The organism is Streptomyces monashensis (genome assembly GCF_001866665.1).
Taxonomy (GTDB): domain Bacteria; phylum Actinomycetota; class Actinomycetes; order Streptomycetales; family Streptomycetaceae; genus Streptomyces; species Streptomyces monashensis.
Genome location: NZ_MLYO01000005.1, coordinates 1 through 46,453, shown reverse-complemented (window position 1 = coordinate 46,453; position 46,453 = coordinate 1). Strand labels below are relative to the sequence as shown.

Genomic DNA, 46,453 nt, shown 5'->3' with positions numbered 1-46,453 from the left:
TGTGTTGCCGGCGACGTTGCATGTGGGTGAGGCGTCCTCGCATGTGGACTGGTCGGCGGGGGATGTGCGGTTGCTGACGGAGAGTCGGGTGTGGGTGGGGGATGCTGGGCGGGTGCGGCGTGCGGGTGTGTCGTCGTTCGGGTTGAGTGGTACGAACGCGCACGTCATCCTGGAGCAGGCGCCTGTCGAGACGGTGGAGGCGGCCGAGCGGCCGAGTGTGCCGGTGGTGCCGTGGGTGCTGTCCGGGCGCACACCCGACGCCCTGCGCTCCCAAGCCACCCGCCTGCTGGACGCCGTACGGACGACGCACGACATCGACCGCGTCGAGGTCGGCGCCGCCCTGGCCACGACGCGTACCGCATTCGAGAGCCGGGCCGTCGTCTGGGGCCAGGAGCACGCCGAACTCCTCACCGCCCTGGCCGCGTTGGCAGCGGGCGAACCCAACCCCCGTGTCATCACCGGAACCGTGGGAGAAGGCCGCACCGCGTTCCTCTTCTCGGGTCAGGGTGCGCAGCGGTTGGGGATGGGGCGTGAGCTGTACGAGGCCTTCCCGGTGTTCGCGGATGCCTTCGACGCGGTGTGCGCTCATGTGGGTGCGGAGTTGCGTGATGTCGTCTTCGGCGGGGACGTGGAGCGGCTGGGTCGTACGGAGTGGGCGCAGCCCGCGTTGTTCGCGGTCGAGGTGGCGTTGTTCCGTCTGGTGGAGTCGTTCGGGGTGCGTCCGGACGTCCTGATCGGGCACTCGATCGGTGAGATCGCGGCCGCGCATGTGGCAGGTGTGATGTCTCTGGAGGATGCCTGCGCTCTGGTGGTGGCGCGTGGGCGGTTGATGCAGGAACTGCCCGCCGGTGGTGTGATGGTGGCGGTGGAGGCCGCCGAGGACGAGGTGCTGCCTCTGCTCGAGGGTCGTGCGGACGAGGTGTCGATCGCCGCGGTCAACGGCCCCCGCGCGGTCGTGATCGCGGGTGTGGAGGCTGCCGTCGTCGAGGTCGCCGAAGAGCTGAAGGCCCAAGGCCGGCGGACGTCGCGTCTGCGGGTCTCGCACGCCTTCCACTCCCCACTGATGGAGCCGATGCTCGACGCCTTCCGCCGAGTCGCCGAAGGCATCAGCTACTCCGCGCCGTCGATCCCCCTCGTCTCGAACGTCACCGGACAACTCGCCGCGGACGGGGAGTTGGCGTCGGCGGACTACTGGGTGCGGCACGTCCGCGAGGCCGTCCGTTTCGCCGACGGCGTGGCCGCGCTCGTCGCCGAGGGCGTGACGCGTTTCCTGGAGATCGGCCCTGACGGCACCCTCACCGCCCTCGCCCGCACCGTGCTCGGTGAGGCCGACCGTGTGGTCTGTGTACCCGCGCAGCGCAAGGACCGGTCGGAGGCCGACGCGTTGTACGCCGCGGTCGGCACGTTGTACGCCGCCGGGCTTCCGGTCGGCTGGGCCGGGGCGTTCGCCGGGGTGCGGCCCGCGCCGCTGCCGACGTACGCCTTCCAGCGCACCCGGTACTGGCCCGAGGTACGGCGCGGCACCGGCGGCGCAGTGGCCGCGGTGTCCGCTGGGGAGGCCGCGTTCTGGGGAGCCGTCGAGCACGGTGGAGCGGATGAACTCGCCGGTGTCCTCGGCCTCGACGCCGGTGAACTGGACCGTGGTGAACTGAACCGTGTCGTGACGGCGCTGTCGGAGTGGCGGCGCGGCGAGGTCGAGCGGACCACCGCGGACGCGTGGCGCTACCGCGTCCGTTGGGAGCGTCTGGAGGCGGGCGCGGAGCGGGCGGTCACCGGGCGGTGGCTGCTGCTGCAGGCCGGTGATGACGAAGTACTGCCCGGTATCGAGGAGTTCGTGCCGGGAGTCGAGCGTGTCGTGTGCGACGTCGCCGACACCGGGCGCGCGGCCCTGGCGGACGTGCTGGGCGTGGCAGCGGCAGACGGCGCGCCGGTCGCGGGTGTGCTGTCGTGTCTGCCGGGTGTGGACAGTGCCCTCGCGCTGGTGCAGGGATACGGCGATGCCGGGTTCACCGCGCCGCTGTGGATCCTGACCAGCGGGGCCGTGGCCGTGGGAGCCGGTACCGAGGCCGCGGTCGAGCCCGGCCCGGCCTCCGTATGGGGGCTCGGTCGTGTCGCCGCGCTCGAACATCCCGATGTCTGGGGCGGTCTGCTCGACCTGCCCGCCCGGCCGGACCGGCGTGTGCTCGCCCGGGTCGCCGGGGTGCTGGTCGCCGGTGTCGAGGACCAGGTCGCCGTGCGCGGCACCGACGCCTACGCCCGTCGGCTCGTCCCCGCGCCCGCGCCCGCTCCCGCCGCCGCGCGGGAGTGGACCTCTCCAGGCCGTGTCCTGATCACCGGTGGTACCGGTGCCCTCGGTGCGCGTGTCGCGCGCTGGGTGGTCGAGCACGGGGCGCGCGAGCTGGTGTTGGCCGGCCGGCGCGGGCCCGAGGCACCCGGCGCCGGCGAACTGCGCGCGGAACTCGTCCGACTCGGGGCAGAGGTTTCCGTCGTGGCCTGCGACATGGGTGAGCGCAGCGCGGTCGAGCGGCTGCTCGCCGAGCACCCCGTGGACGCCGTGCTGCACTGTGCCGGCGTGCTGGACGACGACGTGATCGCCGACTACTCGCCCGACCGGCTCGCCGCCGTCCTGCGGGCCAAGGCCGGGGCCGCCGACCACCTCGACGAACTGACCCGCGACAGCGGGCTGTCGGCCTTCGTGACGTTCTCCTCGATCGCCGGTGTCTGGGGCGGCGGCGGACAGGCCGCGTACGCCGCCGCCAACGCCCATCTCGACGCTCTGGTGGAACGTCGTCGCGCCCGCGGTCTGGCCGGCACCTCCGTGGCCTGGGGCCCGTGGGGTGACACCGGTATGGCCGCCGGCGAGGAGGCCAGGGAGCTGCTGGTCCGTCGGGGGCTGAGGCCGCTGGACCCCGCTGCCGCGCTGACCGCCCTCGAACGCGCCCTGACGGCCCGGGACACGGCCGTGGTCGTGGCCGACGTGGACTGGGACCGGTTCGTGGCGGCCTTCACCACCGGCCGTCCCAGCCCCCTGCTCGCGGCGCTGACCGACGCCGCCGTGGCACCGGCCGCTGACGGCTCCGCCATGCAGGCGGGCGGCGCGCTGCGCGAGCGTCTCGCGCCGCTCGGCGCGCAGGAGCGCGACGCGGCCCTGCTCGACCTGGTGTGCCGCCGCGCCGCCGCGGTGCTCGGCCACGCCGATCCCGCCGCGGTGACCGTCGGACGCGCCTTCCGCGAGATGGGATTCGACTCCCTCACCGCGGTCGAGCTGCGCAACGACCTCACCGCCGAGACCGGCATCCCGCTGCCCTCCACGCTCGTGTTCGACCACCCCACCCCGTTGGCCGTCGCCGAGCACCTTCGGGACGCGCTGTTCGAGACGGCGGCGGAGCAGCACGAGGTGGTGGTGCGGGCCACCGACACCGATCCCGTGGTCATCGTCGGCATGGGCTGCCGGCTGCCCGGTGGCGTCGACGGCCCCGAGGAGCTCTGGGAGTTGCTGGCCGCCGGCGGTGACGCCGTCGGCGGGTTCCCCGAGGACCGCGGCTGGGACCTGGCCTCCCTGCTGGAGGCCAGCGACACCCGCTCCGGCGGTTTCCTGGCCCGGGCCGCCGACTTCGACGCCGCGTTCTTCGGCATCAGCCCCCGCGAGGCCCAGGCACTGGACCCGCAGCAGCGGCTGATGCTGGAAACGTCCTGGGAGGCACTGGAGTTCGCCGGGATCGACCCCACCGCCCTGAAGGGCTCGCGCACCGGCGTCTTCGTCGGGGCCGGCAGCTCCGGCTACGCCGCCGGGCTGACCGAGGTCCCCGAGGGGCTCGGCGGACATCTGCTGACCGGACAGGCGGGCAGCGTCGTCTCCGGTCGTGTTTCCTACTCCCTCGGCCTGGAAGGCCCGGCCGTCACCGTCGACACCGCCTGCTCCTCCTCCCTGGTCGCCCTGCACCTGGCCGCGCAGTCGCTGCGCTCCGGAGAGAGCGATCTGGCGCTGGCCGGCGGTGTGACCGTCATGGCCGACCCGGGTGCCTTCGTCGAGTTCAGCCTCCAGGGCGGACTGGCCCCGGACGGCCGGTGCAAGGCGTTCTCCGAGGACGCCGACGGGACCGGCTGGGCCGAGGGCGTCGGCGTGCTGGTCGTGGAGCGGCTGTCCGACGCCCGGCGCAACGGGCACCGCGTACTGGCCGTCGTGGCGGGCACCGCCGTCAACCAGGACGGCGCGTCCAACGGTCTGACCGCCCCCAACGGGCCGTCGCAGCAGCGTGTCATTCGGCAGGCGCTGGCCTCGGCCGGACTGTCCCCGCAGGACGTGGACGCCGTCGAGGCGCACGGCACCGGCACCACCCTGGGCGACCCCATCGAGGCGCAGGCGGTGCTGGCGACGTACGGTCAAGACCGTGCCGGGGACCGGCCGCTGTGGCTCGGCTCGGTGAAGTCCAACCTGGGGCACACCCAGGCCGCGGCCGGCGCCGTCGGCGTCATCAAGATGGTCCTCGCCCTGCGCAACGGCATGCTGCCGGCCACCCTGCACGCCGGCCGGCCCTCCTCCCGCGTCGACTGGACGGCCGGACAGGTCCGCCTGCTGGACGAGGCCGTCGCCTGGCCCGCCGGTGAGCGCACCCGCCGCGCCGGTGTCTCCGCGTTCGGCGTCTCCGGCACCAACGCACACGTCATCCTCGCCGAACCCGCCACCGCCGAGGGCGAGTCGAGCGCGCCCGCCGGTGACGGTCCGGACCGCGAGCGGGCCGCCCTGTCGTGGCTGCTGGCCGCGCGCAGCGCACCGGCCCTGCGCGACCAGGCGGCCCGGCTCCTCGCCCACCTCGAACAGCGTCCGGAGCTGGACGTCGCCGATGTCGCGCACTCCCTCGCCGTCACCCGCGCGCCGCTCGAACACCGCGCGGCCGTGACCGGCACCGGCCGTGCCGCGCTGCTGGCCGGACTCGGTGCGCTGGCCGCGGGCGAGACGAGCCCCGCCGTGCTCACCGGGGACACCCTGAGCGGCGGCGGTACCGCGTTCCTGTTCGCCGGACAGGGCACCCAGCGTCCCGGAATGGGCCGCGCGCTGTACGACGCGTTCCCCGCGTACGCCGATGCCTTCGACGCCGTCTGCGGCCACTTCGGCGGACTGCTGCCGCGGTCCCTCGCCGAGGTCGTGCACGAGGGCGACGCGGACACCCTGCACCGCACCGAGTACGCGCAGCCCGCGCTGTTCGCCGTCGAGGTGGCCCTCTTCCGGCTCCTGGAGACGCTCGGGGCCCGGCCCACGCACCTCATCGGTCACTCCGTGGGAGAGATCGCCGCCGCGCACGTCGCCGGGGTGCTCACCCTGCCCGACGCCTGCCGCCTGGTCGCCGCCCGCGGCAGGCTGATGCAGGAACTGCCCGAAGGCGGGGCGATGATCGCCCTGCAGGCGGCCGAGGACGAGGTGCTGCCGCTGCTCGCCGGACGGGAGAGCACCCTCGGGGTGGCGGCCGTCAACGGGCCCCGGTCCGTGGTCGTCTCCGGTGACGAGGAGGATGCTCTCGCCGTCGCCGCCCACTTCACCGAACTGGGCCGCAAGACCACCCGGCTGCGGGTCAGCCACGCCTTCCACTCGCCGCGCATGGAGCCGATGCTCGACGACTTCCGCGCCGTGGCGGCCTCCGTGGCGTACGCGGAGCCGCGCGTCCCGGTCGTCTCCGACCTCACCGGCCGGCTCGCCGAGCCCGGTGAACTGACGGACGCCGAGTACTGGGTGCGGCACGTACGGCACGCCGTCCGGTTCGCCGACGGCGTCGCGGCCCTGGAGGAGCAGGGCGTCGCCCGCCTCGTCGAACTCGGCCCCGACACCACCCTGACCGCCCTGGCGCAGGGCTCCTGGCAGGGCGCCGCGCCGCTCGCCATGCCCACGCTGCGCGACGACCGCGGTGAGACGGAGACGCTGCTGGCCGCGGTCGGCGCCCTGCACGCCCACGGCGCCCCCGTCGACCGGCGCGCCCTGCTCGCCGCCACCGCACCCGGCGCCCGCCCGGTCCCACTGCCCACCTACGCCTTCCAGCACCGGCCGTACTGGATCGAGACGGGCACCGTGGCGGGCGACCCGGCCGCCGCCGGACTCGTACCGGCCGACCACCCGCTGCTCGGCGCGGTCGTCCCGTCCGCCGTGGACGACTCCGTACTGCTCACCGGACGCCTGGGCACCCGCACCGCGAGCTGGCTCGCCGCGCACCGCATCGGCGGCTCGGCCGTCGTCCCGAGCACGGCCTTCGTCGAACTCGCGCTCGCCGCCGGCACCCACGTGGGCCGTCCGCAGGTCCGTGAACTCGTCCTGGAACGCCCGCTGGCGCTGCCCGAGCACGACGGCGTCGCCCTGCAGATCCGGGTGGAGGCGCCCGACGCCCGCGGGGACCGCGCCTTCGCCGTGCACGCACGGCTCGCCACCGACACCGCCGCCTGGACCCGGCACGCCGCCGGCGTCCTCACCGCCGAGACCGGACCGGCACCCGACCATGACCTCGCGGCCTGGCCGCCGCCCGGCGCCGAGGAACTCGACACCGAGGGCCTGTACGCGCGGCTGCGGGAGGCCGGCCTGGACTACGGGCCCGTCTTCCAGGGCCTCGCGGCCGCCTGGCGGGACGACACCGCCGTGTACGCCGAGGTCGCCCTGCCCGAGTCCGCCACGGCCGACGCCGGCCGCCACGACCTGCACCCGGCCCTGCTGGACGCCGCCCTGCACCCGCTGGGCCTGGGCGCGTTCGACGGCCTGGGCGAAGGGCGCGTGCTCTTCTCCGCGGGGCCGGTCCGGCTGTTCGCCACCGGCGCCACGACCCTGCGCGTCCGCCTGACGCGCAGCGGAGCCGACACGCTGTCCCTCACCGCCGCCGACGCGGTCGGCGACCCCGTACTGACCATCGGGTCCCTGCTGCTGCGGCCCGTGACCGGAGCAGCCACGCCCACTGCGGCCACGCCCGCCGCGGACGCGGCCCGCGCCGCCCGTCAGGAGACCGCGCCCGCCGCCGAACCGGTGCGCCGCCGGGCCGCCGCCCGTACCCAGCCGCCCGGCAGCCTCCTGGAACGGCTGGCCGGCCGGCCAGCCGCGGAACGCGAGCGCACGCTGCTGGCCACCGTCCGCGACCGGGTCGCCGCCGTGCTCGGCCACAGCGGCCCCGACGAGGTCGAACCGGCCCGGCCCTTCACCGATCTCGGCCTCACGTCCCTGACCGCGGTCGAACTGCGCAACGGGCTCAGCGCCGCCCTCGGCGTCACCCTCCCCGCCACCCTCGTCTTCGACCACCCGACCCCGGCCGTGCTCGCCCGCCACCTCGCCGACGACCTGTTCGGCACCGCCGCCACCGGCGCGCCCGCCGCCGTCCGCCGCACCCTCGACGACGACCCGATCGCGGTCGTCGGCATGGCCTGCCGCTACCCCGGCGGCATCGCCGGGCCCGAGGACCTGTGGGACCTGGTGCGGGCCGGAGCGGACGGCATCTCGCCGCTGCCCACCGACCGCAACTGGAACCCGGAGCGGCTCTACCACCCCGACCCGGACCACCCCGGCACGGTCTACACCCGCGAGGGCGGCTTCCTGCACGACGCCAGCCGCTTCGACCCGGCGTTCTTCGCGATCAGCCCGCGCGAGGCCCTCGCCATGGACCCCCAGCAGCGCCTGCTCCTCGAAGTGTCCTGGGAGGCCCTCGAGCGGGCCGGCGTCGACCCCGCCGCCGCCCGCGGCTCCGCCACCGGCGTCTTCGCCGGCGTCACCTACCAGGACTACGTCACCATCCTCGCGGCCTCCGACGACAACTTCGAGGGCTACGTCGGCACCGGCAACTCGCCCAGCGTGCTGTCCGGTCGTATCTCCTACGCCCTCGGCCTGGAGGGACCGGCCGTCTCCGTCGACACCGCCTGCTCCTCCTCCCTCGTCGCCCTGCACCTGGCCGCGCAGTCGCTGCGCCAGGGGGAGTGCGAACTCGCCCTGGCCGGCGGCGTCACGGTGATGTCGACACCCGGCTCGCTCATCGAGTTCAGCCGCCAGCGCGCACTGGCGGAGGACGGCCGCTGCAAGCCCTTCTCCGCGGACGCCGACGGCGCCAGCTGGGCCGAGGGCGTCGGCATGATCGTCCTGGAACGCCTCTCCGACGCGCGCCGCAACGGCCACCAGGTCCTCGCCGTCATCCGCGGCTCGGCCCTCAACCAGGACGGCGCCTCCAACGGCCTGACCGCCCCCAACGGGCCCTCGCAGCAGCGGGTCATCCGGCAGGCGCTGGCCTCGGCCGGACTGTCCCCGCAGGACGTGGACGCCGTCGAGGCGCACGGCACCGGCACCACCCTCGGCGACCCCATCGAGGCCCAGGCGCTCATCGCCGCCTATGGACAGGACCGCGACGAGGAACGGCCGCTGTGGCTCGGCTCGTTGAAGTCCAACATCGGGCACAGCCAGGCAGCCGCGGGCGTCGGCGGCATCATCAAGATGGTGATGGCGCTGCGCGAAGGACTGCTGCCCCGCACCCTGTACGCCGACAACCCGACCCCGCACGTCGACTGGAGCGCTGGACAGGTCCGCCTGCTGAGCGAGGAGCAGCCCTGGCCGGACACCGGCCGCGCCCGCCGCGCCGGCGTGTCCTCCTTCGGCATGAGCGGCACCAACGCCCACGTCATCGTCGAACAGGCCCCCGACGCACCGGCCGCCCCCGCCACGACACCGGCCGAACTGCCCGCCGTCCCCGTGCTGCTGTCCGCCCGCACGCCCGCCGCGCTGCGCGCCCAGGCGGCCCGGCTCCGCGCCCACCTGCGCGCCCGGCCCGGCACCGTGCTCGCCGACCTCGGCTACACCCTCGCCGTCGGACGCTCCGCCTTCACCCACCGCGCCGCCGTCCTCGCCGACGACACGGACCGGCTCGACGAGACGCTCGCCGTGCTGGCCGCCGACGGACCGCTCACCGCACCCGCACTGGTCGCCGCCGCCGTGCCCGCGGGCGCCGAACCCGTCCTGGTCTTCCCGGGACAGGGCGCCCAGTGGGCCGGCATGGCCCGCGAACTCCTCGGCGAATCACCGGTGTTCGCCGACTGGATCGACCGCTGCGAGCAGGCACTCGCCCCGCACGTCGACTGGTCGCTGACGGCGGTGCTGCGCGACGACGAGAACGCCGCCGACCTCGGCCGCGTCGACGTCGTCCAACCGGCCCTGTGGGCCGTCATGGTGGCCACCGCCGCCCTGTGGCGGGCCCACGGCGTCCGGCCGGCCGCCGTCGTCGGCCACTCCCAGGGCGAGATCGCGGCCGCCTGCGTCGCCGGAGCCCTCAGCCTCGAGGACGGCGCGCGCGTCGTCGCCCTGCGCAGCCGGGCCATCACCGGTATCGCCGGAACCGGCGGCATGATGTCGGTGCCGCTGTCCGCCGCCGACACCCGCGCCCGCATGGCACCGTGGGCGGACCGGCTCGCCGTCGCCGCCGTCAACGGCCCCGCGTCCGTCGTCGTCTCCGGCGAGGCCGGAGCACTGGACGAACTGCACACCGCCCTCACCGGCGACGGCATCCGGGCCCGCAAGGTCAACGTCGACTACGGCTCGCACTCCGCGCAGGTCGAGGCGATCCGCGACACCGTCCTCGCCGCCCTGGACGGCATCACCCCGCGCGAGGCGGACATCCCCTTCCGGTCCTCCCTGACCGGCGACTGGCTCGACACCACCGAACTCGGCGCCGACTACTGGTACACCAACCTGCGCGAGACCGTCCGCTTCGAGGACGCCGTACGCGGCCTGATCGCCGCCGGACACCGCACCTTCATCGAGGTCGGACCACACCCCGTACTCGCCGTCGGGCTGCGCGACACCCTCGACGCGGCCGGCGCGGACGGCGCCGTCCTCGGCTCCCTGCGCCGTGACCAGGGCGGCCTCAGGCAGTTCCTCGGCGCGCTCGCCGAGGCCCATGTGCACGGCGTCGACGTCGACTTCGAGACCGTCTTCGACGGCACCGGTGCCACCCGCACCGACCTGCCCACCTACCCGTTCGAGCACCAGCGGTACTGGCCGAGCATGCGCGAGGCGGCCGCCGCCGGCCTCGCCGCCGACGGCGGGCTCACGGCCGACTCCGTCGAGGCACGCTTCTGGCAGACCGTCGAGCAGGAGGACCTGGAGAGCCTGGCCGACGTCCTCGACCTGCCCGCCGACGCCCCGCTCAGCAGCGTGCTGCCCGCGCTGGCCGGCTGGCGGCACGCCCGCCGCGAGCGGGCCGCCACCGACGCATGGCGCTACGGCGTCGCCTTCACCCCGCTCAACCCCGGCCCGGCCGCCCTCACCGGGACCTGGCTGCTGCTCGCCCCCGCCGACGCCGCCGGACACACCGCCGCCGCGGACGCGGTCGCCGACGCGCTCACCGCGGGCGGTGCCCGCACGGTCCGCCGGATCACCCTGCCCGACGGCGCCGCCGACCGCACCGCACTCGCCGGCCTCCTCACCGCCGACGGGGACCCGGGACGCGTCGACGGCGTGCTCTCCCTGCTCGCCCTCGACACTCGCGACCACCCCGCCCATCCGGCCGTCCCGGCCGGACTCGCCGCGACCCTCGCCCTCGTCCAGGCACTCGGCGACCAGGGCATCGAGGCCCCCCTGTGGTGCGCGACGCGCGGCGCCGTCGCCGTCGGCGGAGCCGACCCCGCCCCGGACGCCGCCCAGGCCCTCGTCTGGGGCCTCGGCCGGGTCGCCGCCATGGAGCACGCCGAGCGCTGGGGCGGCCTGATCGACCTGCCCACCGACCTCGACGCCCGCTCCGCCACCCGCCTGGCCGCCGTCCTCGCCGACCCCGGCCAGGAGGACCAGATCGCGCTGCGCGCCACGGGCGCCCACGGCCGCAGGCTGGTCCACGCCCCGGGCGCGGACACCCCCGCCGAGACCTGGCAGCCCCGCGGCACCGTCCTGGTCACCGGCGGCACGGGCGCCCTCGGCGGGCACGTCGCCCGCTGGCTCGCCGACCGCGGCGCCACCCGCATGGTGCTGGCCGGCCGCCGGGGCGCCGACGCGCCGGGCGCGACCGACCTGCGGGACGAACTCACCGCCCGCGGAGTCGACGTCACGCTCGCCGCCTGCGACGTGTCCGACCGCCCCGCGCTCGCCGCGCTGCTCGCCCAGATCCCCGCGGACCAGCCCCTGGACGCCGTGTTCCACGCGGCCGGCGCCCTCGACGACGGGGTGATCGACTCGCTCGACGCCGACCGCATGGACCCCGTCCTGCGCGGCAAGGCCACCGCCGCCCGGGCCCTGCACGACCTCACCCGCGACCTCGACCTCTCCGCCTTCGTCCTGTTCTCCTCCACCGCGGGCGTCCTGGGCGGCGCCGGGCTCGGCAACTACGCCCCCGGCAACGCCTATCTCGACGCCCTCGCCGCCGAGCGGCGCGCGGCCGGGCTCCCCGCCACCGCGATCTCCTGGGGCCTGTGGGCCGACGGCGGCATGGTGGGCGACGCGGCGGGCGACCGCATGCGCCGCTACGGCGTCCACCCCATGGACACCGCCGCCGCCTGCGCCGCCCTCGGCCGCGCCCTCGACCTCGGCGACACCCACGTCGTCGTCACCGATCTGCGCTGGGACACCTACGCGCTGTCCTTCACGGCCCCCCGCCCCAGCCACCTCCTGGACGAACTGCCCGCCGCCCGCCGCGCGTTGGACACCGTCCGGCAGGACGCGACGACGGCGACCGCCGACATGTCCTCGCTCCACACCCACCTGGCCGCGCTGCCCGACTACGAACGGGCCGACGCCGTCCTGGAGATCGTGCGCGGACACGTCGCGAGCGTCCTCGGACACCCCTCGGGCGACGCCGTCGAACCGGAACGGCCCTTCACCGACCTGGGCATCGACTCGCTCAGCGCCGTCGAACTGCGCAACGGCATGAACCGCGTCACCGGCCTGCGCCTGCCCAGCACCCTCGTCTTCGACCACCCCAACTGCCGCGCCCTCGCCGGCTTCCTGCTCGCCCAGGTCGCCGACGACACCGCGGCCGCGGCGTCCGCCGCCTCCGCCGTACCGGGCGAGGCGCCGGCCCGCGCCGCCGCCGACGACCCGATCGCCGTGGTCGCCATGGGCTGCCGGTTCCCCGGCGACATCAACACCCCCGAACAGCTGTGGCGGATGCTCCTGGACGGCGAGGAGGGCCTGGTGCCCTTCCCCGAGGACCGCGGCTGGGACCTCGACGCCCTCCACCACGCCGAGCCCGGCAAGACCGGCACCGTGTCCACGCGGACCGGCGGATTCCTCAGCGACGCGGGCGGGTTCGACCCGGCGTTCTTCAACATCTCGCCCCGCGAAGCCGTCGCGATGGACCCGCAGCAGCGGCTCCTGCTGGAGATGGCCTGGGAGACGTTCGAGCGGGCGGGGATCGACCCGCGCTCGCTGCGCGGCAGCCGCACCGGCGTGTTCGCCGGCACGAACGGCCAGGACTACACCGGTATGCTCGCCGCCTCCGGCGAGGACTTCGAGGGCTACATGCTGACCGGCAACGCCGCCAGCGTCGTCTCCGGCCGCCTGTCCTACACCTTCGGCCTGGAGGGCCCGGCCGTCACCGTCGACACCGCCTGCTCCGCCTCCCTCGTCGCCCTGCACCTCGCCGTGCAGTCCCTGCGCAACGGCGAATGCGACATGGCCCTCACCGGCGGCGTCACCGTCATGGCCTCACCCGGTCTGTTCGTGGACTTCAGTCGGCAGCAGGGGTTGGCGGCTGATGGCCGGTGCAAGGCGTTCGCGGATGCGGCGGATGGTACGGGGTTCTCGGAGGGTGGTGGTCTGCTGCTGGTGGAGCGGTTGTCGGACGCGCGTCGTCTGGGGCATCCGGTGCTGGCGGTGGTGGCTGGTTCCGCGGTGAACCAGGATGGTGCGTCGAACGGGTTGAGTGCGCCGAACGGTCCGGCGCAGCAGCGGGTGATCCGGGCCGCGTTGGCGGATGCCGGTGTGGCTGCTTCGGGTGTGGATGTGGTGGAGGCGCATGGTACGGGCACCAGGTTGGGTGATCCGATCGAGGCGCAGGCGCTGCTGGCGACGTACGGGCGGGAGCGTGAGGGGGATCGGCCGTTGTGGTTGGGGTCGGTGAAGTCGAACGTGGGTCACACGCAGGCGGGTGCGGGTGTGGCGGGTGTGATGAAGATGGTGCTGGCGATGCGTCATGGTGTGTTGCCGGCGACGTTGCATGTGGATGAGCCGTCGTCGCATGTGGACTGGTCGGCGGGTGCGGTGGAGTTGCTGACGCAGGCGCGTGCGTGGCCAAGGACGGGGGAGCGTCCGCGGCGTGCGGGTGTGTCCTCGTTCGGTATCAGCGGGACCAACGCGCATGTGATCCTGCAGTCCGTCACCGACGAACCCGCCGTCGACGACATCCCCGTCGTCCCGGACGCGGACGGGGACACGTCGTACGTCCCCTGGGTCGTCACCGCGCGCAGCCGGGACGCCCTGCGCGCCCAGGCCGCCCAACTCCTGGACCACCTGCGGGAGATCCCCGACGTCACCCCTGCGGACCTCGGTCTGTCGCTCACCGCGACCCGCGCCGCCTTCGAGCACCGCGCCGTCGTCCTCGGCGCCGACCGCGCCGCACTCACCGACGGGCTGCGCCTGCTCGCCGCGGGCGAGAGCGGGCCGCACACCGTCACCGGAGTGCACCGCGGTGACGGCAAGACCGCCTTCCTCTTCTCCGGGCAGGGCGCCCAGCGCCCGGGCATGGGCCGCGGACTCTACGACGCCCACCCCGCCTACGCGGACGCCTTCGACGCCGTCTGCGCCCACTTCGGCGCCGAACTGCGCGACCTCGTCCTCGGCGACGACGCCGAGCGGCTGAACCGCACCGAGTGGACACAGCCCGCGCTCTTCGCCGTCGAAGTCGCCCTCTACCGGCTGCTGGAGTCGTGGGGCGTACGACCGGACTTCGTCGCCGGCCACTCCGTCGGCGAGATCGCCGCCGCCCACGTCGCCGGCGTGATGTCGCTCAAGGACGCCTGCGCCCTGGTCGCCGCGCGCGGCAGGCTGATGCAGGAACTCCCCTCCGGTGGCGCCATGTTCGCGGTGGAGGCCACCGAGGACGAGGTACGTCCGCTCCTGGAGGGACACCCGGACGCGGGCATCGCCGCCGTGAACGGGCCGAGCTCCGTGGTCGTGTCCGGCGCCGAGGACGTGGTCGCCGACATCGCCGCGCGGCTCGCCGCCGACGGCCGCCGCACCACCCGGCTGCGGGTCGGCCACGCCTTCCACTCCCCGCTCATGGAGCCGATGCTCGACGCGTTCCGCGAGGTCGCCGCGAACATCACCTACGAGGCGCCGCGCATGGCGGTGATCTCCAACGTCACCGGCCGCGCCGCCGCCGGCAGCGAACTGCAGGACCCGGAGTACTGGGTGCGCCATGTCCGGGAGGCCGTCCGCTTCGCCGACGGCGTCCGCTGGCTCGCCGAGCACGGCGCCGACCGGTTCCTGGAGGTCGGCCCCGACGGCACGCTCACCGCGATGGCGCAGAGCTGCCTGCCGGACGCCGAGGGCACGCTGTTCGTGCCCGTGCTGCGCAAGGACCGGGCCGAGGACGAGACGCTCCTCGACGCCGTCGCCCGGGCCTTCGCGCACGGCCTGCCCGTGGACTGGCCGCGCCTGTTCGACGGCACCGGCGCCCGCACCGTACCCCTGCCCACGTACCCCTTCCAGCGCCGTCGCTTCTGGCCCGGTCCGCCCGCGCTGCTCGGCGACGTCACCTCCGCGGGCCTGGCCGCGAGCGGCCATCCGCTGCTGGGCGCGGCCGTGGAACTGGCCGACGGCGACACCCATGTCCTCACCGGCAGGCTCGCCCTCGGCAGCAGCCCCTGGCTCAAGGACCACGCGCTCACCAGCACCGCGCTGTTCCCGGCCACGGGATTCCTCGACCTGGCCCTGCACGCGGGCGCCCGCACCGGTTGCGAGCAGGTGGCCGAACTGACGATCCTGACCCCCCTCACCCTGCCCGCCCAGGGCGGCGTGCAGGTCCAGGTGCGGGTCGAGGCGCCGGACGCCACCGGCGCCCGCCCGCTGACCGTGCACGGCAGGCCCGACACCGCCGAGCCCGGCACGCCGTGGACGCTGCATGTCAGCGGCCTGCTCACCGCCGCCGCCGAACCGGCCGCCGTACCCTACGACTTCACCGTCTGGCCGCCCGAGGACGGCACCGAGGTGCCGCTCGACGGCTTCTACGAGGCCTTCGCCGACCGCGGCCACCTCTACGGCCCGCTGTTCCAGGGCCTGACCCGGGTCTGGACGCGCGGCGGGGAGGTGTTCGCCGAGGCCGCCCTGCCCGCGGACGCCGCCCCCGCGGCCGACGCCTTCGACCTGCACCCCGCCCTGCTCGACGCCGCGCTGCACGCCGTGATGTTCGTGCCCATGAAGGACGCCGGACGGCTGCCCTTCTCGTGGAGCGACGTGCGCCTGGACGCCGTCGGTGCCTCGGCGCTGCGGCTGCGGATGGTCCAGGAGGGCCCGGAGGCCATCGGCCTCGCCCTCGCCGACCCGACGGGCCGCCCGGTCGGCTCGGTCGGCTCGCTCACCCTGCGCGAGCTGACCGGCGACCTGGCGGGCTCCACCGTCGGCGCCCCGGACGGCCGGGGCCTGTACGAGCTGGACTGGCAGCCGGCGGCCACGGCGGACGCCGTCGCGCGGACCGCGTGGACGGTCGTCGGCGCGGACGAGGCGACGGCACTGGCCGACGCCCTGCGGGCCGCCGGTCACACCGTGCGCCGCGCCCCCGCCCTCACCGCCGTCGCGCAGGACGAGCACGTGCCGGACACCGTCCTGTACGCCGTGCCCGCGCAGACTCCGGAGCACACCCCGGGCGAGCTCGCCGACGCGAACCGCGACACCCTCACCGAGGTGCTCGCCGTCGTCCAGCAGTGGGTCGACGACCCGGCGTTCGCGCACGCCCGGCTCGCCGTCGTCACCCGGGGCGCCGTCCCGGCCGGACCCCGGCCGGCCGACCCGTTGCAGGCGGCGGTGTGGGGCCTGGTGCGGGCCGCCCGTACCGAGAACCCCGGCCGGTTCGTCCTCGCCGACACCGACGGCAGCGACGCCTCGGCGGCGGCACTGCCCGCCGCGCTCGGCGACACCGCGTTCGAACTCGCCGTACAGGAAGGGACGGTGACCACACCGCGCATCGTCCCGCTGGCCGCCGACCGCTCCCTCGTCCCGCCCGCCGCCACCGACGCCTGGCGGCTCGGTGTGACACGGCCGGGCAGCCTGGACAGCCTGCGCCTCGCGGCCTGCCCCGAGGCCGGGGCCGCGCTCGCCCCGAACGAGGTGCGCATCTCGATGCGTGCCGCCGGCGTCAACTTCCGCGACGTCCTCACCACCCTCGGCATGTACCCCGGCGACGCCACCGCGATCGGCCTCGAAGGCGCCGGTGTGGTCACCGAGACCGGCGCCGATGTCACCGGCCTCGCCCCCGGCGACCGGGTGATGGGCATGTTCGCCGGCGCCTTCGGCCCCGTCGCGGTCGCCGACGCCCGGATGGTCGCCCCGATCCCGAAGGGCTGGAGCTTCGCCGAGGCGGCGACCGTACCCATCGTCTACCTCACCGCCTACTACGCCCTGGTCGACCTGGGCGGGCTCAAGCCCGGCGAGAGCGTCCTCGTGCACGCGGCGGCGGGCGGTGTCGGCTCGGCCGCGGTCCAGCTCGCCCGGCACCTCGGCGCCGAGGTGTACGGCACGGCGTCGCCCGCCAAGTGGCAGGCGCTGCGGGCCGCCGGACTCGACGACGCCCACCTCGCCTCGTCCCGCGACCTCGGCTTCGAGGAGCGACTGCGCACCGCCACCGAGGGCCGCGGCTTCGACGTCGTCCTCGACTCCCTGGCCCGGGAGTTCGTGGACGCCTCCCTGCGGCTGCTGCCGCGCGGCGGCCGGTTCCTGGAGATGGGCAAGACCGACGTCCGCGACCCCGAACAGGTCGCCGCCGACCACCCCGGCGTCGCCTACCGGGCCTTCGACCTGATCGAGGCCGGACCCGACCGGATCGGCGAGATCCTCGCCGACCTGGCGGACCTGTTCGGGCGCGGTGCGCTGAAGCCGCTGCCGATGGCCGTGTGGGACGTCCGCCGGGCGCCCGACGCGTTCCGCTTCGTCAGCCAGGCGCGGCACATCGGCAAGGTCGTCCTGACCCTGCCGACCGCTCCCGACCCGGCCGGCACCGTCCTGCTCACCGGCGGCCTCGGCGGCCTCGGCCGCATCACCGCCCGCCACCTCGTCGTGGAGAACGGCGTACGGCACCTGCTGATCGCCGGCCGGCGCGGCGCGGACGCGCCCGGCGCGGCCCAACTGCGCGACGAACTCGCCGCGCTGGGAGCGGACGTCACCGTGGCCGCCTGCGACGTGGCCGACCGCACCGCGCTCGCCGCGCTCCTGGCGGGCATCCCCGCCGACCGGCCGCTGACGGCCGTGGTGCACACCGCGGGCGTCCTCGCCGACGGCGTGCTGTCCTCGATGACACCGGACCGGCTCGACCGGGCGCTGCGGCCCAAGGCGGACGCCGTGGTCGTGCTGCACGAACTCACCCGCGACCTCGACCTCGCCCGGTTCGTGGTCTTCTCCTCGGTCGCCGGCACGTTCGGCGGCGCGGGGCAGGCCAACTACTCGGCGGCCAACGCCTTCCTGGACGCCTTCGCCCAGCGCCGGCGCGCCCAGGGCCTGCCCGCCGTCTCCCTCGCCTGGGGCACCTGGCTGCCCGAGGCGGGCATGACCGGGGAACTCGGCGACGCCGACCGCGAACGGCACGCCCGTACCGGCATGGTGCCGCTCGGACCCGGCACCGGCATGCGGCTGCTCGACGCCGCCGTCGGCAGCGACCGGGCCGCGCTGCTGCCGATGGACCTGGACCCGGCCGCCCTGCGCGAACACCACGACGTGCTGCCGGTCCTCCTGCGCGGCCTGGTGCGCACCCCCGCCCGGCGCCGCGCCACGGCCGCCGGGACGGCGCCCGCCGCACAGGCACCGCGGTCGCTGGCCGACCGGCTGGCTCCGCTGCCCGCCGCGGACCGCGAGCAGCTCCTGCTCGACGTGGTCGCCGAGCAGGCCGCCGCCGTCCTCGGACACGGCTCGGCGGCCGAGATCGATCCCGAACAGACCTTCAAGGAGCTGGGCTTCGACTCCCTGACCGCGGTCGAACTGCGCAACCGGCTCGGCGCGGCCACCGCGCTGCGGCTGCCCGCCACTCTGGTCTTCGACTACCCGACCGCCCTCGCCCAGGCCCGGTACCTGCTGGGCGAGCTGTCCCTGCCCGAGCCGCCCGGCACCGCGCAGGCCCTCCTCGGCGACATGGACCGCCTGGACAGCGCCCTGCAGGGCGCCGACGTGGCCGACGAGGACCGCGAGAAGGTCACCGCCCGGCTGCGCGAACTCCTCTCCCGCTGGCAGGGCGAGCCCCTCGCACCGAACCCCGCCGCCGTCCCCGCGGCCCTCGCCGACGAGGACGCGGAACTGGCCGAGGTCGAGACGGCGGGCGACCTCTTCGACCTGATCGACCGCGAGCTGGGGGACCTGTGAGCACCCCGCCGGCCCTCCGCACGCACCCGACGCCCCGGCACCGCCCGGTTCAAGGAAGTGACTCTCGTGGCTGACGACGACAAGTACGTGGAATACCTCAAGCGGGTCACGGGTGAACTCCGCCAGACCCGCCGCAGGCTGCGCGAGGTCGAGGACCGCAGCCGGGAGCCGATCGCCGTCGTCTCGATGAGCTGCCGGTTCCCCGGCGACATCCGTTCGCCCGAGGACCTGTGGCGGCTCGTCGACGAGGGCCGGGACGCCATCGGCCCGCTGCCTCAGGACCGCGGCTGGGACATCGCGGACCGCTACGACCCCGACCCCGACCGGCCCGGCACCTTCTCCACCCGGGAGGGCGGCTTCCTGCGCGACGCCGCCTCCTTCGACGCCGCCTTCTTCGGCATGAGCCCGCGCGAGGCCCTCGCCACCGACCCGCAGCAGCGAATCCTGCTGGAGGCGTCGTGGGAGCTGCTGGAGCGCGCCGGCATCCGCCCGCAGACCCTGCGCGGCAGCTCCACCGGCGTGTTCGTGGGAGCCGCGACCTCCGGCTACGGCCAGGGTCCGGTCGAGGTGCCCGAGGACGTGCACGGACTGATGCTCGCCGGCAACGCGACCTCGGTCGCCTCCGGCCGCATCTCCTACGTCCTGGGCCTGGAGGGACCGACGGTCACCGTAGACACCGCCTGCTCCTCCTCCCTGGTCGCCCTGCACTGGGCGGTGCAGGCGCTGCGCGCCGGTGAGTGCGACCTCGCCATGGCCGGCGGTGTCGCCGTCATGGCCACCCCGGGCCTGCTGTTCGAGTTCAGCAGGCAGCGCGGACTCGCCCCGGACGGCCGCTGCAAGGCGTTCGCCGAATCCGCCGACGGCACCGGCTGGTCCGAGGGCGTGGGCCTGCTGCTGGTGGAACGCCTCTCCGACGCCCGCCGCAACGGACACCCGGTGCTGGCCGTGGTCCGCGGCTCCGCCGTCAACTCCGACGGCGCCTCCAACGGGCTGACCGCGCCCAACGGGCCCGCCCAGCAGCGTGTCATCGAACAGGCCCTCGCGGGCGCCGGGATCACCGCGGCCGACGTCGACGCCGTCGAGGCGCACGGCACCGGCACCACCCTCGGCGACCCCATCGAGGCCCAGGCGCTGCTCGCCACCTACGGCCGCGCCAAGTCCGCCGAACGGCCCCTGCACCTGGGCTCGTTGAAGTCGAACCTCGGCCACACGCAGGCGGCGGCCGGCGTCGCCGGCGTCATCAAGACGGTCATGGCCCTCCAGCACGGACGCCTGCCCCGCACCCTGCACGTGGACCAGCCGTCCACCCACGTCGACTGGGACGCCGGGCACGTCCGGCTGCTCACCGAGGCCATCGACTGGCCGGTCACCGAAGGCCGTCCCCGCCGCGCCGCCGTCTCCTCCTTCGGCATCAGCGGCACCAACGCGCACACCGTCCTGGAGGCCGCACCCGCCGAGGAGCACCAGGACACCGGCACGGCACCCGCGACCACCGTACGGCTGCCGCTCGCGCCCTGGCTGCTGTCCGCGCGCGGCGCCGAAGCGCTGCGCGCCCAGGCCGCCCGCCTCCTCGCGCACACCGACGCCCACGCCGCCGACGACCCGCACGTCACCGCCCGCGCCCTCGCCCGCACACGGCAGGCCTTCGAACACCGGGCCGTCGTCCTCGCGGCGGACCCGGCCGGCACCCGCGACGCCCTGCGCGCCCTCGCCGCGGGGGAGGAGCACCCGGCCGTCGTGACCGGCCGCACCCTGCGCGGCGCGACCGCGTTCCTCTTCTCCGGACAGGGCGCCCAGCGCCCCGGCATGGGCCGCGAACTGTACGACGCGTTCCCCGTGTTCGCCCGGACCTTCGACGAGGTGTGCGCCCACCTCGACCCCGAACTGGGACTGAGCCTGAAGGAAGCCGTCTTCGACAGCGCCCCGGACGACGCTGCGCTGCGGGAGACCGGGCTCGCCCAGCCCGCCCTGTTCGCCGTCGAGGTCGCCCTCTACCGCCTGCTGGAATCGTGGGGCGTCACCCCCAAGTACCTCCTCGGGCACTCGCTGGGCGAACTGTCCGCCGCGCACGTCGCCGGCGTGTGGTCGCTGCCCGACGCCTGCCGGCTCGTCGCCGCCCGCGGCCGCCTGATGCAGGACCTGCCGCCCGGCGGCGCCATGGTCTCCGTCGAGGCCGCCGAGGACGAGGCGGCCGCGCTGCTCGCCGAACACGGCGGCGCCGTGTCGGTCGCCGCCGTCAACGGGCCGCGCGCCACCGTGATCTCCGGCGACGAGGCCGCCGTCGAGGCCGTCGCCTCGGCACTGGGCGCCCGCGGCCGCACCACCCGCAGGCTCCGGGTCTCGCACGCCTTCCACTCGGCGCGCATGGACTCCGTCCTGGACGCCTTCCGCGCGGTCGCCGAGAGCGTCACCGCGCACCCGCCGCGCCTGACCGTGGTCTCCAACCTCACCGGACGCCCGGCCACCGCCGAGGAACTGACCTCCGCCGACTACTGGGTGCGCCACCTGCGCCACGCCGTCCGCTTCGCCGACGGCGTCGACTGGCTCGCCGCCCACGGCGTCACCCGCTACCTGGAACTCGGCCCCGACACCACCCTCACCGCGCTCGCCCGCACCGCACTGCCCGACGACACCGTCGAGCGGTTCTGCGCGCCCGTGCTGCGCAGGGACCGCCCCGAGCCGGACACGCTGCTCGCCGCCGTCGCCGCCGCCCACGCCCACGGAGCCTCCGTCGACCTGGCGGCCCTGCTCGGCAACGACCCGGCCGACCCCGAAGTCGACCTGCCCACCTACGCGTTCACACGCGAGCGCTACTGGCTGCGGCCCGCCGACACCACCGGCGACGTCACCGGCGCCGGGCTCACCGGCACCGGACACCCGCTGCTCGGCGCCGTCGTCCGCGTCGCCGACGACGACCGGGTGCTGCTCACCGGCCGGCTGTCCACCCGCACCCAGCCCTGGCTCGCCGACCACACCGTGTCCGGCACCGTCCTGCTCCCGGGCACGGCGTTCGTCGAACTCGTGCTGCGCGCCGGCGACGAGGTCGGCTGCGGCCTCCTCGACGACCTCACCCTCGAAGCCCCGCTGGTCCTCCCGGACACCACCGGCGTCCAGCTCCAGATCGCCCTCGGCGCCCCCGACCCCGACGGCCGCCGGCCGGTCACCGTGCACTCCCGGGCCGACGCCGACGACGACAGCCCGTGGACCCGGCACGCCATCGCCGTCCTCGCCCCGGCGCCCGCCGCACCCGAGGCCGAGCCCGTCGCCTGGCCCCCCGCGGACGCCCACAGCCTCCCGCTGGACGGCTTCTACGACGCCCTCGCCGCCCAGGGCTACCGGTACGGCCCCGTCTTCCAGGGCCTGCGGGCCGCCTGGCGCTCCGGCGACACCTGGTACGCCGAGGTGGTACTCCCCGAGGACCAGCACCGTGACGCCGCCCGGTTCGGCCTGCACCCGGCCCTCCTGGACGCCGCCCTGCACACCCAGCTCGCCGGTGCCGGCGGCGACGACGGCGCCGAACAGGCGGGCGTGGGGCTGCCGTTCGCGTTCAGCGGCGTCACCCTGCACGCCGTCGGCGCCACCGAGCTGCGGGTCCGCCTGGACCGCGGCCCCTCCGGTGCCGTCAGCCTGCACCTCGCCGACGGCACCGGACACCCCGTCGCCACGGTGGACTCCCTCGTCAGCCGCCCGGTCTCCCAGGGCGCCCTGCACACGTCCCGGCCCGCCGACGGCGCCCTGTTCACCGTGCGCTGGAGCGACACCGCCCTGCCCGACACTGCGGACACCGACGGCTGGCGGCTCGGCTGCGGCGATCCCGCGGGCCTGGTGTCCGCCCGGCCGGCACTCGGCGCCGACGACACGCCCACGGCCGTCGTCCTGCCGTACGCCTCCGCCCCCGGTGAGACTCCCGCGAGCATCGTCGGCCGCGTCCTGACCGACCTGCAGACGCTGCTGGCCGATCCGCGCACCGACGGCGCCCCGCTCGTGATCGTCACCTGCGGCGCCGTGAGCGCGGCCGACGGCGAGGACGTGACCGACCTGTCCGCCGCCGCCGTCTGGGGCCTGGTCCGCTCGGCCCAGACCGAGAATCCCGGCCGGCTCGTCCTCGCCGACCTCGACGACACCGACGCCTCCCGCGCCGCCCTCGCCGCCGCCGTCAGCACCGGCGCCACCCAACTCGCCCTGCGCGACGGTAGGTTGCGCACACCGGCGCTGGCCCGTACCGCCACGGCCGACCGGGCGCCCGGCTGGGACGCCGACGGCACCGTACTGATCACCGGCGGCACCGGCGCGCTCGGCGCCCTGGTCGCCCGCCACCTGGTCACCGCCCACGGCGTGCGCTCCCTGCTGCTCACCTCCCGGCGCGGCCCCGACGCCCCCGGCGCCCGCGAGCTGAGGGACGAACTCACCGCGCACGGGGCCGCCGTACGCGTCGAGGCCTGTGACGCCGCCGACCCCGGCACGCTGGCCGCGCTGCTCGGCACGCTGCCGGCCGGCCGGCCGCTGCGCGGCGTGGTGCACACCGCGGGCATCCTCGACGACGGCGTGCTCGGCTCGCTCACCCCCGACCGGCTCGCCGCCGTGCTGCGCGCCAAGGCGGACGCCGCGCTCGCCCTGCACACAGCGACCCGGGACGCCGACCTCACCGCCTTCGTCCTGTTCTCCTCCGCCTCCGGCCTGCTCGGCGGCGCCGGACAGGCCAACTACGCCGCCGCCAACACCGTCCTGGACGCCCTCGCCCACCACCGCCGGGCCGCCGGTCTGCCCGCCACCTCACTGGCCTGGACCCTGTGGGACCACGACAGCGGCATGACCGGCGGCCTCGGCGACGAGGACCGGCGCCGCATCGCGGCCTCCGGCCTGCCCGCCCTGGACCCCGCGCAGGCGCTGCGACTGCTCGACGAGGCCCTCGCCACCGGCGAGCCGCTCCTCGCGCCGCTGCGCACCGACCCGGCGGCCCTGCGCTCCGCCGCCTCCGCCGGCCGGCTGCCCGCCCTGCTGCACGGCCTCGTCCCGGCACCGGCCCGGCGCACCGCCCGCGCCGGCGACGCGGACGCCTCCGTCCTCGGCCGCCGCCTGGCCGGGCTGTCCGCACCCGACCAGGAACGCCTGCTGCTCGACGTCGTCCGACGGCACGCCGCGGTCGCCCTCGGACACGGCTCGGCGGGCGCCGTCGACGGCGAACAGTCCTTCAAGGATCTCGGCTTCGACTCCCTCACCTCCGTCGACCTGCGCAACCGGCTCAACGCCGAGACGGGACTGCGGCTGCCCGCGACGCTCGTCTTCGACCACCCCCGCCCCAGCGCGCTCGCCCGTCACCTGGCCCGTGAACTCACCGGCACCGCCGAGGAGTTCGCCACCACGACGGCCGCGGCCGGGGAGGACGACCCGGTCGTCATCGTCGCCATGGCCTGCCAGTACCCGGGCGGTGTCAGCTCGCCCGAGGACCTGTGGCGGTTCGTGTCCGAGGGCGGCGACGCCATCGGCGCCTTCCCCGCCGACCGCGGCTGGGACCTGGACCGCCTGCCCGGCCTGGAGGCCGGATTCCTGTACGGCGCCACGCACTTCGACGCCGCCCTGTTCGGCATCGCCCCGCGCGAGGCGCTCGCCATGGACCCCCAGCAGCGGCTGCTCCTGGAGAGCTCCTGGGAGGTCTTCGAGCGCGCCGGCATCGACCCGCTGTCCCTGCGCGGCACCGGCACCGGCGTCTACGTCGGCGCGATGGGCTCCGGCTACGCCTCCGGCCTGGCCGACATCCCCGAGGGCATGGAGGGCTACATCGGGCTCGGCGTGTCCGGCAGCGTCATCTCCGGCCGCGTCGCCTACACCTTCGGCCTGGAGGGGCCGACCATGACGGTGGACACCGCCTGCTCCTCCGCCCTGGTCGCCCTGCACCTCGCCGCCCACGCCCTGCGCCAGGGCGAGTGCTCCATGGCGCTGGCCGGTGGTGTCACCGTCATGGCCACACCCGGCACCTACACCGAGTTCACCGCCCAGAACGGGCTGGCCGCCGACGGCCGTTGCAAGGCGTTCGCCGCCTCCGCCGACGGCACCAGCTTCTCCGAGGGCGTCGGCATGCTCCTGCTGGAACGCCTCTCCGACGCCCGCCGCAACGGACACCCGGTGCTCGCCGTGGTCCGCGGCTCCGCCACCAACCAGGACGGCGCCTCCAACGGCCTGACCGCCCCCAACGGCCCCTCCCAGGAGCGCGTCATCCGGCAGGCGCTGGCCTCGGCCGGCCTCACCCCGGCCGACGTCGACGCCGTCGAGGCACACGGCACCGGCACCACCCTCGGCGACCCCATCGAGGCCCAGGCGCTGTTCGCCACCTACGGCCGCGGGCGCCCGGCGGGCGAACCCCTGTTGCTGGGCTCCGCCAAGTCCAACTTCGGGCACACCCAGGCCGCCGCGGGCGCCGCGGGCGTCATCAAGATGGTCATGGCCATGCGCCACGGCGAACTGCCCCGCACCCTGCACGTCGACGAGCCCTCCCCGCACATCGACTGGTCCAGCGGCACCATCGAGCTGCTCACCGAGGCCCGGCCCTGGCCGGCCCGCGACGACCGGCCCCGCCGCGCGGGCGTCTCCTCCTTCGGCATCAGCGGCAGCAACGCCCACGTCGTCCTCGAGGAACCCCCGGCCGCCGAGCCCGCCGCCGAGCGCCCGGCGCCCGCCGCCGTGCCCCGCGTGTACCCCGTCTCCGGACACACCCCGGACGCGCTGCGCGCCCAGGCGGCCGGGCTGCGCACCCACCTCCTGCACCACGACGACGACCCCCGCGACCTCGCCCGCACCCTCGCCGTCGCCCGCCACCCGCAGGCCCACCGCGCCGCGGTCGTCGCCGCGGACCGCGAGGAACTCCTGGCCGGGCTCGCCGCCGTCGCCTCCGGCGACCCGCACCCCGGCACGGCCACCGGCACCGCCGACGGCGGACGGCTCGCCGTCCTGTTCAGCGGACAGGGCGCCCAACGCCCCGGCATGGGCCGCGAGTTGTACGACTCCCACCCCGTCTACGCGCGGACCTTCGACGCGGTGTGCACCGAACTCGACCGCCACCTCGACGGACCGCCGCTGCGCGACGTCGTCCTCGCCGCCGAAGGCAGCGCCGACGCCGCCCTGCTGGACCGCACCGCCTACACGCAGGCCGCACTCTTCGCCCACGGCACCGCCGCCCACGCCCTGGCCACGTCCTGGGGCGTACGGCCCGACGTGCTCGCCGGGCACTCCATCGGCGAACTGACCGCCGCGCACGTCGCCGGTGTCCTCGACCTGGCCGACGCCTGCGCGCTGGTCGGCGCGCGCGGCCGGCTCATGCAGAGCCTGCCCGAGGGCGGCGCCATGGCCGCGCTGGAGGCGACCGAGGAGGAGGTACTGCGCCTGCTGGCCGACCGCGCCGACCGCGTCGCCGTCGCCGCGGTCAACGGGCCCGTCTCCGTGGTCGTCTCCGGCCGTGCCGAGGACGTCACGGAGATCGCCGCCGAGTTCGCCGCACGGGGCCGCAAGACCCGGCGCCTGAACGTCAGCCACGCCTTCCACTCGCCGCTGATGGACGCCATGCTCGACGACTTCCGCGCCGTCGCCGCGCGCGTGGGCTTCCACGCCCCCACCGTGCCGGTCGTGTCCAACGTGACCGGAGCCCTCGCGGCCGGCGACGACCTGCTCACCCCCGACTACTGGGTGCGCCACGTCCGTGAGGCCGTCCGCTTCGCCGACACGGTCCGCACACTGGAGGAGAGCGGAGTCACCCACTGCCTCGAACTCGGCCCCGACGCCACCCTCACCACCCTGGTGCAGGACGGCCTCAGCGCGTCCGCGAGCGTGACCGCCGTATCCCTGGCCCGCCGCGACACGCCCGAGGACCGCTCCGCGCTGCTCGCCGCCGGCACGCTGCACGTGCACGGGCTCGGCGACGTACCGGCCGTACCGACCGCCACCGAGGCCCGGCCCGTGCCCCTGCCGACGTACGCGTTCCAGCGCGAGCGCTTCTGGCTGGAGGCGTCCGCGCCCGCCGCCGCGGCCGGGCAGGACGCCGCGTTCTGGGAACTCGTCGAGGCCGCGGACCCCGCCGCCCTCGCCGAGCGCCTCGCCGTCGACCGCGACGCCCCGCTCAGCGCCGTACTGCCCGCGCTCGCCGCCTGGCGCGGCGAGGACCGCAGGCAGGCGCAGATCCAGCGCTGGGAACACCGCGTGGTGTGGCGGCCCGCCGCGGACACCGCCGCCACCCTCACCGGCCGCTGGCTCCTCGTCGTACCCGCCCGGCTCGACGGCGGCCCCTGGGCGACCTCCGTCGCCGACGCGCTCACCGCCCACGGCGCCCGCGTCCGCGTCCTGCCCGTCGACTGCGCCACCACCGACCGCACCGCCCTGGCCGCCGCCCTCGCGGACCTGCGCCAGGACGACGGGCCCTGGACCGGCGTGGTGTCCCTGCTCGCCGCCGACACCGACGCGCTGCCCGGACACGACGCCGTACCGGCCGGTCTCGCCGCCACCACCGCCCTCGTCCAGGCACTCGCCGACGACGCCGACGGCACCGGCGCGGTGCGGCTGTGGGCGCTCACCGCGGGCGCCGCGGGCGTGCTCGGCACCGAGGCACCCGTCGCCCCCGAGCAGGCCGCCGTGTGGGGGCTGGGCCGCACCGCAGCCCTTGAACACCCGCAGCTCTGGGGCGGTTTGGTGGACCTGCCCGCCGGGACCGGCGCCGCCGTACCGGCCGACCTCGCCCGGCGCCTGGCCGCCGCGCTGGCCGGCCGCACCGGAGAGGACCAGATCGCCGTACGGCCCGCGGGCACCTTCCTGCGCCGCCTCGAACGCGTCCCGGCCGGTACGCCCCTGGCGCCCGCGCCCGACTGGTCGGGCACCGTCCTGCTCACCGGCGCCACCGGCGCGCTCGGCCTGCGCACCGCCGCCTGGCTCGCCGCGCAGGGCGCCACCCGCATCCTGGCCGTCAGCCGTTCCGGCGCGGCCTCCGAAGGCGCCGCCCGCCTCAAGGACGCGCTCGCCGACTCCGGTACCGAACTGGTCCTGGCCGCCTGCGACACCGCCGACCGCGAGGCACTCGCCGCGCTCGTCGCCGAACACCCCGTCGACGCCGTCGTCCACACCGCCGGTGTGCTCGACGACCGGCTCCTCGACGGCATGGACACCGCCGCCCTGGACCGCGTCCTGCGCCCCAAGCTGGCGGCCGCCCGTCACCTCGACGAACTGACGCGGGGGCGCGAGCTCAGCGCGTTCGTCCTGTACTCGTCGGTCTCCGGCACCCTCGGCACCATCGGCCAGGCCAACTACGCGGCGGCCAACGCCTACCTGGACGCCCTGGCCGAACAGCGCAGGGCCGCCGGGCTGCCCGCCACCTCGCTGGCCTGGGGGCCGTGGGCGGGCGGCGGCATGGCGAGCGCCGACGCCGACGGCGAGAACCGCATGCGGCGCGGCGGCATCGACCCGCTCGACCCCGAGCGGGCGGTCGACGCCCTCGGCCGGGCCCTCGCACGCACCGACGCCGTCCTCGCCGTCGCCGACATCGACTGGGCCCGCTTCGCACCCGGCTTCACCACCTCCCGGCCCAGCCCGCTGCTCTCGGACCTCCCCGAGGTCCGCGACCTGCTCGCCCAGCGTCCCCAGAGCACCGCGGGCGCCTCGCAGGCCCTGCGCGAACGGCTCGCCGGGCAGTCGGCCGCCGAACGCGAACGCACCCTGACCGCGCTGGTGCGGACCGAGGCCGCGGCCGTCCTCGGCCACACCGGCACCGACCGCGTCGGCGCCGCGACGGCGTTCAACGCCCTCGGCTTCGACTCGCTGATGGCCGTCGAACTGCGCAACCGGATCGGCGCCGCCACCGGCCTCACGCTGCCCGCCACGCTGCTGTTCGACCAGCCCAGCGCCACGGCGCTCGCCGGGTATCTGCGCGGCCGGCTCTCGGACGACACCGACGGCGCCGCCGCCGTCCTCGCCGGGCTGGACACCCTGGAGGCGGCCCTCGCCGCACTGCCGCAGGACGACGCCCGACGCGACCGCGTCGGCGCCCGGCTGCAGTCCCTCCTCGGCGGCTTCACCGGCCGGGCCGCAACCGCCGTCGCCACCCCCGCCACCGGCGGCGACGACGTCAGCGACCGGATCCAGTCCGCCGGCGCGGACGAGATCTTCGACTTCATCGAGAACGACCTCGGCATCTCCTGACGGCACGGCCACGGGACCTGAGAACGGGTGAGAACAACATGACCGATGAGGACAAGCTCCTCGGCTACCTGAAGAAGGTCACGGCCGACCTCCACCAGACGCGGCAGCGCCTGGCCGCGGCCGAGGCACAGCAGTACGAACCCCTGGCGATCGTCGCGATGGGCTGCCGCTTCCCCGGCGGTGTCAACGACCCCGACGACCTGTGGCGGCTGCTGGACGACGGCACCGACGCCATGACCGACTGGCCGCGCGACCGCGGCTGGGACATCGACGCGCTGTACGACCCGACCCCGGGCACGCCCGGCCGCAGCTACACCCGCACCGGCGGATTCGTCGACCGCGTCGGCGACTTCGACGCCGGGTTCTTCGGCATCTCGCCGCGCGAAGCCGTCGGCACCGATCCGCAGCAGCGCGTTCTGCTGGAGATCTGCTGGGAGGCCCTGGAGCGCGCGGGGCTCGACCCGCTCGCCCTGCGCGGCAGCCGCACCGGCGTGTTCTGCGGCACCAACCTGCAGGACTACACCACCCTGCTCAGCCTGTCCGACAACGCGGGCGACGACGGGGTGGGCAACGCCTCCAGCGTGCTGTCCGGCCGGATCTCCTACACCCTCGGCCTCGAGGGCCCCGCCGTCTCCGTCGACACCGCCTGCTCCTCCTCCCTGGTCACCCTCCACCTGGCGGCGCAGGCCCTGCGCGCGGGGGAGTGCGACCTCGCGCTCGCCGGCGGCGTCACGATCATGTCGACGCCCACGATCTTCCTGGAGTTCAGCCGCCAGCGCGGCCTGTCGCCGGACGGCCGCTGCCGCGCGTTCGCCGACGCCGCCGACGGCACCGCCTGGGGCGAGGGCGCCGGAATCCTCGTCGTCGAACGGCTCTCCGACGCGAGCCGCAAAGGCCACCCCGTCCTCGCCGTCCTGCGCGGCTCGGCCGTCAACCAGGACGGCGCGTCCAACGGCCTCACCGCCCCCAACGGGCCCTCCCAGGAACGCGTCATCTGGCAGGCGCTGAACAGCGCGCGGCTCGCCCCCGCCGACGTCGACGCCGTCGAGGCGCACGGCACCGGCACCACCCTCGGCGACCCCATCGAGGCCCAGGCCCTGCTCGCCACCTACGGGCAGGACCGGCCCGCGGACCGGCCGCTGCTGCTCGGCTCGGTGAAGTCGAACATCGGCCACACCCAGGCCGCCGCCGGCGTCGCCGGCATCATCAAGACGGTCCTCGCGCTGCGCGCCGGCCGGCTGCCCGCCACGCTCCACGTCGACCGGCCCAGCCGGCACGTCGACTGGTCCGCCGGAAACATCGAACTGCTCACCGAGGCCCGCACCTGGCCGGCCGTCGGCGACCGGCCGCGCCGCGCGGGCGTCTCCTCCTTCGGCGTCAGCGGCACCAACGCCCACGTCATCCTCGAACAGGCCCCGCCCGCCGAGCCGGACGGCACCCCCGCGCCGGGGCGCGAGGCATCGCGCCCGCGTGCCTTCGCCGTCTCCGGCCGCACCGCGGCCGCCCTGCGCGACCAGGCCCGCCGGCTCGCCGCCCACCTGCGCTCCGCCCCGGACGGCGGGCCGCACCCCGCCGACCTCGCCTGGTCCCTCGCTGGCACCCGGTCCGCCCTCGAACACCGCGCCGTCGTCGTCGCCGCCGACCACGACGTACTCCTGCGCGGCCTGACCGCCCTGGCCGACGCCACCCCCGACCCCGCCGTGGTGCGCGGCGTCGCCGACACCGAGGGCGACCCCGTCTTCCTCTTCCCCGGCCAGGGCCCCCAGTGGGAGGGTATGGCCACCGAACTCCTGGACACGGACACCAGGTTCCGCGCCTGCTTCGACGAAGCCGCCGCCGCCGTCGAGGAGTTCACCGACTACCGCGTCCTCGACGTCCTGCGCGGCGCCCCCGGCGCCCCGCCCCTGGAACGGCTCGACGTCGTCCAGCCCACCCTCTTCGTCGTCTGCGTCGCCCTCGCCCGGCTGTGGATGGCGTGCGGGGTCCGCCCCGCCGCGGTCGCCGGACAGAGCCAGGGCGAGATCGCCGCCGCCCACATCGCCGGCGTCCTCACCCTCCAGGACGCGGCCCGCGTCGTCGTCACCCGCTCCCGCGAGCTGACCGCCATCACCGGCCGCGGCGGCATGGTCGCCGTACCCCTGCCACTCGCCGAGGTCGAGCGGCTCATCGCCCCCTACGACGGCCGGATCTCCGTCGGTTCCGTCACCGGCCCGCGCTCCGTCACCGTCTCCGGCGACGCCGGGCCGCTCGCCGCACTGCTGGCCCGCCTGACCGACGACGGCATCCGCGCACGCCGCGTCCCCGTGGACTACGCCTCCCACTGCGCCCAGGTCGAGGAGGTCCGCGACGCCCTGCTCGCCGGATTCGCCCCGGTGCGTCCGCGCCCCGCCGAGATCCCCTTCCACTCCACCGTCACCGGGGCACGCATCGAGGACACCACCACGCTCGACGCCGCCTACTGGTACGACAACATCCGCCGCACCGTCCGGTTCGAGAGCACGGTGCGCGCCCTCGCCGACGCCGGACAGCGCGTCTTCGTCGAGATGGCCCCGCACCCCGTGGTCACCACGGCCGTCGGCGACATCCTCGACGACCTCGGCATCACCGACGGCGCCGTGCTCGGCACCCTGCGCCGCTCCGAGGGCGGCACCGAACGCTTCCTGCAGTCCGTGGCCGGCCTCGCCGTCCGCGGCGGCCGCGTGGACTGGAACGCCGTCCACGACGAGCCCGCACACCGCGTCGACCTGCCCGTCTACGCCTTCCAACGCCGCCGCTACTGGCCCGCGTTCACCACCGCCGCGACCGCGCGGACCACCGACGGCGCGGACGGCCCGTTCTGGCAGGCCGTCGAGTCCGGCGACCACGCCACGCTCGCCGCAGCGCTCGGCCTCGACACACAGACCGCGGCCACACTGGCCCCCGCCCTCGCCGGCTACCGGCGGCGCGGCACCGACCGCGCCACCGCCGACCGCTGGCGCTACCGCGTCACCTGGCACCCGTTGCAGGACACGACGGCCCCCGCCCTCACCGGCCGCTGGACCCTCGTCGTACCCCGCGGCCACGCGAACGGACCCGAGGCCACCGCGGTCCGGGCCGCCCTGACCCGCGCGGGCGCCGACTGCGTGCCCGTGACCGTCGACGGCCACCTCGACCGCACCGGCCTCGCCGCCGCGCTGGCCGACGCGACCGACGGGGCCCGCGGCGTGCTGTCCCTGCTCGCCCTGGACGACCGACCGCACCCACGGCACCCCCAGCTGCACAGCGGGTTCGCCACCACCGTCGCCCTCGTACAGGCACTGGACGACCTGGGCAACCGGCTGCCCGTGTGGTTCCTCACCCGCGGCGCCGTCGCCACCCGCTCCGACGCCGCCCCGACCGCACCGGCCCAGGCACTCGTCTGGGGCTTCGGCCGGGTCGTCGCCCTGGAACAGGCCGACTGCTGGGGCGGCCTGATCGACCTGCCCGACCAGCTCGACGCCCGCACCGCCGACCGCGTCGTCGCCGTCCTCGCCCGAACCGACCACGAGGACCAGGTCGCCGTACGCGCCACCGGCGTCCTCGGCCGCCGGCTGGAGCGTGCCGCCATCGGCGGACTGCCCGGCCGCCGCCGGTGGCGGCCGCACGGCACCGTCCTCGTCACCGGCGGCACCGGCGCCCTCGGCCGCCACGTGGCCCGCTGGCTCGCCCGCGCGGGAGCCCCCCACCTCCTCCTCGTCAGCCGCTCCGGCCCCGACGCGGAAGGCGCCGCCGAACTGCTCGCCGAACTGAACGACGCCGGCACCCACGCCGAACTCGTCGCCCGCGACATCGCCGACCCCGCGGACCTCGCCGGACTCCTGGCCACCATCCCCGAGGAACGCCCCCTCACCGCCGTCTTCCACACCGCCGCGGTCCTCGACGACGGAGTCATCGGCTCGCTCACGCCCGAACGCCTCGCCGAGGTCCTGCGGGTCAAGGTGGGCGGCGCCCTCAACCTCGACGCCGCCACCCGCGACCTGGACCTCTCCGCGTTCGTGCTGTTCTCCTCCTCCTCGGGCGTCTTCGGCAGCCCCGGACACGGCAACTACGCCCCCGGCAACGCCTACCTCGACGCCCTCGCCGAGGACCGCCGCTCCCGCGGCCTGCCCGCCACGGCGATCGCCTGGAGCGGCTGGGCCGACGGAGGCATGGCCGCCGGCACCGTCGGCGAACGCCTGCAGCGCCACGGCGTCCGCCTCATGGACCCCGCCGTCGCCGTCACCGCCCTCCAGGACGCCCTCGACCAGGACGACACCGCACTCGTCGTCACCGACATCGACTGGGAGGTCTTCGGCGCCGAACTCGACAAGGGCCGGCCACGCCGCCTCTACGCCGAACTCCCGGACCTGGCACGGCTGCGCGCCCGCCGCCCGGCCGCCCCGAGCGCCTCCGGCGGCGACGAGAACGGCCTGATGGCCACGATCGCCGCCCTCGGAGACGCCGAACGGCGCCACGCGCTGCTCGAACTCGTCCGCGGACACATCGCCTACGTCCTCAACCACCCCAGCCCCGACGACGTCGAACCCACCCGGGCCTTCAGGGAACTCGGCTTCGACTCCCTCACCGCCGTCGAACTGCGCAACACCCTCGGCGAGGCGACCGGCATGCGACTGCCCGCCACCCTCGTCTACGACTACCCCACGCCCGCGGCCCTGGCCGAGCACCTCGGCGAGCAGCTGGCCCCGGCGGGCCCCGCCGCCTCCGCCGGTGCCGTCGCCGTCAGTCGCCGGGACACCGCCGAGGACCCGGTCGTGATCGTCGGCATGGCCTGCCGCTTCCCCGGCGGGGCGGACACCCCGGAGCGGTTCTGGCGGCTCCTGGCCGACGGCACCGACGCGATGGGCCCCTTCCCGGCGGACCGGGACTGGGACCTGGCCGGACTCTACGATCCCGAACCCGGCACGGCGGGCCGTACCTCCACGCTCACCGGTGGCTTCCTCGACGGCTTCGCCGACTTCGACCCCGGCGTCTTCGCCATCTCGCCCCGCGAGGCACTGGCCATGGACCCGCAGCAGCGGCTCCTGCTGGAGATGGCCTGGGAGACGTTCGAGCGGGCGGGGATCGCCCCGCGCTCGCTGCGCGGCAGCCGCACCGGCGTGTTCGCCGGCACCAACTACCAGGACTACACCTCCCGTCCGCTCGCACCGGGCGACGAGGTCGGCGCCCACCTGGGCACGGGCAACTCCGCCGCCGTCCTGTCGGGCCGCGTGTCGTACACCTTCGGCCTGGAGGGCCCGGCGGTCACCGTCGACACCGCCTGCTCGTCCTCCCTCGTCGCCCTCCACCTCGCGGCACAGGCGCTGCGCACCGGGGAGTGCGACCTGGCCCTGGCCGGCGGCGTCACCGTGATGTCCACGCCCGGTCTGTTCGTGGACTTCAGTCGGCAGCAGGGGTTGGCGGCTGATGGCCGGTGCAAGGCGTTCGCGGATGCGGCGGATGGTACAGGGTTCTCGGAGGGTGGTGGTCTGCTGCTGGTGGAGCGGTTGTCGGACGCGCGTCGTCTGGGGCATCCGGTGCTGGCGGTGGTGGCTGGTTCCGCGGTGAACCAGGACGGTGCGTCGAACGGGTTGAGTGCGCCGAACGGTCCGGCGCAGCAGCGGGTGATCCGGGCCGCGTTGGCGGACGCCGGTGTGGCCGCTTCCGGTGTGGATGTGGTGGAGGCGCATGGTACGGGCACCAGGTTGGGTGATCCGATCGAGGCGCAGGCGCTGCTGGCCACGTACGGGCGGGAGCGTGAGGGGGATCGGCCGTTGTGGTTGGGGTCGGTGAAGTCGAACGTGGGTCACACGCAGGCGGGTGCGGGTGTGGCGGGTGTGATGAAGATGGTGCTGGCGATGCGTCATGGTGTGTTGCCGGCGACGTTGCATGTGGATGAGCCGTCGTCGCATGTGGACTGGTCGGCGGGTGCGGTGGAGTTGCTGACGCAGGCGCGTGCGTGGCCAAGGACGGGGGAGCGGCCGCGGCGTGCGGGTGTGTCCTCGTTCGGTATCAGCGGGACCAACGCGCATGTGATCCTGCAGTCCGTCACCGACGAACCCGCCGTCGACGACACCCCTGTCGTCCCGGACGCGGACGAGGACACGTCGTACGTCCCCTGGGTCGTCACCGCGCGCAGCCGGGACGCCCTGCGCGCCCAGGCCGCCCGCCTGCTCGACCACGTCACCGAGCACCCCGAAGTCGCCCTCGCGGACACCGCGTTGGCACTGGCGACCACGCGTACAGCGTTCCCCCATCGTGCCGTCCTCGTCGGCGCCGACCGCGACGGGCTCACCGCCCGACTGGCGGCGCTGGCCCAGGGCGTGCCCCTGCCCGGCACGGTCACCGGCACCGTCCGCGGCACCGGCCGCACGGCGTTCCTGTTCACCGGACAGGGCGCCCAGCGCCTGGGCATGGGCCGCGAACTGCGCGCCGCGTACCCGGTGTTCGCGCACGCCTTCGACGCCGTGTGCGAGCGCGTTCCCGGACTGCGCGACGCGGTCCTGGGCGACGACGCCGAGCTGCTGAACCGCACCGAGCACGCGCAGCCCGCGCTGTTCGCCTTCGAAGTCGCCCTGTACCGACTGCTGGAGTCGTGGGGCGTACGACCGGACGCCGTCGCCGGCCACTCCGTCGGCGAGATCGCCGCCGCCCACGTCGCCGGCGTGTTCTCCCTCGACGACGCCTGCGCCCTGATCGCCGCCCGCGGCCGGCTCATGCAGGCGCTCCCGTCCGGCGGTGCGATGGCGTCGATCCGGGCCGGCGAGGAGGAGGTGCTGCCGCTCCTCGCCGGACACGAGCACGAAGTCGGCATCGCCGCCCTCAACGGGCCCGCCGCGACCGTCGTCTCCGGCACGCAGGAGGCCGTCGACCGCATCTGCGAGCACTTCTCGGCGGCCGGCCGGCGCACCACCCGGCTGCGGGTCAGCCACGCCTTCCACTCCCCGCTGATGGACCTGGTGCTCGACGACTTCCGGGCCGTCGCCGCCGGTATCTCCTACGCCGAGCCGAACCTGCCCGTCGTCTCCGCCCTGACCGGCCGGACGGCGGACACCGGCCGGCTCACCGACCCCGAGCACTGGGTACGGCACGTGCGCGAACCGGTCCGCTTCCACGACTGCGTGATCCGGCTGTACGGCCTCGGCGCCCGCCGCTTCCTGGAGGTCGGCCCGGACGGCCCGCTCACCACGCTCGCCGAGTCGGCCCTGGCCGAGACGGAGTCCGCCGCGGCGGACGAGCCGGTGCTCGTGGCAGCCGTCCTTCGCGACAAGCCCGAGACCGAGTGCCTGCTCCGGGCCGTCGGCACACTGTTCGCACACGGCACCGACCTCGACTGGGCGGCGCTCCTGCCCGGCGCCCGCACCACGCACCTGCCCACCTACGCCTTCCAGCGGCAGCGGTTCTGGCTGCCGACCGCGGCACCGGCCGGCGACATCGGCGCCGCCGGACTGCGCGCGGCGGAGCACCCGTTCCTCGCGGCCGAGGTCGCCCGCGCGGGCTCGGACGACCTCCTGTTCACCGGACGGCTGTCCCTGCACGGCCACCCCTGGCTCGCCGACCACACCGTCCTCGACCAGGTCATCCTGCCCGCCACGGGCTATCTCGACCTCGCCGTGCACGTGGGCGACCGCACCGGCTGCGGCCACCTGAGCGAACTCACCCTGCTCCGCCCGCTCGTCGTGCCCGCCGAGGGCGCAGTGGACCTCCACGTCACCGTCGACGCCGCCGACGACCAGGGACGGCGTACCTTCGCCGTGTGGTCGCGGCCCGAGGCGAGCGACGGGGACTGGCAGCACCACGCCCAGGGCACCCTCGCCCCGCAGCCCTCGTCCGCACCGGCCGACGACCTCACCGCGTGGCCCCCGCCGAACGCCTCCGTCGTCTCCGACGGGAACCCCTACGCGGCCTTCGCCGCCGCCGGCTTCACGTACGGGCCGAGCTTCCAGGGCCTCGGCACCGTCTGGGAGCGCGGCGACGAGACGTACGCCGAGGTCGCGCTGCCGGAGCCGTACCGGCAGGACGCCGCACGGCACGTGCTGCACCCGGCGCTGCTCGACGCGGCCGTCCAGACACTCCTGGTGGCCCGGCCCGGCAGGCGGGACGACGACGAGACCGCGGCGCCCATGCTGCCGTTCGCCTGGACCGGACTGACCGTGCACGCCACCGGCGCGACCGCGCTCCGCGTGCGGCTGACCCCGGCCGGCCATGACCACGGCTACCGGGTCCTGGTCACCGACACGAGCGGACGGGCCGTCGCCACCGCCGACGCGATCACCCTGCGCGCGGTGTCCGCCGCCCCGGCCGCCGAGCCGGACCGGCCCGAACTGTTGCGCCTGGACTGGCAGGAGAGCCGTACGGCCCCCGAGCCGCCCGCCGCGCGCACGGTCCGCTGGATCGTCCTCGGCGAGGGCGACGACCGGGTGGCCGCCGCCCTCGACGCGGCCGGCGTACACCTGGAGACCTACGCCGACCTCGAAGCCCTCGGCAAGGCCGTCGACACCGGTATGACCATGCCCGAGGTGGTCATCGTGGCCGCCGGGCCGCGCCACCCCGACGGCCACAACATGCCCGAGGCGGTCCGCGGCCACCTGTCCCGCGCCCACGAGCTGATGTGCGGCTGGCTCGCCGACGAGCGGTACGCCGACGCCCGGCTGGTGTTCGTCACCCGCTCCGCGGTGACCGCCCGCCCGGACACCGGCACCCCGGACGTGGTCCTGCCGGACGTGACCGGAGCCGCCCTGTGGGGCCTGGTACGGGCCGCACAGGCCGAACACCCCGGCCGCTTCCAGCTGGTGGACCTGTCCGGCGACGCCGAGGGCGACGACGCGGCGGCGTCGGCCGCCGCGATCGCCTCCGGGCGCCCGCACAGCGCGGTCCGCGCCGCACGGGTCCTGCACCCCGACGCCGCACCCGCCGCCACCGGCGCCACGCCGGACCTCGCCGCCGGAACGGTGCTCGTCACCGGCGCCACCGGCACCCTCGGCCGGGCGGTCGCCCGCCACCTCGTCACCCGGCACGGCGTGCGCTCCCTGCTGCTCGCCGGGCGGCGCGGCCCCGCCGCCGACGGCGCGGACGCCCTCGCCGCCGAACTGACCGAACTCGGCGCCCGCGTGCGACTGGAGGCCTGTGACGTCGCCGAACGCGCCGACGTGGAGCGGCTGCTCCGCCTCCTGCCCGCCGACGCGCCGCTGACCGGCGTGATCCACGCGGCCGGTGTCATCGACGACGCCGTTCTCACCGCGCTCGACGGCACCCGCTTCGACACGGTGCTGCGCCCGAAGGCGGACGGAGCCTGGCACCTGCACCACGCCACGACGGCCCACCACCCGGCCGCGTTCGTGCTGTTCTCCTCGGCGGCGGGCACCTTCGGCGCTCCCGGCCAGGCCAACTACGCGGCGGCGAACGCCTTCCTCGACGGCCTGGCCGCCCTCAGGCGCTCACTCGGCCTGCCCGCGGCCTCCGTCGCCTGGGGGCTGTGGGGCGACTCCAGCGGCATGACCGCACGCCTGTCCCAGGCGGACCGCGGCCGACTGGCCCGCGGCGGCCTGCGCCCCCTGGCCACCGAGGACGCCCTGGCCCTCCTCGACGACGCCCTCACCACCACCGATCCCGCGGTGATCGCCGTCGCCACCGGCTCGGGCCGCGCCGGGGTCCGGTCGATGCTGCGGCCGGCCGCGGCGACGGCGCGGCGCCGGACCGTGGCCGGCCCGTCCCCGGCGGCCGCCCCGTCGCTCCTGGCCGGACGCACCCCCGAGGAGGGCCGCGCCCTGCTGCTCGGCCTGGTGCGCGACCTCGCCGCCACCGTGCTCGGACACACGAGCGCGGACGAGGTGGAGCCCGACCGGCTCTTCACCGAGCAGGGCTTCGACTCCCTCACCGTGGTCGAACTCCGCAACCACCTCGCCACCGCCACCGGCCTGAAACTGGCGCCGACCCTGCTGTTCGACCACGCCTCACCCGAAGCCCTCGCCGCCCATCTGCACGGCAGGCTCGGCGAGCACGCCACCCACGACCCCGGCCGGCCGGGCCCGGCCGCGGGCACGCCCGACATCCGTGCCGAGGACACCCTCGGCGGACTGTTCAAGCAGGCCTGCCTCGACGACCGCGTCGACGACGGCTTCACCCTGCTCCAGGCGGCGGCACAGCTGCGCCCCACCTTCACCGCACCGGACGAACTGCCCGCCCTGCCCGGGGCGATCCGGCTCTCCACCGGTGACACCGGCGCACCACTGGTCTGCTTCAGCTCCTACGTCGCCCTCGCCGGAGTCCACCAGTACGCCCGGTTCGCCTCCGCCTTCCGCGGCCGGCGCGACGTCTGGGCGCTCCCCACCCAGGGCTTCGGCACCGGAGAGCGGCTGCCGGCCACCCACGACGCCATCGCCGACCTGCACGCCGACGCCGTGCACCGCACCGTGGGCGACACCCCGCCGGTCCTGCTCGGTTCGTCCTCCGGCGGTGTCCTCGCCCTCTCCGCCGCCCGGCGGATGCAGGAGCGCGGCGCCGCACCGGCCGCCGTCGTCCTGCTCGACACCTACATGCCGCGCGCCGACTCCCCCTTCCTGCGCTTCTCCCAGCAGATGCTGGCCGGCATGTTCGAACGGGAGTCCCTGTTCGCGCACATGGACTCCGACCGGCTCACCGCGATGAGCTGGTACGTCGCGATGATCGGGGAGTGGGAGCCGGGCCCCCTGGAGTGCCCCGTGCTGCTGGTGCGCTCCAGCGAACCCCCCGTACCCGCGCAACCCGGTGAGGAGATGCGGCCCGAGGAGTGGCAGACCTCCTGGCGCCGGGCCCACACCGTCCTCGACGTCCCCGGCAACCACTTCACGATGATGGAGGACCACGCCCGCTCCACCGCCGAGGCCACCGACGCCTGGCTGACCGGCCGAGACGCCTGACCGGCACCCCGTCCCGCACCCAGGGCCCTGCCCCTCCCGACGGTGGGCAGGGCCCTCGTGCCGGCGACGGCTCCGCCGAGGGCGCCGCCACCCCACCACGGACACGAAGGAAGGATCCGCCATGACGGCACCGCTGACCCTCGCGCACTCGCCCTGCCCCAACGACACGTTCGTCTTCCACGCCTGGACCGAGGGACTGCTCCCCGACGCCCCCGACGTACAGCTCACCCTGGCCGACATCGACGTCACCAACGGCCTCGCCCAGAACGGCGAGTCGGACGTCCTGAAGGTCTCCTACGGCGTCCTGCCGCACATCCTGGACGACTACGCGCTGCTGCCCTGCGGCGGCGCGCTCGGCCGCGGCTGCGGCCCCCTCGTCCTGGTCGCCGAGCCCACCGAACCGGCCGCCCTCGCCGGCGCCCGTGTCGCGGTCCCCAGCACCACGTCCACGGCCTACCTGCTGTTCCGGCTGTGGGCGGCCGACGCCATACCGGGCGGCGTCGGCGAGGTCGTCGTCCTGCCCTTCCACGAGATCATGCCCGCGGTCCGGGACGGCGCCGTCGACGCCGGACTCGTCATCCACGAAGCCCGGTTCACCTACGGGCGCTACGGTCTGCACTGCGCGGCCGACATGGGCGAGGAGTGGGAGAAGCAGACCGCACTGCCCATCCCGCTCGGCGCCATCGTCGCCCGCCGCTCCCTGGGCGACCCCCTGTTGCGCAGCCTCACCCACGCCGTACGCGCCTCCGTACGCGCCGCCTGGAGCGACCCCGACGCCTCCCGCGCCTACGTCCTCCAGCACGCCCAGGAGATGGAGCCGGACGTCGTCGACCAGCACATCGGCTTGTACGTCAACGAGTTCACCGCCGAACTCGGCACCGAGGGCCTGAACGCCGTACGCACGCTCCTCGACCGCTCGGCCGAACTCGGCCTGCTGCCCCGCGCCGCCGGCGGCGCACTGGACACGATCCTGCACCTGTGAGCGACGGCGCCCGCCGCGGACCCCGGTGACAGCAGGACCCCCGGCCGCCCCGGCAACGCTAGAAGTTCTCTTAGAGCCCCCCGCCCACAGCCCGAAAGAGGCGGCGCGCTTCCCATAATCGGCCCAGGGGACCGGCCCGGCACCGGGAGCGCCGCGGCCGGTCCCCGCGAGGCCGCCGGGCGACCCGCCCAACCCTCACCCGGCCCCGGCACCCCATGGTGCCGGGGCCAACCCGATGCCCCACGCCCCACGGCGAGCCAGCGCGCCCGCCGCCGAAGGGAGACCGATTCCGTGAGCGAGGACAGGCTGCGCGAATTCCTGACCCGTGTCTCCACCGACCTCCAGCGCACCCGCGCCCGGCTGCGCCAGGTCGAGGGCAGGGCCACGGAACCGATCGCCGTCGTGTCCATGAGCTGCCGCTACCCCGGCGGGGTCACCACCCCCGAGGACCTGTGGCACCTCGTCGACACGGGCACCGACGGCATCTCCGCCTTCCCGGACGACCGAGGCTGGGACCTCGACGCCCTCTACGACCCCGACCCCGCCCACGCCGGCACCTGCTACACCCGGGAAGGCGGCTTCCTCCACGACGCCGCCGACTTCGACCCCGCCTTCTTCGGCATGTCACCGCGCGAGGCCCTCGCCACCGACCCGCAGCAGCGCCTCCTCCTCGAAACCGTCTGGGAGTCCCTGGAGCGCGCCGGCCTGCGCCCGGCCGACCTGCGCGGCAGCGCCACCGGCGTGTTCGCCGGAGTCATGTACAACGACTACGCCACCCGGTTCCCCGAGCCTCCCCCCGGCGTCGAGGGCCACCTCGGCAACGGCAGCGCCGCGAGCATCGCCTCGGGCCGCGTCTCCTACACCTTCGGCTTCGAGGGCCCGGCCGTCACGGTGGACACCGCCTGTTCGTCCTCCCTCGTCGCCCTGCACCTCGCGGTGCAGTCCCTGCGACAGGGCGAGTGCGACCTCGCCCTCGCGGGCGGCGTCGCCTTCATGTCGACCCCGGTCACCTTCCTGGAGTTCAGCCGACAGCGCGGACTCGCGCCCGACGGCCGCTGCAAGTCCTTCGCCGACACCACCGACGGCACCGGCTGGGGCGAGGGCGCGGGCGTCCTGCTCCTCGAACGCCTCTCCGACGCACGCCGCAACGGCCACCCGGTTCTCGCGGTCGTCCGCGGCTCCGCCGTCAACCAGGACGGCGCGAGCAGCGGCCTCACCGCCCCCAACGGCCCCTCCCAGCAGCGCGTCATCCGCCAGGCACTGGCCTCCGCCGGACTCACCCCGGCCGACGTCGACGCCGTCGAGGCGCACGGCACCGGCACCACCCTCGGCGACCCCATCGAGGCCCAGGCACTCCTGGCGACCTACGGCCAGGACCGCGCCGCGGACCGCCCCCTCTGGCTCGGCTCCCTCAAGTCCAACATCGGCCACACCCAGGCCGCCGCGGGCGTCGGCGGAATCATCAAGATGGTCATGGCCCTGCGCCACGCCCGGCTGCCCCGCACCCTGCACGTCGACGCCCCCACGACCAGGGTCGACTGGACCGAGGGCAACGTACGCCTCCTCACCGAGCCGGTCGCCTGGCCGCCCACCGACCGGCCCCGCCGCGCCGGCGTCTCCGCGTTCGGCGTCTCCGGCACCAACGCCCACGTCATCCTGGAAGAGACCCCGCCGACCGAGGCCGAGTCCGCCGACGCGACGGAACCGGAGGACACCGCCCCGGCCGCCGAACCCACACCGCCGCCGGTCATCCCCTGGACCCTCTCCGCCCGCACCGCCGACGCCCTGAGGGCCCAGGCCACCATCCTGCTCGACCACCTCGCGACACACCCGGACACCGACGACCACGCCGTCGCCCGCACCCTGACCCTCGGCCGCTCCCTGTTCGAACACCGCGCCGTCGTCCTCGGCACCGACCGCGACACCCTCACCGCCGGCCTCAACACCCTTGCCGACAACGGCACATCGCCCGACGTCATCACCGCGACCGCCCGACGCGGCGGCAGGACGGCGTTCCTGTTCTCGGGTCAGGGTGCGCAGCGGTTGGGGATGGGGCGTGAGTTGTACGAGGCCTTCCCGGTGTTCGCGGAGGCTTTCGACGCGGTGTGCGCTCATGTGGGTGCGGAGTTGCGTGATGTCGTCTTCGGTGGGGATGCGGGGCGGCTGGGTCGTACGGAGTGGGCGCAGCCTGCGTTGTTCGCGGTCGAGGTGGGGTTGTTCCGTCTGGTGGAGTCGTTCGGGGTGCGTCCTGATGTCCTGATCGGGCATTCGATCGGTGAGGTCGCTGCGGCGCATGTGGCGGGTGTGTTGTCGCTGGGGGATGCCTGCGCTCTGGTGGTGGCGCGTGGGCGGTTGATGCAGGAGTTGCCGGCCGGTGGTGTGATGGTGGCGGTGGAGGCCGCCGAGGAGGAAGTGGCCCCGCTGGTCGAAGGCCGTGCGGGTGAGGTGTCGATCGCCGCGGTCAACGGTCCCCGCGCGGTGGTGGTCGCGGGTGTGGAGTTGGCGGTCGTCGAGGTCGCGGGGGAGTTGAAGGCGCGGGGGCGGCGTACGTCGCGTCTGCGGGTGTCGCACGCGTTCCACTCACCGTTGATGGAGCCGATGCTGGACGCCTTCCGCCGCGTCGCGGAAGGTGTCAGCTACGCCGCACCGTCGATCCCCCTTGTCTCGAACGTCACCGGACAGCTCGCCGCGGACGGGGAGTTGGCGTCGGCGGAGTACTGGGTGCGGCATGTCCGTGAGGCGGTCCGTTTCGCCGACGGCGTGGCCGCGCTCGTCGCCGAGGGTGTGACGCGTTTCCTGGAGATCGGCCCTGACGGCACCCTCACCACCCTCGCACGCACCGCTCTCGGAGACGGAGCCGAAGACTCTCTGTTCGTTCCGACGCTCCGCAAGGACCGGGACGAGCCCCGGACGACGGTGGCGGCGCTGGCCGCGCTGCACGCGTCCGGCAAACACGTCGACTGGAACGTACTCCTGCCCGACACGTACGGGCAGGCGCAGCTGCCCACGTACCCCTTCCAGCGGCAGCGCTACTGGCTCGATCCCGTCGCGGACCGCGCCGGACGCCGAGGAGAGCACCCGCTGCTCTCGGACGGAATCGGCCTCGCGGACTCCACCACCGTGGTGGCCACCGGGCGTCTCGCCCCGCGCACCCAGCCCTGGCTCGGCGACCTCGCCACCGGCGGCGGCTCCCTCGTGGCCGCCTCCGTCCTCACCGACCTGGCCCTCCACGCCGGACGCACCCTCGGCGCCCATCACCTCGCCGAACTGCGCGTCGACGCGCCGCTGCCGCTCCCCACGACCGGGGAGATCGAGGTCCAGACGGTCACCGAGGCCGAACCGGGGGAGCGGCGCTGGACCTTCGCCCTGTACGCACGGCCGTACGACGCGGACGCCGGCCCGTCCGGCGACGCCCAGCCCTGGACCCGCCACGCCCACGGCACGCTGGTCGGCGGCACCGAGGATCCGGCCGGTACGGAACCTCACGCCGAGGCCGACGCCGCCGCCCTGGCCTGGCCTCCGCAGGGGGCCGTGCCGGTCGAGCCGGACGAGGTGTACGCCGACCTCGACCTCCCCGGCTCACAGGTGCTGCAAGCCGCCTGGCGTCTGGGAGACGAGGTCTTCGCCGAGGCCGCCCTGCCGGAGACGGCGCAGGCCGAGGCCGCCAGGTTCGCCGTGCACCCCGCCCTTCTTGACTGCGCCCTGCTCATGCTCACGGCAGCCGGCCGGCCCGTGCCGCGTCTCGTGAGCTGGTCCGGGCTCACCCTGCACGCGCGTTCCGCCGCGCGCGTGCGCGTGCACATCGTTCCGCGCTCGACGACGGAAAGCGAACTGCGCCTGCTCGACGTCACCGGCGCCCCCGTGCTGACCGCTTCGACGGTCACCGTGCTGCCCTTCGACATGGACCGGCTGCCCGGCTCCGTCCAGGGCCGCGGCAGCGACCTCTACACCGTCACCTGGACCGCTGCCGAGGCCGGCAGCGAGCGGGAGCCGGTCGGAACCCGGGTCCAGTGGAGCCCGGACGAACTCCACGCCGCCCTGTCCGCCACCTCGGAAACAACCTCGGACACCCCGCATGCCGACCTGGTCGTCGTACCCTGGCCCACGGGTCACACCGGCAGCGACGCCGGACTCGTACCCGACGCGCACGCCGCGGCCCAGCGAGCGCTCTCCCTCGTTCAGCAGTGGCTCACCGACGCGCGTGCCGACCAGTCACGTCTGCTGCTGCTCACGCGCGGTGCGGTCGCCGCGCGCCCTGGCGAGAGCGTCACCGACCTGCCCGCCGCAACCGTGCGCGGACTGCTGAAGTCGGCCGCGTCGGAGAATCCTGGACGGATCCTTCTCCTCGACAGCGACACGCCCCCCACCGAGGACCAGCTGAGCGCCGCGGCACGATGTGAGAGCGACGAACTCGCCCTGCGCGAAGGGCTGTTGCTCGCACCGAGGCTCGTCCTGGTCACGGACTCCGGACAAGGACCCACCGCACCCGACCTTCCCGACTCCCCCCTCTTCCCCGTCTTCTCCGAGGACCGGACCGTACTCGTCACCGGCGGCACCGGCACCGTGGGCTCCGCCACCGTCCGTCACCTGGTGACCCGGCACGGCGTACGCCACCTGCTGCTCGTCACCCGGCGCGGCGCGCAGACACCGGGCGCGGCCGAACTGGTCGACGAACTCGCCGCCCTCGGTGCCCGCGCCACCGTCGTGAGCTGCGACGTGGCCGACCGGGACGCTCTCGCCGACGTCCTCCGCGACATCTCACCCGAGCACCCGCTCGGCGCCGTGGTCCATGCCGCCGGCACGCTGGACGACGGCGTCGTGACCTCCCTCACCCCCGAGCGACTCGCCTCGGTGCTGCGACCCAAGATCGACGCTGCGGTCCACCTCCACGAACTCACCCGGCACCTCGATCTGTCGGCCTTCGTGCTGTACTCCTCGGCCGCCGCCACCTTCGCGGGCCCCGGACAGGGCAACTACGTCGCCGCGAACGCCTTCCTCGACGCCTTCGCCACCCGACTGCGCGCGGACGGGCGCCCGGCGGTGTCCATAGCCTGGGGCCTGTGGGCGGCCGACAGCACCATGACCAGCGGCCTTGCGGACGCTACGCAGGGCCGGGCCACCCGCAACGGCATCGGCGCGCTGCCCACCGACGTCGCCCTCGCACTCTTCGACCGTGCCCTGACGCACACCGACGGCCCCCCGCTCCCGCTCCGCCTGGACCGCGCCGCACTGCGCCGGGCCGCCGACCGGCTGCCCCCGCTGCTGCGCTCCCTCACGGGCCGCCGCACTCTGCGCGAGGCCGCGGCACGTCCCGCCGCCTCCCCGCGCGGTCTCCTCGCTCTGCCCGAGTCCGGCCGTCGGGAGGCGGTGAACACCCTCGTACGGACCACCCTGGCCGGTGTGCTCGGGCACGCCTCCGACACCCGGATCCGCCCCGACACGCCGTTCACCCAGCTGGGCATCGATTCCCTGACCGCGCTGGAACTGCGAAACTCCCTCAGCCAGGCGACAGGCGTACGCCTGCCCGCGACCCTGGTCTTCGACCACCCCACGCTCGAAGCGGTCACCGAACTCCTCCTCACCGAACTCGTACCGACCACAGGTGCGTTCACACAGTCGAACGTCATCGCAGGCAGCCTCTCCGAGTCCGCTGCGCTCGCCGACGATCCCCTCGCGATCATCGGCATGGGCTGCCGCTTCCCGGGCGGCGTCGAGACCCCCGAACAGTTCTGGGAACTCCTCCTCCAGGGCGAGGACGCCATCGGCGCCTTCCCCACGGACCGCGGCTGGGACAACCTCACCGCATTCGACGACCTGAACGGCACCGGCACCGGCACGGACACACCGACGTACACCCGGCAGGGTGGGTTCCTGTCGGGTGTGGGCGGGTTCGATGCGGAGTTCTTCGGGGTG

Annotated in this window: 4 protein-coding genes and 1 pseudogene; all 5 read left to right on the top strand. The window is 75.3% G+C overall.

What is annotated here, in order from left to right; genetic code table 11:
* The coding region (locus BIV23_RS53765; RefSeq protein ID WP_425443451.1) for a type I polyketide synthase at nt 1-18,493 on the top strand (18,493 nt) is incomplete at its 5' end.
* Between the two features lie 66 nt (nt 18,494-18,559).
* A complete protein-coding gene (locus tag BIV23_RS00505; RefSeq protein ID WP_071378674.1) occupies nt 18,560-28,666 on the top strand; it encodes a type I polyketide synthase in 10,107 nt (3,368 codons plus the stop codon).
* A 38-nt stretch (nt 28,667-28,704) separates the two neighbouring features.
* Nucleotides 28,705-39,558: a type I polyketide synthase gene (locus tag BIV23_RS00500; protein WP_071378673.1), complete on the top strand. Its 10,854-nt coding sequence runs from the start codon at nt 28,705-28,707 to the stop codon at nt 39,556-39,558.
* A 121-nt stretch (nt 39,559-39,679) separates the two neighbouring features.
* Nucleotides 39,680-40,540 (top strand): 1,4-dihydroxy-6-naphtoate synthase, encoded by an 861-nt coding sequence (locus tag BIV23_RS00495; protein WP_071378672.1) that lies wholly within the window; start codon nt 39,680-39,682, stop codon nt 40,538-40,540.
* A gap of 297 nt (nt 40,541-40,837) precedes the next feature.
* A pseudogene (locus tag BIV23_RS00490) lies at nt 40,838-46,453 on the top strand (type I polyketide synthase); the annotation flags it as partial.

Excerpts from the sequence above, each read along its gene's own strand:
- BIV23_RS00495 (WP_071378672.1), top strand. The coding sequence starts at position 39,680 with ATGACGGCACCGCTGACCCTCGCGCACTCGCCCTGCCCCAACGACACG.
- BIV23_RS00500 (WP_071378673.1), top strand. The coding sequence starts at position 28,705 with ATGACCGATGAGGACAAGCTCCTCGGCTACCTGAAGAAGGTCACGGCC.